This is a genomic window from Lachnoanaerobaculum saburreum DSM 3986, assembly GCF_000185385.1.
Taxonomy (GTDB): Bacteria; Bacillota; Clostridia; order Lachnospirales; family Lachnospiraceae; genus Lachnoanaerobaculum; species Lachnoanaerobaculum saburreum.
Map to the genome: position 1 here is coordinate 2,077,252 of NZ_GL622296.1, position 57,671 is coordinate 2,134,922.

Annotated in this window: 54 protein-coding genes and 1 other RNA gene (1 of these 55 running past the window's edge); 5 read left to right on the top strand and 50 right to left on the bottom strand. The window is 35.8% G+C overall.

Annotated elements, in window-relative coordinates:
* Positions 1–90: 90 nt before the first annotated feature.
* Complete coding sequence (locus HMPREF0381_RS09530) at positions 91–1,317, top strand: argininosuccinate synthase (protein WP_008751765.1); 1,227 nt, start codon at positions 91–93, stop codon at positions 1,315–1,317.
* Between the two features lie 33 nt (positions 1,318–1,350).
* Here the strand turns inward: HMPREF0381_RS09530 and leuD are convergent, their stop codons facing one another.
* Together leuD and leuC are read right to left on the bottom strand one after the other, a co-directional pair.
* A complete protein-coding gene (gene leuD / locus HMPREF0381_RS09535) occupies positions 1,351–1,842 on the bottom strand; it encodes a 3-isopropylmalate dehydratase small subunit (RefSeq protein WP_008751766.1) in 492 nt (163 codons plus the stop codon).
* Positions 1,843–1,856: 14 nt separating this feature from the next.
* Positions 1,857–3,113, bottom strand: coding sequence for a 3-isopropylmalate dehydratase large subunit (gene leuC, locus HMPREF0381_RS09540; protein WP_008751767.1), 1,257 nt, complete (start codon positions 3,111–3,113; stop codon positions 1,857–1,859).
* 121 nt (positions 3,114–3,234) lie between these two features.
* Between leuC and HMPREF0381_RS09545 the strand changes: the two genes are divergently transcribed.
* Positions 3,235–4,125, top strand: a complete 891-nt coding sequence (locus HMPREF0381_RS09545) for a LysR family transcriptional regulator (RefSeq protein ID WP_008751768.1) — start codon at positions 3,235–3,237, stop codon at positions 4,123–4,125.
* A gap of 39 nt (positions 4,126–4,164) precedes the next feature.
* Here HMPREF0381_RS09545 and HMPREF0381_RS09550 read toward each other — a convergent pair whose 3' ends face one another.
* From HMPREF0381_RS09550 to HMPREF0381_RS09570, 5 genes are all read right to left on the bottom strand, one after another.
* On the bottom strand, positions 4,165–4,827 hold the full coding sequence (locus tag HMPREF0381_RS09550) for an HAD family hydrolase (RefSeq protein WP_008751769.1): 663 nt from the start codon (positions 4,825–4,827) through the stop codon (positions 4,165–4,167).
* Positions 4,827–6,941, bottom strand: a complete 2,115-nt coding sequence (locus HMPREF0381_RS09555) for a glutamine synthetase III family protein (RefSeq protein ID WP_008751770.1) — start codon at positions 6,939–6,941, stop codon at positions 4,827–4,829. The genes HMPREF0381_RS09550 and HMPREF0381_RS09555 overlap by 1 nt, the downstream gene beginning before the upstream one ends.
* 145 nt (positions 6,942–7,086) lie before the next feature.
* A complete protein-coding gene (locus tag HMPREF0381_RS09560; protein ID WP_008751771.1) occupies positions 7,087–8,052 on the bottom strand; it encodes a TDT family transporter in 966 nt (321 codons plus the stop codon).
* 9 nt (positions 8,053–8,061) lie between these two features.
* On the bottom strand, positions 8,062–8,547 hold the full coding sequence (locus tag HMPREF0381_RS09565; protein ID WP_008751772.1) for a C-GCAxxG-C-C family protein: 486 nt from the start codon (positions 8,545–8,547) through the stop codon (positions 8,062–8,064).
* Between the two features lie 189 nt (positions 8,548–8,736).
* Positions 8,737–10,104, bottom strand: coding sequence for an NAD(P)/FAD-dependent oxidoreductase (locus HMPREF0381_RS09570; RefSeq protein ID WP_207635186.1), 1,368 nt, complete (start codon positions 10,102–10,104; stop codon positions 8,737–8,739).
* A 250-nt stretch (positions 10,105–10,354) separates the two neighbouring features.
* On the opposite strand from HMPREF0381_RS09570, the gene HMPREF0381_RS09575 reads away from it, so the two are divergent.
* Together HMPREF0381_RS09575 and HMPREF0381_RS09580 are read left to right on the top strand one after the other, a co-directional pair.
* The gene (locus HMPREF0381_RS09575) at positions 10,355–11,818 is read left to right on the top strand and encodes a D-alanyl-D-alanine carboxypeptidase family protein (RefSeq protein ID WP_008754701.1); all 1,464 of its coding nucleotides are present in this window, start codon (positions 10,355–10,357) and stop codon (positions 11,816–11,818) included.
* 132 nt (positions 11,819–11,950) lie between these two features.
* Entirely contained in the window at positions 11,951–12,619 is a 669-nt protein-coding gene (locus tag HMPREF0381_RS09580; RefSeq protein ID WP_040461353.1) for a phosphatase PAP2 family protein, read from the top strand.
* 36 nt (positions 12,620–12,655) lie between these two features.
* Here HMPREF0381_RS09580 and HMPREF0381_RS09585 read toward each other — a convergent pair whose 3' ends face one another.
* The 20 genes from HMPREF0381_RS09585 to HMPREF0381_RS09680 all read right to left on the bottom strand — a co-directional run bounded on the left by HMPREF0381_RS09585 (position 12,656) and on the right by HMPREF0381_RS09680 (position 32,932).
* Positions 12,656–12,919 carry a Txe/YoeB family addiction module toxin gene (locus HMPREF0381_RS09585; RefSeq protein ID WP_008751776.1) on the bottom strand — a complete coding sequence of 88 codons (264 nt, stop codon included), beginning with the start codon at positions 12,917–12,919 and terminating at the stop codon, positions 12,656–12,658.
* A 3-nt stretch (positions 12,920–12,922) separates the two neighbouring features.
* On the bottom strand, positions 12,923–13,177 hold the full coding sequence (locus tag HMPREF0381_RS09590) for a type II toxin-antitoxin system RelB/DinJ family antitoxin (protein WP_008751777.1): 255 nt from the start codon (positions 13,175–13,177) through the stop codon (positions 12,923–12,925).
* Positions 13,178–13,281: 104 nt separating this feature from the next.
* Positions 13,282–14,520 (bottom strand): nucleotide sugar dehydrogenase, encoded by a 1,239-nt coding sequence (locus HMPREF0381_RS09595; RefSeq protein ID WP_008751778.1) that lies wholly within the window; start codon positions 14,518–14,520, stop codon positions 13,282–13,284.
* 15 nt (positions 14,521–14,535) lie between these two features.
* Complete coding sequence (locus tag HMPREF0381_RS09600) at positions 14,536–15,627, bottom strand: NAD-dependent epimerase/dehydratase family protein (RefSeq protein ID WP_008751779.1); 1,092 nt, start codon at positions 15,625–15,627, stop codon at positions 14,536–14,538.
* 219 nt (positions 15,628–15,846) lie between these two features.
* A complete protein-coding gene (locus tag HMPREF0381_RS09605) occupies positions 15,847–17,424 on the bottom strand; it encodes a lipopolysaccharide biosynthesis protein (protein WP_008751780.1) in 1,578 nt (525 codons plus the stop codon).
* 133 nt (positions 17,425–17,557) lie between these two features.
* Complete coding sequence (locus tag HMPREF0381_RS09610; RefSeq protein WP_008751781.1) at positions 17,558–18,658, bottom strand: glycosyltransferase; 1,101 nt, start codon at positions 18,656–18,658, stop codon at positions 17,558–17,560.
* Entirely contained in the window at positions 18,655–19,803 is a 1,149-nt protein-coding gene (locus tag HMPREF0381_RS09615) for a CapA family protein (RefSeq protein ID WP_008751782.1), read from the bottom strand. Before HMPREF0381_RS09615 ends, HMPREF0381_RS09610 begins: the two co-directional genes overlap by 4 nt.
* On the bottom strand, positions 19,800–20,726 hold the full coding sequence (locus HMPREF0381_RS09620; protein ID WP_008751783.1) for an ATP-grasp fold amidoligase family protein: 927 nt from the start codon (positions 20,724–20,726) through the stop codon (positions 19,800–19,802). Before HMPREF0381_RS09620 ends, HMPREF0381_RS09615 begins: the two co-directional genes overlap by 4 nt.
* Positions 20,704–21,939, bottom strand: coding sequence for an O-antigen ligase family protein (locus HMPREF0381_RS09625; RefSeq protein ID WP_154647096.1), 1,236 nt, complete (start codon positions 21,937–21,939; stop codon positions 20,704–20,706). Before HMPREF0381_RS09625 ends, HMPREF0381_RS09620 begins: the two co-directional genes overlap by 23 nt.
* Positions 21,940–21,943: 4 nt before the next feature.
* On the bottom strand, positions 21,944–23,032 hold the full coding sequence (locus HMPREF0381_RS15605; protein WP_008751785.1) for a glycosyltransferase: 1,089 nt from the start codon (positions 23,030–23,032) through the stop codon (positions 21,944–21,946).
* A gap of 27 nt (positions 23,033–23,059) precedes the next feature.
* On the bottom strand, positions 23,060–24,097 hold the full coding sequence (locus HMPREF0381_RS09635) for a glycosyltransferase (protein ID WP_008751786.1): 1,038 nt from the start codon (positions 24,095–24,097) through the stop codon (positions 23,060–23,062).
* 8 nt (positions 24,098–24,105) lie between these two features.
* On the bottom strand, positions 24,106–24,873 hold the full coding sequence (locus HMPREF0381_RS09640; RefSeq protein WP_008751787.1) for a glycosyltransferase family 2 protein: 768 nt from the start codon (positions 24,871–24,873) through the stop codon (positions 24,106–24,108).
* Complete coding sequence (locus tag HMPREF0381_RS09645) at positions 24,870–25,715, bottom strand: sugar transferase (protein ID WP_008751788.1); 846 nt, start codon at positions 25,713–25,715, stop codon at positions 24,870–24,872. The genes HMPREF0381_RS09640 and HMPREF0381_RS09645 overlap by 4 nt, the downstream gene beginning before the upstream one ends.
* Before the next feature lie 18 nt (positions 25,716–25,733).
* Entirely contained in the window at positions 25,734–27,017 is a 1,284-nt protein-coding gene (locus HMPREF0381_RS09650; protein WP_008751789.1) for a DegT/DnrJ/EryC1/StrS family aminotransferase, read from the bottom strand.
* 95 nt (positions 27,018–27,112) lie between these two features.
* Positions 27,113–29,167: a polysaccharide biosynthesis protein gene (locus HMPREF0381_RS09655; RefSeq protein ID WP_008751790.1), complete on the bottom strand. Its 2,055-nt coding sequence runs from the start codon at positions 29,165–29,167 to the stop codon at positions 27,113–27,115.
* A 29-nt stretch (positions 29,168–29,196) separates the two neighbouring features.
* Complete coding sequence (locus HMPREF0381_RS09660) at positions 29,197–29,808, bottom strand: hypothetical protein (protein WP_008751791.1); 612 nt, start codon at positions 29,806–29,808, stop codon at positions 29,197–29,199.
* Between the two features lie 20 nt (positions 29,809–29,828).
* Positions 29,829–30,827 (bottom strand): LCP family protein, encoded by a 999-nt coding sequence (locus HMPREF0381_RS09665; protein ID WP_008751792.1) that lies wholly within the window; start codon positions 30,825–30,827, stop codon positions 29,829–29,831.
* Positions 30,824–31,501, bottom strand: a complete 678-nt coding sequence (locus HMPREF0381_RS09670) for a CpsD/CapB family tyrosine-protein kinase (RefSeq protein ID WP_040461354.1) — start codon at positions 31,499–31,501, stop codon at positions 30,824–30,826. Before HMPREF0381_RS09670 ends, HMPREF0381_RS09665 begins: the two co-directional genes overlap by 4 nt.
* Before the next feature lie 17 nt (positions 31,502–31,518).
* Positions 31,519–32,208: a YveK family protein gene (locus tag HMPREF0381_RS09675; RefSeq protein ID WP_008754707.1), complete on the bottom strand. Its 690-nt coding sequence runs from the start codon at positions 32,206–32,208 to the stop codon at positions 31,519–31,521.
* Positions 32,209–32,212: 4 nt separating this feature from the next.
* Positions 32,213–32,932 carry a CpsB/CapC family capsule biosynthesis tyrosine phosphatase gene (locus HMPREF0381_RS09680; RefSeq protein ID WP_008751795.1) on the bottom strand — a complete coding sequence of 240 codons (720 nt, stop codon included), beginning with the start codon at positions 32,930–32,932 and terminating at the stop codon, positions 32,213–32,215.
* A gap of 362 nt (positions 32,933–33,294) precedes the next feature.
* Here HMPREF0381_RS09680 and HMPREF0381_RS09685 point away from each other — a divergent pair, with 362 nt between their 5' ends.
* A complete protein-coding gene (locus HMPREF0381_RS09685) occupies positions 33,295–33,957 on the top strand; it encodes a response regulator transcription factor (RefSeq protein WP_008751796.1) in 663 nt (220 codons plus the stop codon).
* 20 nt (positions 33,958–33,977) lie between these two features.
* On the opposite strand, the gene HMPREF0381_RS09690 is transcribed toward HMPREF0381_RS09685, so the two are convergent.
* The 23 genes from HMPREF0381_RS09690 to HMPREF0381_RS09795 all read right to left on the bottom strand — a co-directional run.
* Complete coding sequence (locus HMPREF0381_RS09690) at positions 33,978–34,565, bottom strand: TlpA family protein disulfide reductase (RefSeq protein WP_008751797.1); 588 nt, start codon at positions 34,563–34,565, stop codon at positions 33,978–33,980.
* A gap of 38 nt (positions 34,566–34,603) precedes the next feature.
* Entirely contained in the window at positions 34,604–35,557 is a 954-nt protein-coding gene (locus HMPREF0381_RS09695; RefSeq protein WP_008751798.1) for a CapA family protein, read from the bottom strand.
* Complete coding sequence (locus HMPREF0381_RS09700) at positions 35,551–37,749, bottom strand: DUF3160 domain-containing protein (RefSeq protein ID WP_008751799.1); 2,199 nt, start codon at positions 37,747–37,749, stop codon at positions 35,551–35,553. Before HMPREF0381_RS09700 ends, HMPREF0381_RS09695 begins: the two co-directional genes overlap by 7 nt.
* Positions 37,750–37,779: 30 nt before the next feature.
* Positions 37,780–38,496, bottom strand: a complete 717-nt coding sequence (locus tag HMPREF0381_RS09705; RefSeq protein ID WP_154647097.1) for a hypothetical protein — start codon at positions 38,494–38,496, stop codon at positions 37,780–37,782.
* 199 nt (positions 38,497–38,695) lie between these two features.
* Positions 38,696–39,013: RNase P RNA component class A (rnpB, locus tag HMPREF0381_RS14365), an RNA gene on the bottom strand.
* A gap of 41 nt (positions 39,014–39,054) precedes the next feature.
* Positions 39,055–40,335, bottom strand: coding sequence for a tRNA(Met) cytidine acetate ligase (locus tag HMPREF0381_RS09710; RefSeq protein WP_008751801.1), 1,281 nt, complete (start codon positions 40,333–40,335; stop codon positions 39,055–39,057).
* A gap of 65 nt (positions 40,336–40,400) precedes the next feature.
* Positions 40,401–41,156 carry a 4-hydroxy-tetrahydrodipicolinate reductase gene (dapB, locus tag HMPREF0381_RS09715; protein WP_008751802.1) on the bottom strand — a complete coding sequence of 252 codons (756 nt, stop codon included), beginning with the start codon at positions 41,154–41,156 and terminating at the stop codon, positions 40,401–40,403.
* Positions 41,156–42,037, bottom strand: coding sequence for a 4-hydroxy-tetrahydrodipicolinate synthase (gene dapA, locus HMPREF0381_RS09720; protein ID WP_008751803.1), 882 nt, complete (start codon positions 42,035–42,037; stop codon positions 41,156–41,158). Before dapA ends, dapB begins: the two co-directional genes overlap by 1 nt.
* Before the next feature lie 9 nt (positions 42,038–42,046).
* On the bottom strand, positions 42,047–43,372 hold the full coding sequence (locus HMPREF0381_RS09725) for a chloride channel protein (RefSeq protein WP_008751804.1): 1,326 nt from the start codon (positions 43,370–43,372) through the stop codon (positions 42,047–42,049).
* Positions 43,365–44,594 (bottom strand): threonine ammonia-lyase, encoded by a 1,230-nt coding sequence (gene ilvA, locus HMPREF0381_RS09730; protein WP_008751805.1) that lies wholly within the window; start codon positions 44,592–44,594, stop codon positions 43,365–43,367. Before ilvA ends, HMPREF0381_RS09725 begins: the two co-directional genes overlap by 8 nt.
* A 37-nt stretch (positions 44,595–44,631) precedes the next feature.
* Positions 44,632–45,561, bottom strand: a complete 930-nt coding sequence (gene ftsY, locus HMPREF0381_RS09735; RefSeq protein WP_008751806.1) for a signal recognition particle-docking protein FtsY — start codon at positions 45,559–45,561, stop codon at positions 44,632–44,634.
* 21 nt (positions 45,562–45,582) lie between these two features.
* Positions 45,583–49,140 (bottom strand): chromosome segregation protein SMC, encoded by a 3,558-nt coding sequence (gene smc / locus HMPREF0381_RS09740; protein ID WP_008751807.1) that lies wholly within the window; start codon positions 49,138–49,140, stop codon positions 45,583–45,585.
* The gene (rnc, locus tag HMPREF0381_RS09745) at positions 49,141–49,827 is read right to left on the bottom strand and encodes a ribonuclease III (protein WP_008751808.1); all 687 of its coding nucleotides are present in this window, start codon (positions 49,825–49,827) and stop codon (positions 49,141–49,143) included. It abuts the gene before it with no gap.
* A gap of 128 nt (positions 49,828–49,955) precedes the next feature.
* A complete protein-coding gene (acpP, locus tag HMPREF0381_RS09750; protein WP_008751809.1) occupies positions 49,956–50,192 on the bottom strand; it encodes an acyl carrier protein in 237 nt (78 codons plus the stop codon).
* A 13-nt stretch (positions 50,193–50,205) separates the two neighbouring features.
* Entirely contained in the window at positions 50,206–51,198 is a 993-nt protein-coding gene (gene plsX / locus HMPREF0381_RS09755) for a phosphate acyltransferase PlsX (RefSeq protein WP_008751810.1), read from the bottom strand.
* 116 nt (positions 51,199–51,314) lie between these two features.
* Positions 51,315–51,569 (bottom strand): hypothetical protein, encoded by a 255-nt coding sequence (locus tag HMPREF0381_RS09760; RefSeq protein ID WP_040461356.1) that lies wholly within the window; start codon positions 51,567–51,569, stop codon positions 51,315–51,317.
* A gap of 1 nt (position 51,570) precedes the next feature.
* Positions 51,571–52,575: a cobalt-precorrin 5A hydrolase gene (gene cbiG / locus HMPREF0381_RS09765; protein ID WP_008751812.1), complete on the bottom strand. Its 1,005-nt coding sequence runs from the start codon at positions 52,573–52,575 to the stop codon at positions 51,571–51,573.
* Entirely contained in the window at positions 52,572–53,402 is an 831-nt protein-coding gene (locus HMPREF0381_RS09770) for a CPBP family intramembrane glutamic endopeptidase (protein WP_008751813.1), read from the bottom strand. The genes cbiG and HMPREF0381_RS09770 overlap by 4 nt, the downstream gene beginning before the upstream one ends.
* Positions 53,403–53,501: 99 nt before the next feature.
* Positions 53,502–54,608: a 30S ribosomal protein S1 gene (gene rpsA / locus HMPREF0381_RS09775; protein ID WP_008751814.1), complete on the bottom strand. Its 1,107-nt coding sequence runs from the start codon at positions 54,606–54,608 to the stop codon at positions 53,502–53,504.
* A complete protein-coding gene (gene ispH, locus HMPREF0381_RS09780; protein ID WP_008751815.1) occupies positions 54,589–55,437 on the bottom strand; it encodes a 4-hydroxy-3-methylbut-2-enyl diphosphate reductase in 849 nt (282 codons plus the stop codon). Before ispH ends, rpsA begins: the two co-directional genes overlap by 20 nt.
* Positions 55,434–56,105 (bottom strand): (d)CMP kinase, encoded by a 672-nt coding sequence (cmk, locus tag HMPREF0381_RS09785; protein WP_008751816.1) that lies wholly within the window; start codon positions 56,103–56,105, stop codon positions 55,434–55,436. The genes ispH and cmk overlap by 4 nt, the downstream gene beginning before the upstream one ends.
* Entirely contained in the window at positions 56,098–57,327 is a 1,230-nt protein-coding gene (locus tag HMPREF0381_RS09790) for a BaiN/RdsA family NAD(P)/FAD-dependent oxidoreductase (RefSeq protein ID WP_008751817.1), read from the bottom strand. The genes cmk and HMPREF0381_RS09790 overlap by 8 nt, the downstream gene beginning before the upstream one ends.
* Position 57,328: 1 nt before the next feature.
* Positions 57,329–57,671, bottom strand: the 3' portion of a protein-coding gene (locus HMPREF0381_RS09795) for an aspartate kinase (protein ID WP_008751818.1). 977 nt of this gene lie beyond the right edge of the window; the window shows 343 of its 1,320 coding nt (coding positions 978–1,320); the start codon falls outside the window, past its right edge; it ends in the stop codon at positions 57,329–57,331.

The following is a 57,671-nucleotide window of genomic DNA, read 5'->3' on the forward strand; positions in this document are numbered from 1 at the left end:
ATTGTATATTTATGAATGTATTTTATAGTAATAAACATTTACAAAGTATAATAATATATTTTATTCGTATTTTTATACATAGGAGGCTTTATGGCAAAGGAAAAAGTTGTATTGGCATACTCAGGAGGTCTTGATACTACCGCTATCATACCTTGGTTAAAAGAACATTTTAATTATGATGTAATCTGTTGTTGTATAGACTGCGGTCAGGGCAATGAACTTGACGGTCTTGAAGAGCGTGCCAAATTGTCAGGTGCAGAAAAACTCTACATTATAAATATGATTGATGAGTTCTGTGACGAATATATCGTTCCATGTGTACAGGCAGGTGCTGTATATGAAAACAAATATCTGCTTGGAACTTCTATGGCAAGACCGGGTATTGCAAAAAAACTTGTGGAAGTGGCAAGAAAAGAAGGTGCTGTCGCCATCTGCCACGGTGCTACAGGAAAAGGCAATGACCAGATCAGGTTTGAGCTTGGCATCAAGGCTTTGGCACCGGATCTTAAGATTATCGCACCTTGGCGTATGACCGATATCTGGACAATGCAGTCACGTGAAGATGAAATAGCATATTGTAAAGCACATGGCATTGATTTGCCGTTCTCTGCCGACTCAAGCTACAGCCGTGACAGAAATCTGTGGCATATAAGCCATGAGGGACTTGAGCTTGAAGATCCGGGCAAAGAACCGAACTATGATCATATACTTATGCTTGGTGTGACCCCACAAAAAGCTCCTGATAAGGAAACTGAAATTTCTCTAAGCTTTGAGGCAGGTGTTCCCGTAGCTCTAAACGGTAAGAAGATGAAAGTTTCAGAGATTATTACAGAATTAAACGAGCTTGGCGGTGCAAACGGTATCGGTATAGTCGATATAGTGGAAAATCGTGTTGTAGGAATGAAGTCAAGAGGTGTATACGAGACTCCTGGAGGTACAATACTTATGGAGGCACATTCCGCACTTGAAGAACTTGTACTTGACAGAGCAACATTTGAAGTAAAAAAGGATCTGGGTAACAAATTTGCACAGATAGTATATGAAGGTAAATGGTTTACACCGCTTCGTGAGGCTATACAAAGCTTTGTAGAGTCTACACAGCAGTATGTGACAGGCGAAGTTAAGCTAAAGCTTTACAAGGGCAATATTATAAAAGCAGGAACAACCTCTCCATACTCACTATATTCTGAATCACTTGCTTCATTTACCACAGGTGATCTATATGACCACCATGATGCGGACGGCTTTATCACACTGTTCGGTCTGCCGCTAAAGGTAAGAGCAATGAAGATGGCACAAGTTAATAAAGAGAAATAAAAAAAATCGGGGCTAAATTTCAGCCCCTTTAATTTATTTATTCTTATTGTTTACATAGTTTATAAGTCCGCCGGCATTAATAATATTTTGCATAAACTCAGGAAATGCCTGACCTTTATAAGTCTTGCCCGTAGTTATATCAGTAATAATTCCTGTATCAAAGTCAACCTTTACATCATCACCTTCATTTATCTGTGCCGCAGCTTGCGGACTCTCAATTATAGGAAGTCCGATATTAATAGCATTTCTATAAAAAATCCTTGCAAATGTATCTGCAATCACTACACTTACACCGCTTGACTTAATAGCTAAGGGAGCATGTTCTCTGGATGAACCGCATCCGAAGTTTTTTCTTGCAACTATAATATCTCCCTTATGCACTTTATTTACAAAGTCCTTATCAATATCTTCCATACAATGCTTTGCAAGCTCATCACCTGTTGTAGCATTTAAATATCTTGCAGGGATTATAACATCTGTATCTACATTCTCACCATACTTAAATACATGACCTCTTACTTCCATATTTCCCTCCTATCCTAAACTGCCGGTCCTACAATCTTGCCTGCTATGGCACTGGCTGCCGCCACTGCCGGAGAAGCCAGATAAACCTCAGACTCCACATGACCCATTCTACCTATAAAGTTTCTGTTTGTAGTAGAAATACATCTCTCACCTGCCGCCAAAACTCCCATATATCCGCCAAGACATGGTCCACAGGTAGGAGTTGAAACTATTGCACCCGCATCTATAAAGATATCTACAAGTCCTTCTTTTATAGCCTGCTTATATATTTCCTGTGTTGCCGGTATTACAATACATCTCACATTCTTAGCCACCTTCTTGCCCTTCATCTGTGTGGCGGCACTTCTAAGATCTGAGATATGACCGTTTGTACATGAGCCTATTACAGCCTGATCAATCTTAATATCGCTGAAAGTTCCTATTTCTTTTGTATTCTCAGGCAGATGCGGAAATGCCACTGTAGGCTTAAGCGTCGACAAATCAATATCTATCACCTCATCATATACCGCATCCTCATCCGCTTTGAATATCTTCGGACCTCTGTTTGAATGTTCTTTCATATAATCCAAAGTTATATCATCTACAGGAAAGATACCGTTTTTTCCGCCTGCTTCTATTGCCATATTGCAAATAGTAAATCTGTCATCCATAGAAAGTGATGATACACCCTCACCTGCAAATTCCATTGATCTGTAAAGTGCTCCGTCTACACCTATCTTTCCGATAATATGAAGTATTACATCCTTACCGCATACATCTTTATTTAATCTACCTTTTAAGTTGAACTTGACGGCACTTGGAACTTTAAACCAAGCCCTACCTGTCACCATTCCTACAGCCATATCTGTAGAACCCACACCTGTTGAAAATGCACCCAAAGCACCATAGGTACAGGTATGTGAATCTGCGCCTATTATACAATCTCCTGCCACAGTAAGCCCCTGCTCAGGCAAAAGTGCATGTTCAATGCCCATTCTACCTACATCAAAAAAGTTTATTATACTGTTGTCATCTGCAAAGTCTCTACATGTCTTACAGTTCTGGGCTGACTTGATATCCTTGTTCGGAGCAAAGTGATCCATTACAAGAGCTATCTTGGTGCTGTCAAAGACATCTTTTTTTTCAAATTTCTTAAGCTCATTTATTGCCACAGGCGATGTGATATCATTTCCAAGCACAAGATCCAAATCTGCTTCAATAAGTTGACCCGGCTCAACAAAGTCCAGACCTGCATGGGCAGCTAAAATCTTCTGTGTCATAGTCATTCCCATATTTTTTCCTCTTTTCTTTCAAATAATGTTGATTGTAACATATCAAATGATATAATAGCGATATAAATTAAATATATCAAGTATTACATATAGTTATACTGATTAATTTATCCGGAGGAATATGGAACAGCACTTAGCACAATATCGGATATTTTTTGAAGTGGCTAAAGCCGGCAGTATATCAAAAGCAGCAAAGCTGCTATATATAAGTCAGCCTGCCATCTCAAAATCTATTCTAAGATTGGAAGAAAACCTTGAAATCGCCCTTTTTACCAGGACATCAAAGGGTGTCAGCCTCACACCTGAGGGACAGATATTCTATGAATATTTGCAGAATGCATTTTCAGCTATAGAAGCCGGTGAGATTCATCTTGCCAAAATCAAACAATTTAATATAGGAAAAATAACCATAGGTACCAGTAATACACTTTGCAAATATATCTTACTGCCATACCTTAACAAGTTTATGAAAGAAAATCCGCATACAATGGTAAGCATTTTCACACAGTCATCAGATAAAACCTCTTTACTTCTTTCAGAAAACAAGATTGATATAGGGCTTGTGGCAAAGCCTGCCAAAACTCAAAGTATGTCCTATATAAATATTATGGAAATACATGATATATTTGTTGCAACTCCCGCCTACCTTAGCAGCCTGAAACATATCTTTGACAAAAGTTTCAACCCTCTAAGAGACGGCAATATAATGCTGCTTGATAAAAATAATGCCACCAGAAGATTTATTGACAGCTGTATAGAGGGTTCCAAACTGCACCTGAATCAGTCTATAGAAACCGGCAATATGGAGCTTCTGATAGAGTTTGCAAAGACAGGTATAGGAATAGCCTGTGTTATCAAAGAATTTATACAAAAAGAATTGGAAGAAGGCACATTGGTGGAAATTGAAATGCCGCCTGACCTTCATATACCGAAAAGAGAGATTGTATTCCTCTATGATGAAAAAAATTTCAATCCCTCACTTATCAAATTTATATCAATGCTGAAAAAATAAAATCACGGCTTTATTTTAAAACTTTAAGATAAAGCCTTTTCATATTTTTTTCGCTGTTTCAAGTATTTCACAAGGTCTTTTTACAATATAATCCGCTTTATTTTCTCTTAATTCCTTTTCATCTCTAAAACCCCAAAGTACACCGATACTTTTTACCCCCGCACCGACGGCAGTCTGCATATCTGTAGCGGTATCACCTACATAGAGTATTTCATCCTTTGAAACTCCCAGCTCTTTTATTATCAGATTCAGTGCGGTAGGATCAGGTTTCTTCGGAATTCCCGGCCTCTCTCCATATATACTGTCAAAAACTCCCTCTCCTATAATTGTATAAATATTTTTCTCCACACCCGCCTGTGACTTGTTGGACAATACAACAGTCTTTATATTCATACTTTTCAGATTACTCAAAAGCTCCAAAATACCGTCATATGGCTTAACATCCTTTAAACAATCCCTTGCAAAAATCTCATCATATACTTTATAAGCTTTATCTGCAAGCTTAAGTTTTTTATCACCGTTATATATAAGAGCCCTGTCTACAAACTTCCTTGCACCCTCACCTACAAAGTATCTTGTATGTTCTTTATCTATACTTTTAAGTCCGAAATGCTCCATAGTAAGACTTATACAGTACGACAATGCCTCTAATGTATTAAGTAATGTACCGTCCAAGTCAAAAACAACAGCTTTTATCATCATTACACCTCAAATAAAAGATCACCATAGCTCGGCATCGGCCAAAGATCCTTATCCACTATCATTTCAAGTTCGTCAATAGGCTTTCTAAGCTCTTCCATAGCCGGCACAATCACCTTGCGCATATATCCGGCATGCTTATCCGCTTCTGTAATCTCTACTGCATCATCCATCAGCTTTATCAAGTTTTCAAGAGCAAGCTTTGCACTCTTTAAATGTTCATTCACATCTATCAGAATGGAACTCTGTGCATAAGGTTCTATATCAACCATTGCAGTCTTTAACTTAATAATAGAGTCTGCAAGCCTTGTTGTATACCTTATAACCGCAGGTATTATAGACTTTCCCGCAATATCAATCATAGCCTTTGCTTCTATATTGATTGCCTTTGAGTATGCCTCATACTCTATCTCCATCCTTGACTCAAGTTCTTTTCTTGTAAATACCTCAAAACTTTCAAAAAGTTTTATAGAACTTTCAGAAACCAAAGCAGGAATAGTATCAATCATACTTGGCAGATTTGACAACCCTCTCCTTTTTGCCTCCTCTACCCACTCCTTTGAATAACCGTTTCCATTGAATATAATTCTTCTGTGGCTGCTAAAGAGTTTTTTTATCATATCATGTACCGCTTCTTCAAAGTCCTCTGCCACTTCAAGCACATCTGCCGCTTCCTTAAAACTTTCCGCCACTATTGTATTAAGTACAATATTGGGAGAAGCTATAGAATCTGAAGAACCTACCATCCTAAACTCAAACTTGTTATTTGTAAATGCAAATGGTGACGTTCTGTTCCTGTCTGTAGCATCAGTATCAAAATTCGGCAATGTCGTCACACCCGTTCTAAGTTTACTTCCTTTAATAGAATGTGTGGCCTCACCTGTAGAACAAAGCTGATCAATGACATCTTCAAGTTGGTCTCCAAGGAATACCGAGATAATCGCAGGAGGTGCCTCATCCGCCCCAAGTCTATGGTCATTGCCGACACAGGCTGCCGACTCACGAAGCAGATCCGCATGTCTGTCAACCGCCTTTAGAATACATGCAAGTACAAGCAAAAACTGAATATTCTCATGTGGCGTATCTCCGGGATTTAGCATATTTATACCGTCATCACTGGTCAATGACCAATTGTTGTGCTTTCCTGAACCGTTTACACCTGCAAAAGGTTTTTCATTCAACAAACATGTAAGCCCATGTCTTCCTGCCACTTTTTTCATAGTTTCCATAGTCACCTGATTGTGATCCACAGCCACATTGACCTGCTCATATACAGGTGCAAGCTCATGTTGAGCCGGTGCCACCTCATTGTGCTGTGTCTTTGCAGGCACACCGAGCATCCAGAGTTCATGGTTTATATCATTCATATATGCAGCTATCCTCTCTCTGATGGAGCCGAAATAGTGATCCTCAAGCTCCTGCCCCTTTGGCGGCATTGCTCCAAACAGTGTTCTGCCTGTATATATAAGATCCTTTCTTTTCAAATACTTATCTCTGTCTACTATGAAATACTCCTGTTCGGCACCTACAGAAGGCACAACTCTATGTGATGTCGTATTTCCGAAAAGTCTGAGTATCCTAAGTGCCTGTGTGTTTATAGCCTGCATTGAACGAAGCAGCGGAGTCTTTTTATCAAGTGCCTCACCCCTGTATGAACAAAACGCTGTAGGGATATATAAAGTTACTCCAAGTGAATCCTTCTTTAAAAATGCTGGAGAAGTACAATCCCATGCCGTATATCCTCTGGCTTCAAATGTTGCTCTAAGACCTCCTGAAGGAAAACTTGAAGCATCCGATTCCCCCTTTGTCAGCTCTTTAGCGGAAAACTCCATTATGACCTTGCCGTTTTTCGGTGCGGAAATAAAGGAATCATGCTTTTCTGCAGTTACACCTGTCAAAGGCTGAAACCAGTGAGTGTAATGTGTGGCACCTCTGTCTATAGCCCACTCCTTCATCCCATGAGCCACAGAATCCGCAATATCATTATCAAGTTCAAGCCCGTCCTCAATAGTCTTTTTAAGCTTTTTAAATACCGCCTTCGGCAAATATACCTGCATTGCTTCATCATTAAATACATTAGCCCCAAATATCTCTGTAATTGTATCTCTTTTCTCCATATGCACCTTTCATAACCAATATATAAAACCAACTCTCAGGGTTTACCCAAGTTTTCGCAAAGATTATAGCATATTAAAAAAAAAAATTCATCAAAAATACTGCCTGTACAACAGACAGTACCACTATCCGGACTTACCGGACGTCTTAACTTTTAACTCCTGAAAAAAATACATGTCTTGCAAAACATACGGCTGCAAATATTACTCCAAGTATTGCAATAACAAGCTCTATATTAAAGATAAGCGGCAACACCGGTCGAATCCACATCTGTATATCCGTCTTAGTAAGCACCGCATTAAACTGCTTTGTTGCAATGGCACTGATTACAAACGGGAAAGTAAGTCCTGCAAGACTCGGATAAAACCTAAAGTCATTATTCTTTACAAAGCTGACAAAAAGATCAATTGCAACTGCTGTTCCCACCAGGTACATAAGCAATGAAAAAATATAAAGTCCGCCAAGAAATAATATATTTTTTTGCTCAAAAGAACCGATATAACCTGCCACACAAAGACTTGCAGGTGCCGCATATATACAGGCAAGTGCCTTAGCCTCAATCTTTTTATTTCCAAGCTTTATATATCTATATGAAACATATATAAAGAAGGGTATATAGAGTATAAATCCTATCCAAAAGCAGATATGACCAAGTGCCATATTTTTAAAAGCCGGCGCAGTTACTGAAGCCACCGCTATTCCGACATATACGATAAAAAAGCTGGCTGCTATCTTCATCATCTCATCAGGTATCTTTATCTTCAAAACTATATTTAAAGTAAAATAAATCATCAATATAAAGTGAAGCACGACAGCTATATACCACAATGCTATGGCAAATGCGGGAACTACAGAATTTATATATACCGCTAAAAGCATTAAGGCCATAGTATAAGTTCCCGAAACACTTGCAATCACAGGATTTTTCATATCTGTAGTAAAAGCTTCAATATCGGATAAATACTTGCCTGTTATCAATATCAGTCCTATAAATGCCAAAACTCCACATATTACCTTAAAAGACATATTATAAGCTGCAAGCAGATTTCCAAGTGCTGCAAAACCAAGTGCAACACCGCTTAAAGGCAACGGTACTCGTTTTAAAAAATTCATATTCCCCTCTTACTCTTTATCTAAATTTTTCAGTCCCTTTTCACGCACTATAATCTCCGCAACCTTCTTAGCTGCAATCCCTGTAAACCTGATACATTGTTCCTTATGTTCTCCGGCACCCATATCAAACTCCCTTGTAAGCACTCTACAACAGTTGGAATGTTTTCCGTTAGCCTCTCTGAAATAGTCATGAAGTTCATGTGTGAGCTCCATGCACTTGACTACCTTAGGATCCTTCGGACCGTTCTGCTCGGTCCTGCCGAAAACCATACCAAGAGCCATAATACCGCCGTTTAACGCTCCACACATACAGCCGCTCTTTCCGGCACCTACAGCCATACCGGATGACATAGCTATAACCTCTCTCGGTACATCCATCTCAAAATTGTCTACAATTGCCGCCATAAGAGCCTCGCAACAAAAATAGCCGTTTCTGTAATTGTCTTCCGCATCCTGTCTTACCTTGTCAACACTGATTTCACTTTTGATGTTCATAATTTCCTCCAAAACATTTTTATATATTTTAACACTGAAAAATATTCTTGTATACTAAAAAAAGTGCAGATTTTGTATATCTGCACTAAAAATACTAGATTTCTATATAGTTTTTTTAAATATATTTATATCATATATTTGTTTTATAGATATGCCCTCTGTTATTTTCTATATATAATGATTATCTATCTACTTTCCCAATATATGTCTTGCCACAAATACGCCGCTTGCCGAGGCATGTGAAAGCGAATGTGTAACACCGCTGCCGTCACCTATTACATACAGATCCTTGTGAAGAGTCTCAAGATTATTATCAAGCTCTACTTCCATATTGTAGAACTTAACCTCAACACCGTAAAGCAGTGTCTCATCACCGGCAGTACCCGGTGCTATCTTATCAAGTGCATAAATCATCTCAATGATATCATCAAGGATTCTCTTCGGAATAACCAGTGACAGATCTCCCGGAGTTGCAGTCAGAGTCGGAGTCATAAATGATTTATTCAGTCTGCCTGCACTGCTTCTTTGGCCTCTGATAAGATCTCCGAATCTTTGCACCATTACACCGCCGCCAAGCATATTTGACAGTCTGGCAATACTCTCTCCATAACCGTTGCTGTCTTTAAACGGCTCAGTAAAATGCTTTGAAACAAGCAGAGCAAAATTGGTATTCTCAGTCTGAAGAGCCGGATCCTCATAACTGTGTCCGTTTACAGTAACAATTCCGTTTGTATTTTCATTTACTACGGCACCCTTAGGATTCATACAGAATGTTCTTACAAGATCCTGATATTTCTCAGTCCTGTATACAATCTTACTCTCATACAGCTCATCTGTAAGATGATTAAAGATCTCGGCAGGAAGCTCCACTCTTACACCGATATCCACACGGTTTGACTTGGTAGGAATCTTAAGATCCTTACAGATCTCCTCCATCCATTTACTTCCGCTTCTGCCTACAGATACTATACATTTATCTCCACAAAACTCATCATCCTTTGAGTAGAGTTTATACCCTTTCTCAAGCTTTTCTATTTTCTTTATAGGTGTTGCAAAATGAAACTCCACCTTATCCTTAAGGTAGGCATAGATATTTTCAAGTACCTCATAATTTATATCTGTTCCAAGATGACGAACACTTGCATCAAGCAGATGCAAATTGTTTTGAAGGCAAAGCCTCTTTATATCGGAGTTGGTTGTAGAATATAACTTGGTTTTACTGCCGCCATACTTTACATTTATTCCGTCCACATAGTTCATAAGCTCAATAGCTTTTTTCTTTCCGATATATTCATGCAAAGTGCCGCCAAACTCATTTGTGATATTATACTTTCCGTCAGAGAATGCACCTGCACCGCCAAAACCGTTCATGATACCACAGCTCTTACAATTGATACAGGACTTTATTTTATCACCGTCTATCGGGCAATGTCTCTTCTCAAGAGGATTACCGTACTCAAAGACTGCAATCTTTAGTGAGCTGTCCTGATTTATGAGTTCATAAGCAGAAAAGATTCCTCCCGGTCCTGCTCCTATTATCATTACATCATATTTCATATCTTTCCCTTTCATAAAAGCAATATGTCCTACATAAATATGGCGATATCTCTTTTGAAAAATCGCAACACAATATTTCCATTATAATATCTCTCTGGCATACTGGCAATATGGAATTGACAATTAACATAAGTTTATAAGCCTAACACCTAATGCTGATACTTCATACCTTATAAGTACAAATATTTGTTTTAAAATATTCATAATTCTTTTACTTTACTAATTCACATAATAGATGCATAATATAAGAATGAATGCAAAAATAAAAAATCTCAAAAAAATAACTCTAACACTTTTTTTAGCATTGATTACCATGTTTATCCTGCCGCTGAAAGCATTTGCATATGTGGACTGGCCGGAAAATGTAAATGTTTTGTCGGAAGGTGCAATACTTATGGATGCAGACTCGGGAGCGGTTATATATGGTAAGAACATGCATGAGCATTACTATCCCGCCAGTATCACAAAGATTCTGACAGCCCTGATAGTAGTGGAAAATTGTAACTTAGATGACACAGTCACCTTTTCAAGAAACGCAGTGTACAATGTGGAGTCCGGTTCATCCAGTGCAGGTATAGATGTAGGCGATACACTTACTGTAAGAGACTGTCTGTATGCCATGCTTTTACAGTCAGCCAATGAAGCAGCCAATGCACTGGCTGAACATACAGCCGGAAGCATTGACGCCTTTGCAAAAATGATGAATGATAAAGCCGCTTCACTTGGATGTAAGGATTCACATTTTGCAAATCCGAGCGGTCTTAATGACCCGGAACACTACACAAGCGCCTATGACTACGCACTCATCAGCCGTGCGGCTTTTAAAAATCCTACTGTTACAGAGATAGACTCTGCAACATATTATAATCTACCGCCTACAAGCAGAGTTCCGACCGGTCAGACGCTTTACAGTCACCACTCCATGCTGAGGAAAAATTCAGGCAATTACTATAAGAATGCCATCTGTGGAAAAACAGGTTATACCACCTTAGCCGGAAATACACTGGTGACATATGCCAGAACTGATAAGATAGGGCTTATTACAGTAGTGTTAAACGGTAACAAGACACATTATATTGATACTCAAAGCCTGCTTGACTTCGGTTTTGCCAACTTTAAAGATATAAAACTGAAATCGTCAAGTATCGGTACAAGCTTTAAAAGCAATCTTACGCTTATACCTAATTTTAATGAGTATACTATAGAACCGGATGACAACGCATCCGTCACTCTTCCAAATGATGCGGATATCGCAGATGTGGCGTCAACAATGGACTTTGAGCAGACTTCAGGCCTTTCTGCCAATGCGCTTTGCAAGATAGACTATACTTATAACGGCAGACCTATAGGCTCTGTAGATATACTCGCAAATAAAAATGCAAACTATGAGACTGTTGCAAGCAAGATGACAAGTGAAATTGCTTCTACCTCACCAAATGATCCGAATCATACAAATACTGTAAATAATAAGACTCAAAGTTTTTCAAATGTAATGCTCAGTATTTCAAAGAAAAGTATAATTATAGTATCAGGTACAATAGGTCTTATACTGTTGCTTATAATTATCATCTCTGTCAGAGTACATATAGCTAAAAAAAAGAATGATTTAAGCGATCGTGAAATTAGAATATATGGGCTTTTAAAAAACGGATGGAGCGCTTCAGACTGCGGTATCAGTGAAGATGAGGCAAAATATATAATAGAAAAGCACTGAACCGGTGCTTTTTTATTTTTTCTTTAAGAAATCGTAATATCTGTTTTGTTAATTCACTTGAATTATTCTCCATATGGCTATACAATCAAGTAACAGGTATCTGTTACTATGTTAAGGTATTGGGGAGACATTATGAAAATAATAATAGAATTTTTTAAAAAATATAAGCATGCTTGGGTTTTCTTGTATACTTTCATATACTTGCCATGGTATATGTATCTTGAAAGAACCGTAGTCAGTGAATATCATATAATGCACACTTGGGTGGACAATCTTATTCCGTTCAACGAATACTTTATCATCCCATATTTTATATGGTTTGTATATGTGTCGTCCGCACTCTTCTTCTTTTTTTTCAAAGATGTGGATGAGTTCTATAGATTCGGTCTATATCTGGCACTCGGCATGAGTATATCACTGTTTATCTGCCAAATATTCCCAAACGGAACCAACCTTAGACCTATGAACCTTGACCCGAACAAGAATATCTTTACACATATGGTAGCTTTTATATATAGAACCGATACACCTACCAATGTATTTCCAAGTATTCATGTCTTCAATTCAATAGCCACTCATGTAGCTGTTGTAAGGTCAAGATTCTTCTACAGCAACATGAAGGTAAAGGTAATATCATTTGTAATAATGATATCCATATGCCTGTCCACACTGTTTTTAAAACAACACTCTTTCCTTGATGTCGTAGGTGCCACTATACTGTCCTATGTTATCTACCAACTTATCTATGCAAAGATACCGCTGCCGATAAACCGCGAGGCAAGAGAAAATATAAGGATATAAAACAATCGGCTGTAGGAAATTCCTACAGCCGATTGTTTATTTGTCTCTATAATGTGAGCCGCATTGCCAAATTTCTAAGTAATTTTTATTTATACTAAATACAATTCTATTTTTATTATCAATCCTTACGCTCCAGTATCCTGCTAAATCTGCCTTTAATGGTTCCGGCTTTCCACTACAGTTGTAACCATTTCTTTCAATATCCTTTATTAACTGATTTATCTTCCTTAAAGTTTTCTTATCCTGCAATTGCCAGTATAAATAATCCTCCCATGCTTCTTCGCTCCATACTTTTTGCATAAACTATACCTCTATAATTTCATGCTCAGTTAACTTCTTTTCTCCATCTCTTACCTGCCTTATAGACTCTCTAAGTCTTGACATATTTTCATCTGAATAAAAAGGATCGGCAGACAGCTCAAAAGGTATACGATTCTCGCGCACTACTGTTTTTAAATAAATATTAATTGCTGCAGACATACTAATTCCAATATCATCAAATGTTCTCTCTGCCTTCTTTTTTATTTCATCATCAACTCTAAAGCTAATTTGTGCCATAACAGAACCTCCTCATATATTTATACTACCACAATTGTCATTATTTGTATAGTATTTTGCAGTACAATAGTTATTACATTTACTTGTAATGATATGAGTAAATTCTAGTCTCTTCCGAACAAATCTCTTGTATACACTTTTGCATTTACATCATTTAGACATTCATCATATCTGTTGGCAATAATAGCATCACTTTCTTCTTTAAAGACTTCAATATCATTTACAATTCTGCTTCCAAAAAAAGTAGTACCGTCTTCAAGTGTCGGCTCGTAAATGATTACCTTGGCTCCCTTAGCCTTAATTCGCTTTATAACGCCCTGTATAGAAGACTCTCTAAAATTATCCGAATTAGACTTCATAGTAAGCCTGTAAACACCAATGACCACATCCCTTTCCATAGACGGGTCATATGCACTGTCTTCACCATAATCATAATATCCCGCCTTTTGTAAAACCTGATCGGCAATAAATTCCTTTCTGGTTTTATTGGACTCTACAATAGCTGAAATCATATTTTGAGGTACATCCTCATAATTTGCCAAAAGTTGCTTGGTATCCTTTGGCAAACAATATCCGCCATACCCGAAAGAAGGATTATTATAATGCTCACCGACTCTAGGATCAAGGCAGACTCCGCTTATAATCTCCTTTGTATTAAGTCCTTTCATTTCCGCATAGGTATCAAGCTCATTAAAATAAGATACGCGAAGTGCCAGATATGTGTTTGCAAAAAGCTTTACAGCCTCAGCTTCGGCAAATCCCATAAGCAATATATCTATATCCTCTTTAACGGCACCGTCCTTTAAAAGATTTGCAAAAGTGTCCGCCGCCTTCATAAGCCTTGCATTCATAGTATCCGTTCCCACAATTATTCTTGAAGGATATAGGTTATCATATAATGCCTTTGACTCCCTTAAAAACTCCGGAGAAAAAAGAATATTGTCACAGTGATACTTATTTCTAATACTATCCGTATATCCCACAGGAATAGTAGACTTTATTACAATGATTGCATCCGGATTGTAATCTATAACAGACTCAATCACATTTTCAATGGCCGAAGTATCAAAAAAATTCTTCTGTGTATCATAGTTTGTCGGAGCCGCTATCACCACAAAATCCGCATCGGTATAAGCCTCCTTTGTATCCAAAGTAGCCCTAAGATTAAGTTCTTTTTCCTTAAAATACTTTTCAATATACTCATCCTGAATCGGACTTATCCTGTTATTTATTTTATCAACCTTCTCGGCAATAATATCCACCGCCACCACCTCATTGTGTTGTGCTAACAAAGTGGCAATTGATAAGCCTACATATCCTGTTCCTGCTATTGCTATTTTCATATAACTCTCCTGATATTAAATCTTATAAAATTCTTTATACCACTGTGCAAACTTTCTAATACCATCTCTTAAATTTGTATGTGGTTTGAAACCGAAATCATTTTCAAATGCCTTTGTATCTGCAAACGTAATAGGTACATCTCCGGGCTGCATAGGTACCAATTTCTTATGAGCTTCAAAATTATAGTTCTTAGACAATACTCCTGCATTAACCAATTCTTGCTGTAATATATCTACAAAATCAAGTAAATTCTCAGGATTACTGTTTCCGATATTGTAGATAGCATAAGGTGGCAATGGTAAACCGTCATTACCGTTTTTCTTTTCCGGAGCAGATTTGATAACTCTTTTTACTCCCTCTACAATATCATCTATAAATGTAAAATCCCTTTTACATTTTCCATAGTTAAATATCTCAATACTCTCTCCATTAAGAAGTTTATTGGTGAATCCAAAATATGCCATATCAGGTCTTCCGGCAGGCCCATAAACTGTAAAAAATCTAAGTCCGGTAGACGGAATATTATAAAGCTTACTATATGCATGAGCCAATAATTCATTAGACTTCTTCGTAGCGGCATACAAAGAAACAGGGTTATCCACCTTATCATCTGTAGAATATGGAACCTTTTCATTAGATCCATATACTGATGAAGATGATGCATATACCAAATGTTCTACACCTATATTGCCATTGTCATATGAGTGTCTACAGGCCTCTAATATATTGTAAAATCCAATAATATTACTCTCAATATATGCATCAGGATTTGTTATAGAGTAGCGAACTCCGGCTTGTGCTGCCAAATTCACAACTACTGAAGGCTTACACTCATCAAATACTCTATTGATAAGTTCTTTATCTGCTATATTTCCTTTAATAAACGTCCAACCTGAATCACTACATTCACCAGCAACCTTCTCAATCTGCTCTAAACGCCACTCCTTGATTGACACATCATAGTAGTCATTTATATTGTCAATACCGATAATATGAACACAAGGTTGTGTCCTTAGCAGTTCAATAACCAGGTTGCTGCCTATAAATCCGGCAGAACCGGTGACTAAGACTGTTTTATCTTTCAAAATAACATTATTTGCTCTCATAATATTACCTCGCTACATTATTAATATAATCACATGTGAAATTTTTTATTGGATACAACTTTACTTATTGTAAACATCTGATACTCTTTTCTTATTAATCTTAGTATAATAAAACTCCTATTCATCCGTCACTATATCCATTACTAACTTTGGACAAATTTCATAGTAAGCTCAAGCATTATAGTATTATTCCTTACTAAAATAATAAAAACTTCTACTCTAAGACAACATATCGTCACTTTGTTTCAATCTTCTATTCAGTACCTTCTTAAAAAGATTACTAAATTTTATCCTCAATTCTATAAATGCTTTATGTCTAAAGAACAAAATAATATACACTATATTAATAGATATAAACAAACACATTGCCTTTAATGCCCACCATACCAGTGAAGGTGTTGTCCATTTTTCAAATATAAAAAATAAAACAAATCCAACAATAAATGTAATGATATGATATATTCCATGTGCTTTATAGTAATTTACCAACGGTATTTCTAATCCATACTTAAATACTATAAATGGGTCAAATGTACCAACTGTAAATATTCTACTTAAAAGTGTACCAATAAAAATACCTGTAATCCCTATATATTTAGCCAATATTATTGATGACACTACATTTACTATTATCATACATACTGGTCTGTATCTTCCTTCATAAAATAGTCCATATGCATTCCTAAAATTTGAGTTAACACTTTGCGTTCCACATATATAAAAATTTGTACACAAAATAACCACAGTACTCATTCCAATCAAGTATTCCGAACCTAATACTAATTTTATAAATGGATTTATCAAAATAACCATGCATATTCCACAAACTGAATAAACCCAAAACCCTATAAAGTCAAGCCAAGAGTAAATCTTATATGTACTTTCCTTATTTTCTGTTGCTATTACATTGCCTATTGATGCTGTTGCAGCTGCCATAGCTCTCATCAATATACTTGCTACTGATTTAATTATAAGAGTATAATTTGAACATAAACCTGTTATAATTATTCCACATATTGCTGTCATCACCAAATTGTCTGTCCCATTTTCTACTGCAATTGATGCTTTGTAAATAAACAGTGCATATATCTTCTTTGATAATACTTTTATTTCCGATGTTCTCAATTTATCAGCTGATTTTATCCCTTTTAAAAAGGGATAGTATTTATCACATTTTTTTGAAATAAATATATTTTGAGAGACAATAGCAATTATCGATATTATAAGATACAACAAATAGTTATGTGTTAGCAACAATACTGCAATCTGACATAAAGTAGATACAATACTTGTCACAGACTCTATTAATGTAATACAGTAATCTTTCTGGTCAGCGGCAAAAAGAGTCTTCTTATAAATAAATAGATATGAAACTGCCGATTGTAATATAAACAATATATAAATAGTGTCTATATGTTCGATTCCTATTGTATCTTTATCTACAATTATCCACCTCAAAAATGGAAGTAAAATAATACCAACAGCAATTACAACTATTGCAATTACTACATATACTTTTGAGTAAAAATTAAGTATTGTACAGACACGTTTCTCATCCTTTTTAGCTAATGGCTTATATAGTGCCTGAGGTAAGGCAACTCCAAAACCTAAGTCTGCTAATGAAAGTATAGCTATAATACTCGAAAAAAGTGCACTAACACCTAAATACTGTTTTCCCAATGTAAAAATAAAAATATATCTAGAGGCAAATTTAATTATAAGTATTATAAAATGATCTGCTAAGCTTGTAATTGCATTTAGCATAGTTTTTTTTGTTCTTGAATAGTTCAATTCCATTTATTACCTATTTTGACTCAACAAAGGCCCTTATTGATTACTCCTTCTATTGTCAACATACCTTTCTAAATATCTAAATTCTTTTATTCAATATTATTAGCATTATTAAATACCAGTATTCTTATTTTTATATCTATTTTCCTTCATATAATTTCCTGTAAGTTTTTATTACATTCTCTACAGCATAGTCTGATACATCACATTCTATTTTACTATTTCCATATTTCCTATATGATTCAATAATTTTATCAGCCCATACTTTAGCACCCTTATCTAGTTCTATAAATATCACACCACCACAATCTGTTGCTTTAGGAACACTGTCTGATGCAAAACATCTAACTCCCATAGCTTGTGCTTCAATGATAGCAATCCCAAATCCTTCATGTAGCGATGGAAATATAAAAGCGTTCGATTTTGCAAGCAACTGTGGAATATTTGTATCACTTGGATAAAAAGATACATACTTTTCTAAGTTCAAGTGTTCAATTTTGTCTTTAACAAGCTTTTCATATCCTTCCATGTCAAATCCTACAAATGACAAATGAACATTTTTAATTCGTTTTTGTATTTGATAAAGTACTTCTACACTAAATAATTGGTTTTTTGTGGTGCAAAAACTGCCAACTTGTATAATATGCAATCTATCTTCCTCAAAATAACTATATAACTTCGGATTAAACCTACTCTCATCATAAGTATTGTTAATTACAGTAGCCTTTGTGCCCTCTAAAAAGAATGATCTACATGCTTCAAGTGAACACCCAATTTTTTTAGTCGCATACTTATCTATAACCTTTTTTCTATGATTTTCTAAATATGTAGCAATACAATTATTTTTTTGGGAAATAATATGCGTATGTGTGATTCTTATTGGAATACCAAATTCCGATGCCGCTTTCATAATTGGAGCACTTTCAAACTCTGCATTACAATGAATAATATCAAACGGTCCTTCTTCTTTTATTAACTTCCTTACTCCTCTATATAAATTACCACCTCTAATATAGTAATCTATCTTCTTTCTTAGTTTATTACTCCCCTCATATCTTGGAATTCTATAAATTTTCCCACCATATGTCAGAAACTCATCATCATAGTGTCTTTTTTCTGAAGTAAATAAAAGCATATCAAAAAGGTATTCTTTATGCATATTTCTTATAATATTCATCATAACTGCTTGAACACCACCATTTCCTAAGCCTTCACAGGAAACCATAAGCACTCTTTTCACTTCAAATCCTCCTCTGATCTATAAACTTTATTTTTTAATGCATTTATAATTACTTCTCTATGTGCTTCACACTCAAAATAATTAAGTATTGCCAAAATAGACGCCAGATTATATTTTTTATCAAGATACTTTTTATAAAATTTATATCCGGACATCCTATTTATAAAACGAAGTACTATAGATTTGCTGGCACCGCTCAATGTCCATAAATAGTCGTATATCAACTCAGATGTAAATTGGTTGTAGTTAGTATTTACCTTCTCTTTGTTCTTTATTTCAAGACTACGCTTCATAAATCCCTGTAGAATCTGCTCACTTTCTATTTTAGAAGCTAATCTAACCTTATCATCTTGCTTTTTTAGTGGAATATATGAAACGTTACCATTTTCAACTGCAATAAGTAAGCTTGTTTTCCATTCATCTATATCACTTCTGTCAAACAAAAAATTTCCCTGCCCATATACAATAGTTCCATTATTATATTTCTCCTCACATCCTATGCAATGACTATGTTGACATACAACTAAATCTGCTCCTTTATCAATAAATTTTCTGCAAATTTTCTGCAAATCAGGTGACGGATATCTATAATGTTCCTTTCCTCCATGATACAATACTATTACATAATTACAATGTTCTTTTAAATCATAAATCTGTTCATATGTTTCCAATGGATCATAGGGGTTTGCTCCTGCCTTATTATAGTCTGCACATGAAAATTCATGTTCTGCACAAGCATAGATACCTAATTTAAATTCATTTCTTTCAACAATAAATGATTTTGATGCATCAATTTTACTCTTTCCTGCACCAACAAAAGAGATTTTTGCTTCACTCAACGTTTTCATTGTTGACTTAAGTCCATCTTCACCCTGATCCATAATATGGTTATTCCCTAGTGTAAATAAATCTATTTTCAATGCCTTAAACAAAGCAACTGAGTCGGTAGATGCCATAAGATTTGGTCCATATTTTACAATAGGCGTTTTGTTTGTACAAAGTGGTACCTCTAAATTAAAAATTCTATAATCTGATTCTTCAAGAATTCTTCTTAAATCTTCACCTATTAAATACTTCCAATCGGCATTAATAAAATATTTCTCATTTTTTGTCGGTACAAAGTCAGCTCCTATAATTATCTTCATATTTTCTTCACCTGTGGTAAGTTTATCCAACTACCTAATATCTCATCCCATTTAAAAGGTGTAAACTCTTCAAATCCACTCCCCGGATAAAAAGTTATCTCACCAAAAAAAATTTCTTTATTTATCAGATAGAAATCAATTCTAACAAATGGAATATTTTGAGACAGTCTCTCAGCCAAACTAATCATTTCATCAAGTTTATCCGGCTTCTTTTCCGGCTCTTTAAGTGCCTTATAATGCCTTTCAAATGGTAATATATTCCATTTAGTATCATAGAATGTTACTTTTAAACCGCCAATGGAATATCTGTCTGTACAGGTGAAAATACACTTACATACACCGTCAAAGCACATAAATTTATAATCTGTCAGCTCTTCACTGTTTTCAGACATGTAATCTTCTGCGATTATTCTCCTTGGTACATTCTTATACGGCCATTCACGATGCAACATATAGTAATCACGCTTAATACTTTTTTTCAGTCGTCCAACTACCTTCTTTATATCAAGCTTTTTCTTATCTTTGCATATAACAATCCCACCGGAATCATGCGTAACCTTAAGCACAAACTGATTTGGCAATTTCTTCCAGTCTATATCATTTACATCATCCCAACATGCAATTGTAGGAATAATATATTTTTCTCCAATAACTGATGCTACATATTTTTTTGCCTCATACTTATCTACCATTTTTACATACTCAGGTTTTCTATCATGTAATTTTAGCCACTGGATCTTTTCATTAAATGTCTTGGGACTTGAAAGGTTTAGTCTATACCCAAGCTTTGCATAAAATTTTCTTCTTAAATATTCATCATCTGCAACATTGTTATATACTCCCTTACCTGATAAATAAACAAATCTATACTTTGAATCCAATACAAATTTTATCCCGCTTTTAATCAAATGAAACTGTTCCACTCCTTTTTCTCTCCTTCATTTTTCTTATGCATATAAAGAAAATAAGAAAATAGAAAATAGCATTCTTATAATAATAACTTACACTTCCATAATCCATTATAAGTTGCATTAATACTAAAACAATTACTACAACTGTATACTTCTCTCTATATCTAAAATATTTGATTAAATCTTTTATTATTATATAATATATATAATAGTAAATAATAAATCCAAATATACCTCCATCAGCCAATAACTCCACATAATTGTTATGCAAATAGGAATCATGTCCATAATTGCTTGCAACAAATAAACGTGCATTTCCCATTCCGACACCAAAAACAGGATTTTTTTTGAATATATCAATGCCTAATTTTATATATTCATATCTAAGCCAAGATGATGAATCAATAGCACCTTTTCCTGTAAACAGTGCTATCATTCCATTCATACGTTTTCCTATCCCTGAAAAAGCTTCTAATGACATCATCCAACGTATCAAGAAAAAAGCAATTATTGATATAACTACAATTCTGAACATATCTTTAAATATATTCTTATTGAAATTCTTGAAGAGAAATAATAAAAATACACCTATAAATACCATTAATAATGCTTTTCTACTTGAGGTAGCCAATATTAAAATAACTGCCAGTATATCAAAAATTAAATATTTCATACACTTATCATAAATAACTTTAAACATGGAAATTATAATCATTACACCACTTATCATGCCTATTGCATTCACATTAGAAAAAGTATTTTCTAATCTTTTACCTCTTAAGATGATACCTATAATTAAATCTTTTCCATAAAATATGTAAGAATAAAACACCACTATAAGGCTGGCCCACAATAGTGCAGAAAATAACTCTTCCGGTGCATTTCTTCTAACTGAATAATATGAATATAATATTGACATGCACACCAATATTTTTATTAATGTTACGCCTTTTTCAATTGCATAATCTGCTCTTATTGCCCAAGTTGCAGAAATGAAACAATATAATGTAAATATAAGTATAACTTTATGAAAATATTCAATTTTAACAGGAATTCGAAAATTATACTCAACTGCCATTGCAATAAAAATCATGATAGCTATAATAAATAAAATTATAGACCCAAATGAATTTTCTCCAAAAATATAAAATGATGCTATAAGAGCTGACATAAGTATTTGAGTTAACTTATTGCTTTTTTCTTTTAATTTCATTCTTACTATCATACCTTTATCCAATTAAATTCAAATACTCTTCCCACTCACTGAATATTTTTGATGGCTCAAAACTTTTTGCTCTTTCTCTGGCTCCAATTGACATTCTTTCTAGTGTTTCCTTGTCATATACAACTCTACCTATCGCATCTTCCAGATCTTTAACATCATTACATCTTACTAAAACTCCTTCATTTGTATTTTTTATCAACATCTTTGGTCCACCACAAGGACAATCTGTTGATATAACCGGAGTTCCGCATGCCATAGCCTCCATTAAAGCATTTGGAAGTCCTTCAAAATCTGATGACAGAACGAAAAGTTTTGATTTTGACAATATTTCTGCAACATTGCTTACTTTGCCTAAAAGATGTACTTTATTTTGAAGTTTATTATTGTAAATAAACTTCTTAAGTTCTCCTCTCAAACTTCCTTCTCCATAAATATATAACTCCTCAATATTTTTATCTTTTTTAAATAAATTTGAATATGCCTGTATAAGTAACTTATGATTTTTTTGTATTTCCAGCCTTCCAAATGTAACTATACCTTGACAGTGTTCATTTCTTTTAGTGTTAAAAAAAACTTTATCTACAGGATTTAGGATAACTCTTGATTTACATTGTAATTTCTTACTAAAATAAGATTTTGCGTCATCCGTTTGAAATACACATCCATCCACTTGTTCAAACAATAAGTTTACAACCAGATTACTTATTACACTTTTTCCATATTCATATTTTGGATCATTTCTTACAGATATAACCTTTTTAATGCCTATACCTACTGTTGCTAATACTGCTCTAATATTTGGAGCACCTAAAAATGAAAGTATGATATCAGGTTTTTCTCTTTTGACTAATTCTCTTAGTGCTACTATTCTCTCAATGTTTTTAGTTATAGGATTACCTATGTTATTTTTCCTCAAATATACTCTTTTTACTTTATTCGGTATATAAAATGAATCTTTATATCCAATATCAAAATCATTGACTAATATCACACTATAATCCTTATCAATCAGATAAGTAACTAAATTTTTCATTACTCTTTGTGCCCCACCGGTACTAGCCATAATATCTATGTAACATATTATTTTCTTCATATACCCACTTTTACTTTCTCCTAACTTTTACAATCTTTTAAGCAGTGAATATATGGCTACCTCAGGTACATATTCATTTGCTTTTTTTAAACACTTACATTTCTTTTCAATAATATTTTCAGGATCATAGCTGATTTGTTCAAGTATCTTTGTCAATGCCTTTACATCTCCAAATTCATATCCTATTCCTGTATACCCATCATCAACTACATCAAAAAAACTTTCCCACTTTGATGAAAGTACCGGTACTCCTGCTGCATAAGCATCTAAAATAGTTCCCGGTATTCCTTCAGTAAAAAACCTTGTTGGAAATACCAGTAAAAAATAATTTTTTAGCACTTCTACACTCTTATCAGATTTAACCACACCTTTATAGGATATATAATCCGGAAAACTTTTTTTAACCTTTTCAAACCATTCCACTTGCTCAGTATCCACTTGCCCATATATATCCAAAGTATAGATTTTATCTCTATTTTTTTTATTTATAGATATAACTGCACTAACAATATCTTCAATACCCTTTTCCTTCATCACTCTTGAAAAAGTGCATATTTTATATGGTTTATCATAGGTACTTTTCAACTCACTAGTTGATAAGATCTTAAAATTTTTAAAATTCTTCAATATTGTAATATTATTTAAACCAAGCTTACCAAGTGCTCTTTTCATTGTGCCGGTTTCGACATATATACAATAAAATTGTCCTAATCCCCATTTTAATATACTTCTATTTTTTAAGAAAGATGGTAGCCATCCTCCTATAACAATGTAATGTAATTTTCTCCTAAAAAAAATATTTATAATATTGCATAACGGAACAAACACCCTTACACCATTATGAGCCGGAAAAATAATAATATTTTCAGAATATTTAAAAGCTTTAAACATCTTTAAAATAATATTAGGTAATAATTTTATTCCACCATGTGTATCAATTTTTATAATTTTATCTTCACCAAACTGTTTCTCCAACTCTAACGTTACATTTTTTGTCTTAATAGTTTGCCCGTTTAACAAATTCTCGCCAAATCCAAAATGACCAATAACACATGCTTTTTTCATGAAAAATATCACCTACTTTTTTCATAAATTATCTTCTTTAATACCCCATAGATCATATTCCGACATGTATACCACATTGCAATAATTGCTTGCTTTTCATCACATATATGAAACAGATCATAATGACTCTTTAACTTCTTTATAAATTTATCATGACTAATACTTGCTTTCCTTACTCTGTATTTTGCCAGATTTTCTTTTAATAAATATGCACATGTCTTAGGTCTCTTAAACAATTTAAGCAAAATAGCATAATCATTATTCTTCTTTATATCCTTGATTTGTATCATCCCAAATACTTTTGCACTATACATCATAGTAAGCTGACCTATATAATCATACTTGTAAATTTTATTTCTATCCACTTTACATGGACCTGAAACATAAATATTCATGGAATTAGATTTTTCATCTATCTTTTCATACTCTGTAAAGGACAACTTATATCCATTTATTCTCATGAAATTAATCTGATGTTCCAACTTTTTAGGCATCCAAATATCATCTGAGTCAAGAAAAGCAATCCATTCCCCTTTTGCTAATTTGATCGCCTTATTACGAGTCAAAGCAGCTCCATAATTTTTTTTATTTTTAAAAAATTTAATTCTCTTGTCTTTAAAATTCTCTACCACTTCATCAGTATTATCAGTTGAACAATCATCTACAATTATTAACTCCCAATTTGTATATGTCTGATTTAATACTGATTTTATCGAATTACCAATAAACCTTGCAGTATTATATGACGGCATTATCACAGAAACCAACTCATTCATACTATCTTCTCCAATATTCTTTCAGCTTTCCTATGCATTTTATCATATTCTTCTCTACTAATCTGGTTATTTGAAAGTAAATAATCTCCATAATCTGATGATGTCACTTTCCCTTCTTCTGTAATTCCTTCTTTTTTTAAGAAAGCTTTTATTACAGTATTTAAAAGAATATACAAATCATTTTTAAAAGAGATGTGTTTTAAATAATGCAAGTCATACTTTAATTTCTTATCCCATGAAATAGCATTTCTCCCCATTATCTGTGCAAGACCCGAAAGACCGGGTTTTACAGTATGTCTCATTCTTTGCTTATTTGACATAAATACCATATCTCTTACAAGTTGTGGTCTTGGTCCTATAACTGACATGTCACCCTTTAAAATTGATATAACTTCAGGTAGCTCGTCCAAAGATGTTGATCTAAGCCATGCTCCAAACTTTGTCATTCTGAGATTATCCGGCAACAATTCTCCATTACTATCTCTCTTATCTATCATTGTTCTAAACTTATACAATTTAAATATTTTTTCTTTACCTGTCCTTTGATCAATTATTCCCGGGCGATATTGAGTAAATAATATAGGACTACCGAGTTTTATTCGCACCAATATAGCGATAATGACATATAGCCACCAAAATACTATAATCGCTAAAACAGAGCAAATGATATCAAATATTCTTTTTATGTATTTCTCATAAAAACTTATTCTTCTATATTGTAGATTACTATACTTAACTCTACATGTATTTTTCTTTTTATTAGTACTTATAATTTTATCTGTAATTATAAGTACTTTTACAAGTATTTTTGTAATCATTCCATTTTTGTTTATTCTTAACACTATAAACCTCTTTGATACTTACCCAAAACAACTCCTTATTACTTCAATTACCTTTGCCTGTTCATCCTCTGTCATCTTTATATCACTTGGCAGACACAGCCCTCTTCTAAATATATCCATACCGATATCTATGTTTTCTCCTGATATATAGGCATTTGTTTTTGCTCTTCCGCTTCCGTTTTTTGTAATGAAAGGATTCATCCTGTATATAGGTTGCATATGCATCGGTTTCCATATCGGACGGCATTCGGCATTGATTTTTGCAAGTTCTTCCAAGATTTCTGTCGGGCAGGTCCTGCCTTCTTCCTGAATATAACATGTGTCATTTTCACTTCTTACCTGCTTGCACATAGCATCACTGTCTATCAGAAGGCATGAAAGCCAAAAGTTCGGATTTGAATTCTCTTTATCAAACGGATTCATTGACAGCGGTAAGTCTTTCAGTCCTTCCTTATATCTTTCATATATAGCCCTCTTCTTTGCTATATGTTCATCAAGGTGTGGCAATTGCCCTCTTACTACACCTGCAATAACATTGCTCATGCGATAGTTATAGCCGATTTCTTCATGTTGATACCAGAATGCGGCCTCTCTTGACTGTGTTGACCACTTACTTACCTTTTTTGCGGCTTCCTTATTATCTGTAAGAAAACAACCTCCACTGCTTCCTGTAATTATCTTGTTGCCGTTGAATGAAAGTATATTGTAGTTGCCGAAGGTACCTGTCTGCTTGCCCTTATATGTAGCACCCAGAGATTCCGCCGCATCTTCAACCAAGACGGCATTATGTGCTTTTATTATTTTTCTTAACTCTTCTATTTTTCCGGGTGTGCCATATAGATGTGCCGCTACCACTATCTTCACATCGGGATATATTTCAAATGCCCTTTCTAAAGCTTCGGGATCCATGTTCCATGTATCATATTCACTATCTATAAATACCGGTTCTCCACCTTCATATACCACCGGGTTTACTGTTGCGGCAAATGTCATATCAGAGCAAAACACTCTTTTACCGTCCAGCACATTTGCTCCCGACTTCGGCATACCATATACATTTATTCCTGCCGTCTTTATTGCCAGATGAAGTGCTGCGGTTCCTGCCGACAGTGCGACTGCATATTTTGAACCTGTATACTCACAAACTTTTTTTTCCACTTCATTGATATTCTCACCGACTGTTGACATCCAGTTTGAAGTATAAGCTTCTTTCATATACTCAAGTTCATCCCCATGCATAGTAGGACTGCTTAGCCAGACTCTTTTTTCAAATTTTTCAAATACCTTATCTTTCTTAAACATCTTTTACCTCTTTTTAGAGATTTACAACATGGCAATATCTTTACAGACAAAAAAGCCTACAAGGCCTCTCCTGTAAGCTTCTTAAGTTGATAAAATCAATTTGCCGCCTGCGGTAAGTCTTCATGGTGTAATACATTTGTGGTTTCTTTTTTATTATCAAATAATTCACTGTTTATACTGTCAACCTGTGCTGTATGATATGTTGTCACAATCCTTTTGATATAATCTCTGATATTTCCGCTGTTCTCACCCATATATACCGAGAGTGATTTCAACTGTCGTAGGAAATTGTCTTCGTCAAAGTCAAGCGGTTTACCTATACTTATCAGCTTGTTCGGTGTGGTCTCAAGCCCCTCTTCAGACATCAATCTCTCTTCAAAGAGCTTCTCTCCCGGACGAAGGCCTGAATACTCTATCTTGATATCTATATCAGGACGAAGACCTGACAATCTTATCAGATTTCTTGCCATTGTATCAATTTTTATCGGAGTACCCATATCCAGCACAAATATTTCTCCGCCCTTTGCATAGTTTCCTGCCTGTAGTACCAGTGATACGGCCTCTGATATTGTCATAAAATATCTGATAATATCAGGATGTGTGACCGTCACAGGTCCGCCCGCATCTATCTGTTTTTTGAACTTCGGTATCACTGAACCGTTACTTCCAAGTACATTTCCGAAGCGTACCGCCGCAAACTCTGTAGCAGGATTATCGGAAGTACTGTAATAATAATCATCCATATCTATGATTCTCTTATCCTTCTGTCCCGTAATAGGTCTAAGGTCATTTACCTTTCCTGATTTTACTTTCCTTGCAAAGGTCTGTATAATCATCTCACACATTCTCTTACTGGCACCCATAACATTTGTAGGGTTGACTGCCTTGTCTGTAGATATAAGTACAAAGCGTTTACAATTATTGTGTAATGCTGCAAGTGCCGTATTATATGTTCCCATCACATTATTTTTTATAGCCTCACATGGACTGTCTTCCATAAGCGGAACATGTTTATGTGCTGCGGCATGGTATACAACATCAGGTTTATATGTACTGAATACCTGTTCAAGCTTCCTTAAATCTCTCACCGAACCTATTATGGTATCAAGGCTTAATTCAGGATATTTCATCAAAAGTTCCTGTTCTATCTCATAGGCATTATTCTCATATATATCAAATATTATAAGTCTCTTCGGTGAATGTGCCGCAATCTGCCTGCACAGCTCACTTCCTATAGAACCGCCTCCGCCTGTTACCATAATAGTCTTTCCGTTCAGATAATTGAATATCTCATCCAAATTTACTTTTATAGGCGGTCTGCCCAATAGATCTTCAATATTTACATCCTTCAGATCTCTTATCTTTACTTTTCCGTTTGCCAGCTGACATATCCCCGGCAAATTCTTCAGTACGCAGTCAGCCTCCTTGCAAATATTTAGAATATCGCTAAGTTCTTCAGGTGTGCTGCTTGGCATTGCCACATATATCTTATCTATACCATAATGTTTTACATTGTATAATATATGTTCTCTTCCTCCTGCTACCGGTATATTGTCAACTGTTCTTCCCCATTTTTTTCTGTCATCATCTACAAAGCATACCACACTGTCATTGCTGTCTTTGCTTCTTTTGATATCACGTAAAAGCAGTTTGCCTGCATTGCCGGCACCTACTATCATTACTTTTGATACATTTCCCTTTGTTCTTTGCACATTTTCTCTTTCTGCACGAAGCAATAACACAAAGCGATAGGAAAACCTGCTTCCGATCACTGCTAAAAACTGTATTATTGTACCTAAAATATAATATGAAATAGGCATTCTCTCAAAAAGCAATGTAATAAATAATGTATGTAATAATCCTGTTACTATACTTGCACACATTACATGCTTTAATTCAGTATAACCGGCAAACTTCCATATACTTCTATAGAGCTTGAGTACAATAAATGTAACTAAAGATATAAGAGTATATATCGGAATGAATTTCACCCATGCATACAAATAATTACTTTCAATATGTGAAAACTGTAAGTCAAAACGCAGCCACAATCCTATAAGATATGAAAAATTTACAGCAATCATATCATAGATAAGTAGTATAATAACCGCCCCATTTAAGTATTTCAGTTTAAAATTCTGTTCTTGCATTATTCCCCCACCAATTGTCTTATTAAATATTATTTATATATTACACAAACTGTGGATGAACCGTTTACTGTAATATCTATAGTTTTTTTCTGATAATTTATACCATGCACCGGTACCTCAGACCATTTCCCTGTAATGTTGGAATAAGCTACTACCTTTATATCCTTATCCTCTACTATATTAGGGACATATAATGTAAGCCTGGTCGGTACATCAGCTATTTTCCCTTTGTCGTCAGTAGTAATTATTGCAGCAGTCTTATCCATTGCCTTGTATCCTGCAAGGTTTTTCAATCCTGTTGTTTCACTTACACTCTCACCTGAGTTTATACTGTTTATATTTGCCACTATTTTCTCAGGAAGTCCCTTGGTCTCACTTCCGGGAGCGGCAGTTGTAGCATGTCCCCCATCTGATGCACCGACAAAATGCACCGCTGTTGTATATGATTGTTCCTTGTCGGCATTTTTTGTAACTCCTCTTTTTACAATCTTACTGCTTCCGTTGTTTTGACTTCCGTTACCTCTTATTATCCCGCTTATTTTAGAGCCTATGCCGCCATGTATACTTGTAGCGGCAAACACTCCCACTGTCATTGCCATTGACAATATGCATGATAACACCACTATACCCTTTTTTTTCATACCTACATTCCTTTCTTAATCTATTCTTCTGTGTAAAATAACTCAATAATTTTATCCATTGCCTTATCATGGTCTGCATAAAACTCATCATAAAGTTCTGTTTTTTTATTTTCACCTTCAAGCACATATATTCTGTTTGCATTAAATCCGTCATCCGTCATTGCACAGGCACCAAGTTTTAAAATCATATCTTTTTGCATATCGCTGTAACAGTACGGTTCAATATCACTTAATATTTTTTCAACAATTGAATCGCCTTTAAACTGCTTTAATTTCATCTGATATGCTCTTAGATACTCCTTATGTGCTTCTATTCTTGTAATAGCGGAAAAGTCTTTATTTGTATCTCTGAATCTCAAAAATTTTTCCGCCTTCTCCCCATTTAATGTAACCGTATTGCCCTTTATAAAGGAGGCATCCACCTTTTCCATTCCGTCATACGGTACCGTTACATCCACTCCTCCAACCGCATCATTTACCTTCTCAATAGCCATAGTATTCATTGCAAAATACCGGTCTATATGTAGTCCGTCAAAAAGATTACTTACAGATTCCTTCATAAAATCTGCACTTATTTCATTGCCGTCTCCAAAAGAAAATGCCATAGTAATATGTTGTAAGGTATTGCCTATAATCCCTCCTCCGACATCTGTTACAGGTATATATGTCATAGTATCTCTTGGTATGATTATCATACTTAATTTATCTCTTTCCGTATCCCAAGCTATCAGTCCGATACTGTCAGCCTGTCCGCCCGAGCCTGCATCCTGTACATAATGCATATCCACACTTGAATCTATTCCAAGAACAAGTATAGCTTTTACATAACTTTTTCTTCTATAGACTCTTCCATTTCGATTAAGCCTATCTGTTTCCATAGATATATCGGCTTTTTGACTTAATTTTGTAGCTATTACCTTATCTTTATTGTTCTGCCATATATTTACGGCTGTAATTATTATTGCAAATACCGTCAGTATAATGAATGCAAATATTTTCTTTTTTGCTTCCGTTTTCATTTTTTATTACTGTAGTAATCATAATATTTATAGTGGTAGCTGTCTTTTTTCATCTCAACCCCATTTAATACTACACCTATTATTTTACAATTCACTTTTTCCAACTGGTCTTTTACTTTTTTTACCACTCTTTGACTTACGGTAGCACTCTTTACCACTATCACCGCACCGTCAACACATCTTCCGATAATTGCCGCATCTACTATATTTGCAAGCGGCGGAGCGTCAATAATGATATAGTCATAGTTAAGGCGTTGCCTTTTTATAAATTCGTCCAATTTTATATCATATAAAAGTTCTGCAGGATTCGGAGCATATGGACCTGCAAAAACCACATTCAGATTTTTTATATTGGTCTTATATATGATATCTTCAGTGTTAAGTCCGTTTAAAAATTGGCTAAGCCCCTGAACCTCTTCGCTTATCTTATGCTTGGTCGTAAACACTGATTTTCTCATATCCGCATCAATGTATAAAACCTTTTTATCAAGCTTTGTAAAGCTTATTGCAAGCTGAAAACTCGTCTCGGATTTTCCTTCATCCTGAATCGAGCTTGTAAAAAGTATTACTCTCAGATTACTGCCTGAGAACTGAAGATTGGTTCTAAGCATCCTCATGGATTCCTCATATAAAAATCCTTTTTCTGTTTCGTCTATATCGAAAAATATTTCCATCTTTCTTCCCTCTAAAGTCACTTTTTCTTATACTCGGGCAAACTGGCAAGCACTATAAGCCCTAAGTTATTTTCCAAATCTTCTTCGCTCTTTATAGTATCATCCAACAATTCTATTGCAATGATAATGCCTGTCACTAAGAAAACTCCGAAAAATCCTCCCATTACCGCATTCTTCTTTATGCTTGGGCTTGATTTTTCTTCAGGTACTATTCCAAGTTCTATAATCTTAGGCGGTACCACCTCCATCAGATCTCCTATATACTTTGAAGATGAGGCGGCTATCTGATTAACTATCTCCATTGCATTTTGGGGATTCGGATCTGTAACTGTCAATGACAGTATTCTTGTATCGGGCGGATTATCAATCTTTAACTTTCCTCTAAGTTGCTTATAGTTGATATTGAGTCCCAGCTTTTCTATTACTTCTTCAAGTACAGGTCTGCTGTTTATCATAACCTTGTAGTCTTTAGTCAACTGACTGCCTATCTGAAGATCCGCCAGTGAATTCAGTGTAGTCTCCTTTGACAGTACATATAGCTGTGATGTGGACTGATACTGCGGTGTGATACAAAAAATGCTGAAAGCTGTTGCTATAGCAAAACCCGCCGCTCCTGCAAGTAAAATCATCCACCATTTTCTTTTTAGAATAAAAAATAATTCAAGTAAGTCTACTTCCGTCTCCTCGTTTGTCATTCTCTCATCCATCTGTTTAATCCATTCTCCTTGTAATAATATTGTCGGCATTTTCATATGTTAATTCTTCAAAGTACTTGGAAGCATTTTTTGATATCCACAGCAGTGCCTTTGTAACCTTCGGTTCCCTTTCACCTACTCTGTGCATATCTGTTGCCATAAACGATATATAGCCGTTTTTTATCATATTTTTACACATAACTGTATTTTTGTTAAAAATCCCCCCATCTATACTTGTATAGTTCATTTGAAACATTGCACCCATGTCTCTTATCATATCAAGTCTATGTTCCTTTTGTAGACATTGGTAGCGTTCTACATGTGCAAATACCGGCAAAAATCCCGCAAATATAATATCCCTTGTCGCCATCTTTATATATCCGTAGCTGATATTCGGATCAAACTCTACAAGTATATATTTACTGTCTGCAAGTGTAAGGTATCTGCCGCTTTTCAAATATTCTATAGCCTTCTCGGAATAAAATATCTCCTGACCTGTATAAAGTTCACAGTCAATATTTGCTTCCCTCACTTTAGCCTTTATTATATTCAGTTTTTTTGCTATCTCGGTGCTTGTAAGTTCCGGCATAGTATGTGGAGTTGCAATTATCTTTTTCACTCCCTGTTCTGTCGCCATCTTTATAAGCTCTAAGGACTCTTCCAATGTCCTTGCTCCATCATCCACACCATATATAAAATGAGCATGGATATCAGTTACATGTTCAATATCTTTCATATTTATTTATTTTTGTTTACTTTATTATTAAGCTTCATTTATTGCCTCTTACTATTATACAGTGCTTTATGATTTATTCAATCAAAACTTTGATACATTTTAAGTATATGTTAATGTTTTTGTATTTTATATTTAAATATTTGTTTTTAGTTTCATTATTTATCCGTTTACATCATATCTTATACCTGTTTAATTTACTTTTTTCAATTATATGATATTATACTGATTTTTTCTTTCAAAAATTTTGTAAGAATAAGATACTAAGATATAAATATGGGTATTGAGATTGATTCGTTTAATTGATATACTTAACCGGAAGCTGAAATATATAGTGACTTGTTTATTTACACCGGGGAGGTATTATGCGAATTTTAATATGTGAAGATGAAGAAGATATCTTAAACGGGCTTGCAAAGGGACTTCGCAAGCTGAACTACTATGTGGATACCGCAGTGGACGGAGAGGAAGCTCTTTCGCTTTATTTTGAATCAAAGTATGATCTTGTGATACTTGATCTGAATATGCCTAAACTTGACGGACTTGAAGTCTTAAAGGCTATCAGAGAGGATGATGCGGACAGTAAGGTTATTATTTTATCCGCCAGAGATACACTGAATGATAAAGTGCTTGGGCTTGACCTCGGTGCCAACGACTACCTTGTAAAGCCGTTTCACTTTAAAGAACTTGAAGCAAGGATAAGAGCATTGTTTCGCACTTCATATAATAAGAATGATGACTGTATAAGACTTGACTCTCAAAACATAATACTCTGCCTCAATAAAAAGCAGGTGGAAAAGGATGGCGAAGTCATTTCACTTACTCCAAAGGAATATGCCATATTTGAGTATCTTTGCCTTAATAAAGGAAGGCTGGTTTCTGCCGGTGAACTTCTTGAACACAATATTGATATGAACGGAAATGATGCATCAAATGTTATTAAGGTACATATCGCGGCTATCAGAAGAAAACTTGGAAGTGATGCTATAAAAACAAACAGAGGAATGGGGTATACTGTAGCCGGTTAGTCCCCATTCCTCTGTTAATATTACATTTTAGCTAATAAATCTTCTATTATCTGTGTAAATCCTTCAAGATTTTTAGATCCCTGTATTGCATACAGTATCTTTCCTTCTGAATCTACAAAGAAGGTGGTCGGAAAAGCTTGAAGACTCATAACAAATTCCTCTGTTGTACCTGAAGGAATAATATTTTGATATGTCACCTTGTTCTTATCAAGTATCTCCTTTACAGCCTGAAAATCGCTTCCTGCATCCTGTGCCATTCCGATAACTTTTACATTCTTGTCCTTCATATTCTCTGAAAGTTTTTGTAACTCCGGTATCTCCTGTACACATGGTCCGCACCAGCTTCCCCATACATTAACAACTGTAAGCTTACTGTCTTTAAATACATCACTGCCGATTTCATCACCCTCTACAGTCTTTGCATTAAATTCCGGAAACTTTACATCTTCCTTTTTTGACTCTTCCGATTTGCCGGCAGCCGCCTGCTTTGAATCAGCCTGTGACTCTGTGCTTGTAGATGCATCGGTAGCAGCTTTACCGCCTGCATTACAAGCGCTTATCGCCCCTGCCATCATAACCGCCATACTGAAAACAAATAATTTCTTCATATAATCTCCTTTTATTCTATTCCATATTTAAAATTCATTTAATTAAAATTTGGTTGACCCAATTTTATCTTAAATCTCTTTTCTTTTATATTGATATTTTTAAACTTATCAATACTAAGACTTAACAAAAGTCCCTCATCACTGCCCTTAGGTATTTGTTTATCAAATATACAATTTCCAAGGCTGTAATAGATGTATTTACCCTTATAGACCTCTTTATCCTGTATTACATGCGGATGTGCTCCTACAATGAAGTCCGCACCGCTGTCTATAGCAATTCTTGCCAACTCCTTTTGCCTTATACCGGCAAAAGGTTCATACTCGATACCCCAATGAAAGTATATTATCTTAAAATCCGCCTTAAGGTTTTTAAGATCCTCTCTGATTCTGTCCGATTTTAAGTCTTCATGATCAACCAGATAGTTTATACCGGGACTGTTTTCATCATACACAAATCCTTCAGGAGGAAATATGCTGTATGCTAAAATTCCTATTTTAAACCCGTCTTTTTCAAATATATAGCTCATATCCGTATTTGCATTTGCACCTGCTCCGACATATGATATACCTGCTCTTGACAGATTTTCCATAGTATCTTTAAGTCCCTCGGATCTGTAATCCATAGTATGATTATTTGCAAGATTACACAAGTCGATACCTGCCTCTTTCATAGCATTTGCATTTTCAGTTTTTGCTTTGAATACAAATCGCTCGGGTTTATTTGCCCCTCTGCCATACTCTGTTATCGGACATTCAAGGTTCACTATTGTAAGATCGTCTGCCAAAAATATATTTTTCAGATTTTCATAAGGATAGCTGTATCCGTTTTTACTTATATAGCTGTCCACACCTCTTGAGAGCATAATATCACCTACTATACTAAGCTCTATACTGCCTCTTTTTTTTATAACATTAATGTATATTTGAGTTATCGTTAATATGCATATTATAAATAATGCAAATACAATAATATATTTTTTGGTCTTTAACATCCTGAACTATAAGGATTATCAGGAGTTATCAGCTCCTCACCCTTCTCCTCTTGCATGTAGTCACTTACAAAAGGCGGTCTCTTAGGTAAATTATTATTAATATTACTCTGCCACTCTTCATCTGTCAATCTTTCATCATTCACAAACTCGAAGTAGTCAAATACCGCACCTCTTGTCAAATATAACTTTCCTTCTATAGGTACGGCCACATACATCTCCGCCGCATTTCCTACACCTACCTCAAGGTATCCCGCCTCCCTGTCGGACATTGCAGAATGTATGTCCGCTATCTGTGCCATATGTTTACCCGCCTCCGATTTTATCTGATACCAATCCTGAACTTCCGCAATACTGCTGCTTAGATACTCCAGTGTTCCTCCATATGTCATCAATGTGTCATACTCTTCAAATGTAAGTTTCTCACCGTTAAGTTCTTTTATAGAGCATTTTTTCAAAAACTCAAGCAAATCAAGTATATTTTGACATTTGTATTTCATACTTTCACTGATACCGTTTCTCTGTGACAGTCCGTCCATAGTTTGATTTGTAAGCCAAATAAGTCTGTTATAGAATTCAGGATTCGGCTCAACATATCCCATAATCTCAGGCGGCTCCTCTTCTTCTCCGCCACATTCAACACCGCTTTGGGCACCGTATAATATAGTATCATGCCTAAGTTCCGCCCAACTTCCAAGTGCCGTAGAAAGTGATTTATCCTCCCAAGCACTGCTTCTCATAAAATTCGGATATCCGTCAGAAAATCTTTGATTCAGACTCTCCAATGTAAATAACCATGTATTATATATATTTCCAGTTTTGTCTTTAATTGTTCTTGCATCAAACTCTGATTTTATTTTATTGTATTCTTCTTTGTATCCCGACCATTCTTTTGACGGATGATACATCAAATCCAATATTTCATCAGCTCTCTCTGAACCAAGCACAGCCATTACATCAAGTCCGCTTGGAAAAGGTCTCTTTTCATTTGAAAGTCTGCTAAGTATCTCGGAGTCGGGAATATATCTTTGTCCCATAAATCTGAAGCACAGCCCTATAGAAGGATTTTTTATTCTTGCAACCTTTACCTTATTAAGTTCATCATACAGTTTATCCATTCCGGCAGCTATATCCGAAACTTCAGGCATTTTCCCATAAGCCTGTTTGATAATCTCACCAAACTCAAGCGGATTTATATCATTTGTGCTTCCGACAAAAAACTCCGTTATAGCATATATATCTTCCCATAAATCCGTTCCTTTTTCCTTTGGCAGTTCTTGTAAAGCTTTAGTAGATATAATTGACATATATGCACCTTCCTCATCTCTTTTCCCGTAAGAATCATAAAGGACAAAAGGTACAACTCCATACACACTCATTGCTTCAAAATATTCCTTTAATGTATCGGTTCTTGTATAATGCCCTCTCACCTTAAAAAGGCTATAATCAACATCTGTACCTGCTATATCTGAGTGATTTTCAGTCTCCGACTTTATATTTGAATATTCCTTCTCTACAATACTTTCTATTTCTTCCGGCAAATCACTTCTGTCTTGTTTTAAGAGTTTTTCACATAGTGCAAAATATGCCAATGTTCTTCCCACAATCGCCTTTTCATCAGCTTTATCCGCCTCATTATACTTTTGAGACAGAATATTTACCATATTTGTATTAAGTTGCTTCAGCTCTGCATATAGTTTTTCTTCCTCAGTTTCTCTAAGCGTATAGTCATAGAATATATGATATAATTGCAACACTGAATCTGTACTTATAAAGCTCGGTATCTTATTGTATGTATTGCTCTCATATATATAAAACAGCTGTCCGCTGTCTGTAGGATTTACGACGAAGCCGTTTTTTTCAATCATCGCTCTTTGTGTAGCATTCAGATTTCCGAATTTATCAATGTTTTCTATATTGGACAGATTACTCTCTACCTTTATATCGGGAACATTTGCCCTTACCTCAAGCGGAGTATACTCTCCGTTTCCTGAATAAAACTCAAGCTTCGGCAACTCATATCCCAAACTTTTTGCCAAAGCTTTATCACTTTTTTTATCGTCTGTGTCGTCCTTATTTCCCGTTGCAACTTTTACTTTATCATCACTGTTGTTTATTTTAACTTTTATGGTATATCCACAGGAAGTTACAATCAGTCCCATGGCTATCACCATTGATAAAACTTCTTTCTTCATACATTTCTCCCTTGCATTTATACTCAAACACTATTCAATTAATATTTTTCCGTCTATAAACTTCACCTCTCTTTCTTTTCCGTCGGCAATCAGTTTTATCTCTGTGACAGTGCTATCAAACATAAGTTTTTTAAATTCTTCATGGCTTTGTATAAATAAATCAAAACCGAATCCGTTCCATTTATATACTGCCAAAACTCTGTTCTTGTCTTCAAGTTCTTCTATTGAAATAATCTCCGATACTTTGTCATTATCGATATCTGCTAACTTAAAATCGTCAAACGGTCTTGAGAGTCTTGATCCCAACCAAAGCGGTACCAGTTTTCCGTACTTAAAATTATAAAAAAAAGGTCTCTTAGCTAATGCATTATGAAACTTTACTTTTTTATACATCACAATACTTATATCTAATTTGCCGTCTCCGTCAACATCTCCAAGTTGCACTTTTGACGGTTTCATATTTGAAAAATCAAAACTGTAATCCGGTTCACTCCCCAATATTATCTTACCGTCATCTATAGTAAATTCTTTATATATTTCAACAAATTTCCCATAAGCCTCTTTTGTAGGCAGTTTTTTTCTCTCTCCGCCGTCATTTACAGCTATCAATTCGTAGGTTCCGTCAGAGTCTATATCTCCTGTACAGTATGAAATAATATCTTTGTTTGATATATTGGAATCTGAAACCTTGTTGCATGATATAAGTACAGGAACCATACATATAAAAATCATTAATTTTTTATACAATTTTCCTCCCACAATTACCCTTATATGACAGACAATAAGACTTATTTTCTCATCATATAAAGCATCCGGTCTAATATGTCAAAATATTGTAAATTTAATATTCTATACTTATGCCGTTTCTTATATTATAATATGCATCTTTTCTTTATGCAATCAATATACAACCGGTGTTTTTGCAATAAAATAGACTCCGAAGCGGAGCCTAAGCAAAACATAAGCCGGGTTATGTATTAAACGGTCATCTATCTGGTCCTTATGTTACCACAAGGCTCTAGCAACCTACCTGAATATCGGACGGGCAGCCCTATTCGCTTCGGTCTTGCTTCGGATGGGGTTTACACTGCCTTTTATGTTACCATACAAGCGGTGGTCTCTTACACCACCTTTTCACCCTTACCTTTCGGCGGTTATTTTCTGTTGCACTTTCCTTAGAGTCGCCTCTACCGGATGTTATCCGGCATCCTGCCCTATAAAGCCCGGACTTTCCTCACATTTGTGCGACCGTCTGTTTTACTAAATGATACTTTAACATCAGACAGTAATTTTGGCAAGTTAAAATTATAAAATGACCATTCTCCTTCTATATGGATTATAAGGATTCTTGCCATACTTTTCAAAATATATTGAGTTATATAAGAAGTCACAATATATATTATTTTCAAATATTTTAAGACTTATTTCACTTAAGAGTTTTTTTGCACTGCTCATCTTGCTGATAACAGGCTTTCTACTTCTTAATTTTAATTCAGATAAAAGCCTGACAGCGGACTTTTTAAAACCGAGCAGTACCGGGTAAGCAGCTATATCACTCTCCATTTTAATCTCTTTAAGTTCCTTCTTTTTATGATTTAAAAGGATATGAAAGATTGCTCTGCTTATCCTTGTATAAGTAAAATTCTTACTCTTTAAGCTTAAAATAAAATCTTCAAAACTCTTGCTTTTAATCTCATTTATATTTTGTTTTATTGTATTTGCCAGTTCATTCGATACATCACAGTATGAATTCAGCTCCTCTCCGGTATATATTTTATCCAAAAAATTCCTTTGTACCGTAAACAAAAAATCATCTTCAAATATTGCCCCTGTGGAATTTAGAATATCTATATTTTCTTTAGGTATCACATTTATAAATTTATCGTTACAAAATATATTATAATTACTGCTTTCTCTTGCTTTAAACAGTTCATTTCTTATAGCTGTGGCGGAAGCAAATTTGTCCTTTTCCATATCTTTTTTATGATATCCGCTCCCGCTTCTACCTATTATTATCGGCTTTATATTTGAGTTTATAAGCTTTATATTTTTAAGATATTCTACTGCAAGTATATTATTGGGAGATGAAAGTATCTCTTTTATCTGAAATGCTTTTTGCCCGTCTTGAATTACATCACCAAATCCACCGTCCATTATTGCACTATGTCTTGCCTTGGCATAGTTTAATCCCGATTTTATATATTTTTTTATAGACAGCTCTGTTTGTTTTTCAAGTAAAATATCCGATATCGTATCTAAAAGCTTACGGTTATCATTTTCCGCACCAAATGATATATAGTCAACTCCCAGTATATCAAGCAGACTTATACCAAACTGTGCAAAGTCAGATGCACTTGCTCCGCTAAAAAAACTCGGGATTTCAAAGACTGCATCTATGCCGGCATTCAGTGCAGTCTTTGTTCTTACGCTCTTTTCAAAAACAGCCGGAGCGCCCCTTTGCACATAGTTACCGCTCATTATTGCTATTACATAGTCCGCACCTGAAACTTCCTTAGCTCTTTTTATTTGATATCTATGTCCCATATGAAAAGGATTATATTCCGCAATAATCCCTAAAATCTTCATATCCACCTCTAAATACGGCAATCAGATTAGTGATTACCTGAAACAGCAGTCAAAATGATAGACTTTTATTTGATTACATCACTCATATCATATAGCCCTTTTGACTTTCCGACTAAGAATTTTGCGGCGGATATTGCACCGTTTGCAAAAATCTTTCTGGAGTACGCTCTATGGTTAAATGAAATCACTTCATCTTCACCTGCAAATATAACATCATGGTCACCTACTATTGTACCGCCTCTTACAGATGACAGGCCTATTTCATCATCTTTTCTCGGCTCATGTCTTTTGCTTCTGTCATAAGTATATTCAAGCTTTTCATCCATATTTTTATTTACAGCATCTGCAAGCAAAATTGCGGTTCCGCTCGGCGCATCAAGTTTTCTTCTGTGATGTGCCTCCACTATCTCTATATCAAAGCCTGCTTTCCTTAGTGTCGGAGCTATATCAGCCAATACCTTTGACAATATATTGATTCCAAGTGACATGTTTGCAGAGCGAAGAATAGGGGTTGCCGATGAAAGTTCTTTTATTCTGTCAATCTGTGCATCACTAAGTCCTGTAGTACAGATTACTGCCGGAATCTTTTTCTCCTCTATAAAATCAAGCAGGTTGTCAACAGCTTTTACAGAGGCAAAGTCGATAACGGCATCCGCCTCTATATCAATCTTTCTTATATCATCAAATATCGGAAAAACTGATTTTGTATCGGTATTTAGATCTACACCCGCAACTATCTCCATATTTTCATCTGACGCCACAAGTTCGGCTACCACCTTACCCATAGCGCCGTTTGCACCGTTTAATATAACCTTAATCATTATAAAATACCGTACTCCTTCATAGCCTTAGCCAAAACTTCTTCATGTGCTTTCTCCATTTGTGTAAGCGGAAGTCTTAGCGGTCCTACATTCTTTCCCTGAAGATTCATAGCGGCCTTTACAGGTATAGGGTTCACCTCTGTAAACAAATTGATAATAACATCAAGTGCCTCTATTTGCATCTTTCTTGCTTTAAATATATCTCCGTCAAGTGCGGCTTGGCACATTTCATGAGTCTGTCTCGGTGCCACATTTGACAGTACCGATATAACTCCCTTTGCACCTATACTCATAAGTGCGACCACCTGGTCGTCATTTCCTGAATACATATCTATCTGCGGGCAAAGTCTTAAAGTTTTTATTGCATTTGAGAAATTACCGCTTGCCTCTTTTACGCCGACTATATTCTCTACATTATTTACCAGATAGGCAATAGTATCCGGCTCGATATTCACTCCTGTTCTGCCCGGTATATTGTAAAGAATAACAGGAATATCAATTGCCTGTGCAATAGAACTGAAGTGTTTAATAAGACCGTTTTGTGTTGCCTTATTATAATATGGTGAAACTACCAATACACCGTCTGCACCATACTTTTTTGCCTCCTTTGAAAACTCTATCGCCGTCTCTGTGGAATTTGAACCTGTGCCTGCAACTACCGGAATTCGCTTATTCACTATATCAATTGTTTTCTTTATTACATCCAAATGCTCTTCAACTGTAAGAGTAGATGCCTCTCCTGTAGTACCGCAGGATATAATTGCATCTGTACCCCCTGCGATTTGCTCCTCAAGTATTTCTTCCAGTTTATTATAATTTACGCTTAGATCCTCATTCATAGGTGTAACAAGTGCAACACCTGCTCCTTCAAATATAGCCATAAAATCCTCCTAACTATTTTGTCTTTTCTTTCTAATACTCACTGCATCCGAGCCGACATATCTTGCCTCAGTTTTTGAATACGCAAACTTTTGTGAACTGTACAGTCCATAATAGCCTGACAATACAAAACTTACTCCTACTACTATAGCATAATAGTTTACCCCAAGGCTACCACAAAATTCAATACCCATAAAGATAGAAGCTATAGGACAGTTTGTAACTCCTACAAAACAGGCAATCATACCGCATGCGGTACATAATTCATATGGCAGTCCGAAAAATCTGGCAAAAGCACCTCCGAAAGTCGCACCTATAACGAATGTAGGAACTATCTCTCCTCCTTTGAAGCCTCCTCCCATTACTACCGCAGTAAAAAGAATCTTCATAAGAAATGCCTCATATCTGACATTTCCGCTCATGCTTTTTTCAATCAGCCAAAAGCCTCCGCCGTTGTAGTCTCTGCTTCCTGAGAGTATAGTTAATATTATAAATAAAATTGCCGCAACTACAATCCTAATATACGGATTTTTAAAATATTTTTTATAAATATTTGCACTTTCATGCATTACCACTGAAAAAAGTATTGCAACCATAGCTGTAAGTGCGGCAAGAAGTATCATAAACCCTATAAGTTTGAAGTTCCACTCGGGAGCTCTTTGCATTATAAACTTCTCTACAGGTGTATTCACAAGCTTTGCCACATATACCGCAATATATGATGAAAGCAGACATGGTATAAGTGCCGCATGATACATCACTCCCACGCTGAATATCTCCATACTGAATATGGATGCCGATATAGGTGTTCCAAACAGTGCGGAAAAGCAGGATGCCATTCCACACATTATTGCAATATTTATATCCGCCTTATCTGAAAATGAAGTTTGTCCAAGCTTTAACTTCCTGCCTATAAAGTTTCCGAGGCTTCCGCCTATCTGTAGGGCCGCACCCTCTCTGCCTGCACTTCCACAACCCAAATGTGTCAAAAAGGAAGAAATATATATAGCAGGTGCCATCTTCAGCGGTATAGTCTCACCTGAGGATATAGAGTCTATTACCCAGTTTGTTCCTCTCGGATTGTCAGCATTTATAAAGTGATACAGTGCCGCAATTATAAGTCCGAATAAAGGTAAGAGATAGAGTGTATAGTTGTGGCTTTGCCAAAATTCGGTTGCAAAACTTATAACATGTCCGAAGCTGGCTCCTGCAAGTCCTACAACTACTCCTATTATGATTGAAAATATCCCCCATTTTATAAAATATATTATATTAGTTTTAAAATTTACTGTTTTTAAAAATTCGCTAATATCTATATTCACTTTTTCATCAAGCATTATATGTTCCTTTGCTTCTTACAAGTTTCGGCCTGTAACCCTCTTTATTAAGTCTTTCAACTATCTGCTCCTTATGCTCCGTTCCGTAAGCTTCTATAGTGATTCTAAGCTCTACAGCCGCATTTCTGTTTATACTGATAAACTGATTATGCTCAAGCTTAATAACATTTCCTCTTTCACTTGCAAGCAAATCGGCCACCTTTGCAAGCTCGCCCGGCTTATCCGGCAACAATACGGATACTGTAAATATTCTGTCTCTGGCAATAAGTCCATGCTGTATAAGTGATGCCATTGTGATAACATCCATATTTCCGCCGCTTAAAATAGCAACAATCTTCTTTCCCTTTACATCAAGGTGCTTTAATGCCGCCACTGTAAGCAGACCTGAATTTTCTACTATCATCTTATGGTTCTCCACCATATCAAGGAATGATACTATAAGCTCATTGTCATTGATTGTGATTATATCGTCCACATTCTCTTTAACATAATTAAATAACTTATCTCCGGGTGTCTTTACCGCCGTACCGTCTGCAATAGTGTTTGCTGAAGGTAATGTAACTATATGCCCTTCTTTGACAGATGCCTTCATACAGGCGGCATTCTCAGGCTCTACACCTATTACATGAATATTCGGATTTAACATCTTTGCAAGTGTTGCCACTCCGGCACAAAGTCCGCCTCCACCTATAGGTACAAGTATAATATCCACCGTAGGTAATTCTTTGATTATCTCCATTGCAATACTGCCCTGCCCTGTAGCCACTGTAAGGTCATTAAACGGATGTACAAATGTAGCACCGCTCTCCTTTGCATACTCCATAGCCTTTGTGGCGGCCTCATCAAATACATCACCGTAGAGTTCTACGGTTGCACCGTAGTTTTTGGTTCTGTTTATCTTTATAAGAGGTGTTGTTGTAGGCATAAATACTGTAGCCTTTATTTTAGCCAGTTTTGCAGCATATGCTACTCCCTGTGCATGGTTTCCGGCTGAAGCTGTCACAATTCCTTTTGCTTTTTCCTCATCGGAAAGTGTTGAAATCTTATAGTATGCTCCTCTAAGCTTATATGCTCCTGTATATTGCATATTTTCAGGCTTGAAATATACCTTATTTCCTGACTGTTCCGAGAAAAACTCGCTAAATACAAGTTTTGTCTCTGATGTCACCTTTTGTACAAGCTCACTTGCCTCTTCAAATTTTTCCAATGTAAATTCCTTCATTACTTATTGCCTCGCTTCTTTTTTAGACAGCCTTATCTTACTCATTACTAAAGAGTGCATCTACAAATTCTTTTGAATTGAACTTTTGCAGATCATCTATTTTCTCACCTACACCGATATACTTTACCGGAATGGAAAGCTCCGCCTGTATCGCAACCGCTATACCGCCTTTTGCACTTCCGTCAAGCTTTGTCAGTATAATACCCGTTATATTTGCCGCTTCATTAAATGCCCTTGCCTGTTCAAGCGCATTTTGACCTGTGGTACCGTCAAGCACCACCAATGTCTCCCTGTAGGCATCCGGATATTCTCTTTCTATTATCTTATTTATCTTTTTTAACTCTTCCATAAGATTTTTCTTATTGTGAAGTCTTCCGGCGGTATCAACTATCATTACATCCGTGTTTCTTGCCTTAGCCGCCTTACAGGCATCAAATACTACAGCACCGGGGTCTGAACCCTCATTCTGTGCTATTATATCCACTCCGGCTCTTTTAGTCCACTCTTCAAGCTGTTCTATAGCCGCCGCCCTAAAAGTATCGGCTGCCACCACCAACACTTTTTTTCCGTCATTTTTAAGCTGACTTGCAAGTTTTCCTACAGATGTGGTCTTTCCGACACCGTTCACACCGATTACAAATACTACAGATTTTCTGTTTTCAAACTCATAGGCATTCTCGCCCAAATCCATTTTTCTTTTTATCGTATCAATAAGTACCTCTCTGCACTGTGCAGGCGAGTTTAGACGTTCCTCTTTTACTCTCTTTCTAAGCTCCTCTATAATATCTGTAGAAGCTCTGATTCCGATATCTCCCATAATAAGAGTCTCTTCAAGTTCCTCATAGAAGTCCTCATCTATTACTTCATAGCCTAAGAATACATTCTCTATTCCGCTGACTACGGCATTTCTTGTTTTTGTAAGTCCTTCTACAAGCCTTGAAAAAAATCCTTTTTTCTTTTCTTCCATTATTTCTCCTGTTTATTTCTCCTAATTATCCAATTCATTTTCTATCAGGTTCACGGAAACAAGTGCGGAAACACCCTTTTCCTGCATTGTAATTCCGTAAAGTCTGTCCGCAGATACCATTGTACCTCTCCTGTGAGTAATTACTATAAACTGTGTGCGGTCTGTAAGCTTATGTAAATACTTTGCAAATCTGTCTACATTTGAATCATCAAGTGCCGCCTCTATCTCATCAAGCAGTGCAAAAGGTGACGGCTTTAAGTTTTGTATTGCAAACAGCAGTGCTATGGCTGTCAGTGCTTTTTCACCGCCTGAGAGCTGCATCATGTTTTGAAGCTTCTTTCCCGGCGGCTGTGAGATAACAGTGATGCCTGCCTCAAGCATATCTCCACTCTCTTCAAGTATAAGTTTTCCGCTGCCTCCGCCAAAAAGCTCCTTAAATACTTCATTAAACTCCTTTGCAATCTCATCAAACTTCACAGCAAACTGCTTTTTCATAGCTATATCCAGCTCATCAATAATTTTTATCAAATTTGCCTCAGCCTCTAAGATATCGGCATGTTGCTTTTTCATAAGCTCATATCTGCCTGAAATCTCATTATAGTCTGAAACAGCATTGATATTTACACTACCAAGAGCCTTTATCTTTGACTTTAATGCAGCTATATTTGCTCTTATATCATTTAAAGACATACCCACATCGGTTCTTAGTTCCAAAGATGAATTATATGTAAGTTCATATTCATTCCACATATAATTGGTTCGCTCAGATATCCTCTCTTCAAGCTTTTCTATCTGACCTTTTAATCTGTAGATATCTCTGTCAAGAAGTGAAACTCTCTCACTGTAAACATCTCTGTTTTCAAATATTTTACTCTGTGATTTTGACCTTGTCTCTTTTACTGAAGCCAGTTTTTCTTCCCTTTGTCTTAATTCATCTATCTCTTTGGCCAGTTTTTGTTTTGAGATATACTCTTTTTCTATGATTTGATTCTTTTCATTGATGTTTTTTACAATATCTTCAGCCCTTATCTTTAAACCTGACTTTTCATTAAACAGTGCTTTCATTTCCGCTCCGGTTCTGTTTAAATTCTCATCAACAAACTCAAGTCTTTGTGAGGTATTGGCTTTTTCAAGCTTTAAAGCATTAAGCTTTTCCACTATCACTTCTCTGCTGTTTCTTTGCTCTTTGATAAATCTTTCAAGGTCTTCCATATCCTTTCCGATTTTATCAAAGTCCTCACCTGCATCTAAGAGATTGGTATCCAGTCTCTTTGTCTCATTCTCTATCTCGGCAAGTTCTTTATCTATATTTTCAAAATCTGTCTGTACCGAAGCGGATGAATTCTTAAGTTCATTCAACTTTTCAACCAATCCGGCTATTCTGTTTGATATATTATTTTTCTCAATAATAAGATCTTGGCTTAACTTTCTGTTATCTTCAATTTCGGCTTCTATATCATTTCTCTTTGACTTAAACTCTTCAAGCTTGTCATTAGCCTCATTGTAGTTTTTTAAAATTGCCGATATGCTTGTCTGTGCCTCTTCTATCTCTCTTTTCTTGCTTAGAAGATTGGTAGTATTCTTAAAGGCACCTCCACTGATAGAGCCTCCGGGGCTTAGTGAATCACCGTCCAATGTAACCACTCTGTACTCATATCTGAACTTTTTTTCAAAAGCGACAGCATTATCTATATTGTCAATAACTACAATTCGTCCAAGCAAACTGCCTACCAGATTTTTATATACATTATCATACTCAACCAGCTCACTTGCTGTTCCTACCACACCTTTTTCCTTTAAAAAATCCGTATTTGAAAATGTGCTGTTTTTCATAGCTGAAAGCGGCAAAAATGTGGCTCTGCCAAATCTGTTTTTCTTCAGATAGTCAATTAAAACCTTTGCTGTATTCTCAGAGTCTATAACTACATTTTGAATTCTGCCTCCAAGTGCGGTTTCTATAGCTGTCTCATACTTTTTTGATGTTCTTACTATATCCGCCACAACTCCATGTATACCGCCTATTCTGTCTCTTGTTTCCATCACCTTCTTTATTGCAATACCATATCCGTCGTATTTTTCTGCAAGATCTTTTAGTGATGTAAGCTTTGCGGACTCGCTTTGATACTTCATCTGAAGCTCTGAAACCACTTTTGAAAATCTGATTATCTCATTTTGTACCCTTTCATTGTTGCTCTCAAGCTCTTTTCCGGCAAAATCAATTTTGCTTAATGACTCTTTTACATGGATTAGATTTTTATTTTCTTCATCAATCTTCAGTTCTATTGTATTTTGACCGGTCTTACTCTCTAAGAGCCTTTGTGTCATTTGAGACTTTCTTAGTCGTACCTGCTCCAATACACCCTTATATCTCTCCCTTTTCGCCCTCAAATCCGCATTCTTTGAATTAAACTCCTCAGATGAAAGCCTTAAATTATCAAGTCTTTTTAAAAGATTCTCTATCTTTTTATCAACACTTTCAAGCTCCGCCAAAATAGCCGTTTCTTTTTCATCCGCCTTTTTTAGCAGACTTTGTAAAGATTCCTTCTCCTCATTTAAAGATTTAAGGTCTTTTTGCTTTTTTTCAATATCACTGTCTATATCTTCACCTCTTGATAAGAGATTTTCATTATTCCTGTTTTCAGAGTTTATCCGCTCCTTTAAAATCTCTATATGTGAAGTGATCTCTTGCAGTTCAATTCCCTTATTACCTCTTAAATTCTTTACACCGTCAAGTTCTTCATCAAGTCTTTTCAGTTCGGCACTGATATCCTCATAGTCTTTTTTTGAATTTTCAAGCAGTTTTTTTGCATCTTCCAAGTCATCAAAGAGCAGCTTTTCACGTTTTTTATACTCATTTAGATTCTGTGATATGCCCTCATACTCCATAATATAGCTGTTCACATCAAAAATCTTTAATTCCTCACGAAGATTCAAAAACTCTTTTGCGATCTTTGCCTGTTTTTCAAGCGGACCGACCTGTTTTTCAAGCTCTACCAATATGTCATTTACTCTTATCAGACTCTCTCTCTCAGACTCCAATCTTTTTAGTGCAAGTCCTTTTCTTCTTTTGAACTTTGTAATTCCTGCCGCCTCATCAAACAGTTCTCTTCTATCCTCCGGTCTGCCGTTTAATATCTTGTCTACCTGACCCTGACCTATTATGGAATATCCGTCCTTACCGATACCTGTATCAAAGAAAAGTTCACTTATATCCTTCAGTCTACAGGCTGAACCGTTTATCAGATACTCACTTTCTCCGGATCTGAAAAGTCTTCTGGATACAGTCACTTCATTGAAATCTATATCCAATTTGTGATCCGAATTGTCTAAGGTAATTGCAACATAAGCAAATCCGAGCGGCTTTCTAAGCTCTGTACCTGCAAAGATAACGTCCTGCATATTTCCGCCTCTAAGTTGCTTTGCACTCTGCTCTCCTAAAACCCATCTGACTGCATCCGACACATTGCTTTTCCCTGAGCCGTTCGGTCCTACAATACCTGTTATCCCGTTGTGGAAATCAAATACAATCTTATTTGCAAAGGACTTAAATCCCTGAATTTCAATACGTTTTAAATACATTTAAACTTTCCCTAATTTTTTCAATGCTTCATATGCCGCCGCCTGTTCGGCAGACTTTTTGCTTACACCTTCTCCCACACCTGCTACTTGACCGTTTATATTCACCGCCACAACAAACTTTTTTAAATGATCCGGCCCTTCTTCAGACAGCAGGCAATACTCTACCGGCCTTGAATCCTGTGATTGTATTATTTCCTGTAAGATAGTCTTGCTATCATAAAAGAAGACTTTATTTTCATATCCATTCAAAATGAATTTTAAAATCACCTCTTTTGCATTAGCAAAACCACCGTCTAAATATATACTTCCTATAACCGCTTCAAAGGTGTCACTGATTATACTTGGTCTGAATCTTCCGCCTGTATGTTCTTCACCTTTTCCAAGCCTTATAAACTCACTGAGTCTGATATTCCCCGCACAATCCACAAGTGCCGGCTCACATACAAAGCTCGCTCTTATCTTTGTCAACTCTCCCTCAGGCTTATCCGGATAAACTTCATAGAAAAATTCGCTGCTGACAAGCTCTAAAACGGCATCTCCCAAAAACTCAAGTCTTTCATTAGAACCGTTTTTTCCAAGCTGATGCTCATTGGCATAGGAACTGTGTGTAAGTGCCTGCTTTAAAAGTTCTCTGTTCTTATACTCATATCCTAATAATTCCTGTAACTCATTTAAATTATTATTCATAACAACCCTCTATCAACTATATTCTATAACTATATTCTATAACTATATTCGAGGCTACTGTTATCAAGTACTATCTGTCAGTTATTATCGCTTTTTTCTATAATACAAAAACAGCAGCCTCAACACTACTATCTGGCGTCTGTCGCCTTCTTTATCTCCTCAACCGCATCATTTACAGTATGTATATTTTCAGCCACCTCCTGAGGTATCTCAAGTTCAAACTCCTCCTCAATGCCTGTAATAATCTCAAATAAGTCCAAAGAATCCGCTCCCAAATCATCCACAAAAGAAGAACTAAGTTCAATTGTATTCTCATCAATATTTAGAACCTCAGCAATAATCTTCTTTAACTTCTCAAACTCCATTTTTCTCTCCAATCTAATTTTTTTTCATTTTCTCTCTTATAATATCACTCAAAGCCTCTTCTTTGAAGCTCTTGCATTGCAAAATCGAATTGCAAATTTCATTTGCCTTTGAATTACCATGTGCCTTAACTATAAGCCCGTTAAGTCCAAGCAAAGGTGCACCGCCATAGCTGCTTGCATCAAATGACTTCAATGTAGCCTTCAGTGAAGACTTTATCATCATTGCACCGATTTTTGTAAAAATACTCTTTGTCAGGGCTTCCTTTATCTTACCAAGTAATGTAGAACCAACTCCCTCATAAAGCTTTATTATAACATTACCCACAAAGGCCTCACAGACTATCACATCTGCTCCACCTTTTGGTATCTCTCTTGCTTCTATACTGCCTATAAAGTTTATGTCACAGCATTCCTTTAATAAAGGCATAGTCTCCTTAACCAATGCATTTCCTTTTTCTTCCTCGGCACCTATATTTACAAGACCTACTCTCGGATTTTTGATACCGATTACCTTTTCCATATATAAAGAACCTATTCTTGCAAACTGTACAAGATTATCAGCTCTTGCATCCACATTTGCACCGCAGTCAATAAGCAAAGAAACTCCCTTTTCAGTAGGTATAAGCGGTGCCAGTGCCGGCCTTAAAACTCCCTTTATCCTGCCGACTATAAGTTGACCGCCTACAAGCACCGCTCCGGTACTTCCCGCACTGACAAAACCGTCCGCTCTGCCTTCCTTTACAAGGTTCATACCCACCACTATAGACGAATCCTTTTTCGCTCTGACAGCGGCTACAGGTGCTTCTTCATTGGTTATTACCTCGCTTGAATATACACTCTCACATCTGTCTGAAAACTCCTTATTTATCCTTCCCTCCAAAACCTCCTTATTACCTACTAAAATAATTTTAATATCTTTATCTTTTTTTAAGGCATCAAATGCTCCCTTTATTATTTCGTCAGGTGAATAATCTCCACCCATTGTATCCAATGCAACCGTAACCATAATACACCTCAAATGTTTTTTCTATAACACCTTTGTATCATAACTAAATATTAAGTTCTGTGCAAGATAAAATTCTAAATCTATATGATATTTTATATATGTTATTTTAAACAGAGCTATAAATTGTTTTTTAAAATTATAATCTCACCGTCTCTCCACAGATATACTGCAACCGCATCTAAAAGTTTCTTTCCAATGCTTCTTCCTCTTTCTTCCAAGGCTTTACCTTCACTTCCAAGCGGAGTAATCACTCTGTTGTCTTCAATGATACATTCCACATCATCATGATATAATTCATGTAAAAAACATTTATAATATTTTATTTTTTGAATCTGTACCTCAAGACTCTTATCCACTATCAAATATACCATCTTACTCACGCCCTATTGCAACAGTCATACCTTCTCTTGCCGTTTTTTTTACTATAAGATTGTTACACTGTATGCATACGGCTCTCTCACACACATTGCCTACCCCTACAGTCTTTCTTACAAACTCCGATTCAAAAAAATCTCCACTTACACTGTTTAGCTCATCCTTGGTAAAAGTCAAAAAAGGTACATTAAGTCTGTTTGCCAGATTCTTTACGGCATCTTCATCCCTTTTTATATCAATACTTCCAATCGACTTTACCGCCCTTATATCAAGACCTTCAAGCCTGAATATATCATTTACAAAATCCCACATCTTATCTGCATCTGTATTCTTTTTACACCCCACCCCGATATACAAATTCTTAGGTATCAAAGTCAATACGGTATCATCATAGATTCTGTCTGTTATTCTCACTTTTATATCACAAGCTTTATTCTTTGGATTCAGTTTTTTCTTAAGCTCTTTTACATCAATGCTCTTTATATCACTGTCAATATCAATACAATTATTGTCAAGCAGTGCCGCACTTACATCCTTTGCAAGTTTCCTTGATGAGATAAGCAGATTGTTCTTTTTTGCAAATACATCTACAGCAAAGGTACCGTTGATATCTGTTGCGGTTGTAATAATAGGAGCGGCAGATAATGCCTCTCCTATATAATTTGCCAATTCATTGGCTCCGCCTACATGTCCTGAAAGCAAAGGAATAACATATCTGCCAAGCTCATCTATTACAAGTACCGCAGGATCACAGAACTTGTCCTTTATATACGGAGCTATGCTTCTTACCGCTATTCCTACAGCTCCGATAAAAATGACGGCATCATCAGTGAAATGTCTCTTCACCGTTTCTTTAAGATTGCCAAGCGGCTTCACTCTGTTGTCAAACCGATATTTTTCCAATGTATATGATGTTATATCGGATTCACTCAAAATATCCGTCAATCTTTTATTTATATCTCCGCCCTTTTTTGTAAATGAGATAATAGTTATATTTTTCATAATCTGTAAGGGCTTTGCTCATTTCTTTCAGGCTTGGTATTCCATAGAACCACCAAAAGCACTATCGCCGGTATAATCATTATATATGATATAGCCGTTATAACATTATTTATCACATCCGTATTTAATGCCGCCGGTAAATTTCCGATAGTATTATTGAAGATATGTATAAACATTGTAACAAATATATTTCTGGTCTTGTAGTAAATAAGTCCCATCATACAACCCATAATCGCTGTATACACGCTCTGAACAAAGATCATATGCCATACACCGAAAGCTACACCTGACACTATAATAGCAAACCATGGGTTCTTGGTTACTCTCTCAAGTGAGTTAAATACCAGCAATCTGAACAGTATCTCCTCTACAACAGGTCCCACTATTGATATTGAAAGCAGTGACCAGATATAATCGCCTGATTCAAGATCACTGTATACTCCTGAGAAGTATTCACTGTTTTTTGCAATAAACGGAATAACAACTAAAAATCTGTCCACTATCTCAAACCACAGACCTGCTATACCGTAGAATGCAAATCCCATCACAATCCCGAATATAATACCCTTAAACAGTCCTATTTTCACTCTTTCATCATGTCTTTTCACTATAAAAATTGCCAAAATAAGGTATATGGCAATAAGCACTAAAGATATGAAAGTATCTACAACCGCATTTACACTTGGCAAAAGTACATCAGGTATTATACCGAATTTTACATCAAAATAATTTATTTTGCCGAATATAATATTGCTTATCTGCTCATAGCTCAAACATAAAACAAGAGCCAGAACGCACCAAAAAACTGTCTTTATATATTTTTTCATTTAATCTCCTCTATGTTATTATTGTTATTATTGTTATTATTTAAAAAAGTCAAAAAAAGTCGCAGATGAAATCACCTGCGACTTTTTAAAAACTGTCTTTTATTCCTCCTTAGGCTCGGAACTTCTTGCATTTTCTTTCTCAAGCTCTTCATTAGCCTGTGTCAAAGCCTTAATACTAAGTGAAATCTTCTTCTCAGGCTCATTGAACTCAACAATAACAGCCTCAACTTCATCGCCTACTTTAAGTACATCTGAAGGTTTCTCCACATGATCATGTGAAATCTGTGATACATGAAGTAATGCATCAACACCGTTTGAAATCTCAACAAATGCACCGAAGTCGGTCATTCTTGCAACTCTTCCTTTAACTACATTGCCACGTGCAAACTTTTCTTCAGCATCCAGCCACGGGTTTTGATCAGGGAATTTCATTGAAAGTGCAATCTTCTCTCCTGAGATATCTTTGATAAATGCTGTTACCTTTTCTCCGGATTTGAATACCTTCTTCGGATTCTCCACTCTACCCCAGCTCATCTCCGATATATGCAAAAGACCGTCCGCACCGCCAAGATCTACAAATGCACCGAAATCGGTAACATTCTTTACTGTACCCTCAATAACATCACCCGGTGTTATTTTATCAAACAGGGCCTTCTTCTGTTCTTCCTTCTTAGCCAGAAGAAGCTGCTTTCTGTCACCTATAATCCTTCTTCTTCTAGGATTAAATTCTGTAATAACGAATTCAATATCTGTGTCTTTATACTTGGATAAATCTCTTTCAAATGTATCTGAGACAAGTGATGCCGGTATAAATACTCTTGCATCATCTACAACTACACTAAGTCCGCCGTCAACTACCTGTACTACTTTACCGGTAAGTACTTCCTTGTTGTTGAAAGCGTCTTCAAGTTTTTTATTACCTCTATCCTGAGCCAATTTCTTGTATGAAAGGAGAACCTGTCCTTCTCCGTCATTTATCTTTAAGACTTTAGCTTCCATTTCGTCACCTACATGTACCACTGTTCTTAAATCTAAATTGTTGTCATTACTATATTCACTTCTTGTGATGATACCATCTGACTTAAAACCGACATTAAGGATGATTTGATCTTCCTTAACATCAATTACCTTACCGTTGACAACTTCTCCAGTGTGTAGAGTCTTAAATGACTCATCTAACATTTGTTCAAAACTTAGATCTGACAATATTTTGAACCTCCTCAATGATATGTTTTGGGGTCGAAGCCCCTGCCGTAATACCTACACTATCCACAGAAAGTAAAGCATCATAATTTAGGTCCTCAAGAGTTTGAATAAAAAATGTATTCTTACATTCTTCCTGACATATTTCCACAAGCTTGCCAGTATTAGAGCTTTTTTTGTCTCCAATAACAATCATGGCATCCACATTTGACGCTATTTCTTTTGCCTCAGCTTGTCTTTCCTGTGTTGCATTGCAAATCGTATTAAAACATCTTACATCATAACCCAAAAATAATATTTTATCAATGATTTCCTGAAATTTTTTATGATTAAAAGTTGTTTGAGCTACTATTACTATCTCTTCATCTTTTTTTAAGTTTAAATTTATAAACTGCTCAATATTTTCCACTGCATAGGTATTTTCATCACCCCAGCCTTTAATTCCCATTACTTCCGGATGCTTAGGGTTTCCGATTATTACCACTGTTTTTTTCTTACCGCTTTGCACTGAAACTATGGCATGGATTTTTTTTACAAAAGGACAGGTAGCATCCACCACCCTATGTCCGCTGTGCTTTACAAAATTGTATACATCTTTGCTGACACCATGTGAGCGGATAATTACAGTGCCTTTTGGCAATGAGTTCAAATCTTCAATATTCACCGCCTTTACACCACGTCTTTTCATATCCTTTACCACTTCTTCATTGTGAATAATCGGTCCAAGTGTGTATACAATCTCATCATTCTTTTTTGCTTCTTCATATACTGTATTTACCGCCTTTTCCACTCCGAAGCAAAATCCGGCACTTTTTGCTAATTCTACTTTCATCTTTCCTTTTCTACCATATCAAGTATCTTTGATACAACCTCATTAAATGTCATATCGGATGTATCCAGACAGTATGCATCCTCTGCTTTTTTTAAAGGTGATATCTCTCTGTTCATATCCGCTTCATCTCTTTTGATGATTTCATTCTCTATAGCTTTTTCATCAAGTGCAGCCTTATCAAAGCCTTTTTCTATAAGTTCTAAATATCTTCTTTTGGCTCTTACTTTTGAGCCGGCACTTAGATATATCTTTATATCGGCATTTGGCAGTACCACCGTACCTATATCTCTGCCGTCCATAATTACATTTTCTTTTTTGGCAAGCTTTCTTTGCAGTGCCACAAGCTTCTCTCTTACACTTTTTACAGCACTGAATCTGCTTGCAAGCTTTCCGATTTCTTCCTGTCTAAGCTTATCGCTTACATCTACATTATTTAAAAAGACTCTTTGCTCACCATCCGTATATTTTATATTTATATCAAGCTTATCCAAAAGCTTGTCTATTTCATTGTCACTGCTGTCTTTTATACCGTTTTCCAAAAAGAAAAGTGCCACCGCTCTATACATTGCACCTGTATCTATATATACAAATCCTAATTTTTTACTTAATGCCTTTGCTATACTTGACTTACCTGCTCCTGCCGGTCCGTCAATCGCTATATTATACATTTCCTGCTCCTTCTCCTGCCGCATATCCGCTTGACCATGCTATCTGTAGATTGTACCCGCCTGTAAAAGCGTCTAAATCAAGCACTTCGCCTGCAAAAAAAAGCCCTTTGACATGTTTTGACTCCATGGTCTTTGGGTTTATCTGTGATACTTCCACTCCGCCTTTGGTTACAATCGCCTCATTAAAACCTCTTGTTGAACTCAATGTAAACTCCAGATTCTTAGTTGCGTTTATAAGTCTGTGCCTTTCTTCTTTAGTTAGCAAATTTACCTTTTTTTCAGGGTCGATTTTGCTCTGATATATTACCTCATCTATAAGCTTTGTGGGAAAGAGCTTATTCAAAGAGTTTTTTAACTGTTTGTTTTTTTGCTCTGTAAAATCTCTAAGTATTCTCTCATCAAGTTTTTCATTGTCAAGTGCCGGCTTTAAATCAATACAAAGCCTGTATCTCCTTATATCTTTGTTCCCTATAATGGCGGATGCCGATATTATCACAGGACCGCTTACACCGAAATGTGTGAAAAGCATTTCACCGAATTCGTCATACATCAACTTTTTGTTATTATAGATATATACATGAATATTCTTCAGTGAAAGCCCTTGCAAGGCTTTTACTCTTTCACCTTCCACATTAAAAGGCACAAGTGAAGGATATAGTTTGCTTACACTAAGCCCTGCTTCTTTTGCAAATCTGTAGCCGTCACCGTCGGAGCCTGTAGCCTGATATGACATTCCGCCCGTAGCCACTATTACAGCATCTGAGAGTATCTTATTTTTCCCGATCATTACACCTATACATCTGCCGTCTTCTATTATAGGCTTATCAACCTTGGTATTTAACCTTATATCGACATTCAAATCCCTTAATGCCTTTTCTATTGACTTTATAATATCTGATGAGTGATCGCTTACAGGAAAGACTCTGTTTCCTCTTTCCACCTTCAGCTTTGTACCGTTGTTTTCTACAAGGTTCATTATATCTTCATTTGTAAATTTTTTAAAAGCACTGAACAGAAATCTCTTATTGCTTACTATATTTTCCATTACAGTATTCATATCTGATGAATTGGTAAGGTTGCATCTGCCCTTTCCTGTAATATACAGCTTTTTACCGAGTTTCTCATTTTTTTCTAAAAGTATCACATTATTTGATGTTAAAGCAGCGGAGTATGCCGCCATCATCCCTGCTGCACCTCCGCCTATAATTATTATTTTTCTCATTTTATGATACCGATTTTACAAACATATCATAGATAGATTTTATAGTTGTTTCAAAGTCATTCTCCTTGACACCTACAATGATATTCAATTCAGATGAACCCTGATCAATCATCTTTACATTCACTCTTGCATGTGCAAGTGCCGAGAATATTCTTCCGGCAGTACCTCTGTTTGCCTTCATTCCTCTGCCTACTATAGCTATAAGTGCAAGTCCGGACTCCATCTCCACTGTATCAGGAGCCACCGCTCTATGTATGCCTGAAACTATCTGCTGTTCATGTTCTTCAAACTCGGACTGATGAACAAGCACTGTCATTGTATCGATACCTGACGGCATATGCTCT

Coding starts and splice junctions, on each gene's coding strand:
- HMPREF0381_RS09530 (WP_008751765.1), top strand. CDS start 91: ATGGCAAAGGAAAAAGTTGTATTGGCATACTCAGGAGGTCTTGATACT.
- leuD (WP_008751766.1), bottom strand. CDS start 1,842: ATGGAAGTAAGAGGTCATGTATTTAAGTATGGTGAGAATGTAGATACA.
- leuC (WP_008751767.1), bottom strand. CDS start 3,113: ATGGGAATGACTATGACACAGAAGATTTTAGCTGCCCATGCAGGTCTG.
- HMPREF0381_RS09545 (WP_008751768.1), top strand. CDS start 3,235: ATGGAACAGCACTTAGCACAATATCGGATATTTTTTGAAGTGGCTAAA.
- HMPREF0381_RS09550 (WP_008751769.1), bottom strand. CDS start 4,827: ATGATGATAAAAGCTGTTGTTTTTGACTTGGACGGTACATTACTTAAT.
- HMPREF0381_RS09555 (WP_008751770.1), bottom strand. CDS start 6,941: ATGGAGAAAAGAGATACAATTACAGAGATATTTGGGGCTAATGTATTT.
- HMPREF0381_RS09560 (WP_008751771.1), bottom strand. CDS start 8,052: ATGAATTTTTTAAAACGAGTACCGTTGCCTTTAAGCGGTGTTGCACTT.
- HMPREF0381_RS09565 (WP_008751772.1), bottom strand. CDS start 8,547: ATGAACATCAAAAGTGAAATCAGTGTTGACAAGGTAAGACAGGATGCG.
- HMPREF0381_RS09570 (WP_207635186.1), bottom strand. CDS start 10,104: ATGAAATATGATGTAATGATAATAGGAGCAGGACCGGGAGGAATCTTT.
- HMPREF0381_RS09575 (WP_008754701.1), top strand. CDS start 10,355: ATGAATGCAAAAATAAAAAATCTCAAAAAAATAACTCTAACACTTTTT.
- HMPREF0381_RS09580 (WP_040461353.1), top strand. CDS start 11,951: ATGAAAATAATAATAGAATTTTTTAAAAAATATAAGCATGCTTGGGTT.
- HMPREF0381_RS09585 (WP_008751776.1), bottom strand. CDS start 12,919: ATGCAAAAAGTATGGAGCGAAGAAGCATGGGAGGATTATTTATACTGG.
- HMPREF0381_RS09590 (WP_008751777.1), bottom strand. CDS start 13,177: ATGGCACAAATTAGCTTTAGAGTTGATGATGAAATAAAAAAGAAGGCA.
- HMPREF0381_RS09595 (WP_008751778.1), bottom strand. CDS start 14,520: ATGAAAATAGCAATAGCAGGAACAGGATATGTAGGCTTATCAATTGCC.
- HMPREF0381_RS09600 (WP_008751779.1), bottom strand. CDS start 15,627: ATGAGAGCAAATAATGTTATTTTGAAAGATAAAACAGTCTTAGTCACC.
- HMPREF0381_RS09605 (WP_008751780.1), bottom strand. CDS start 17,424: ATGGAATTGAACTATTCAAGAACAAAAAAAACTATGCTAAATGCAATT.
- HMPREF0381_RS09615 (WP_008751782.1), bottom strand. CDS start 19,803: ATGAAGATAATTATAGGAGCTGACTTTGTACCGACAAAAAATGAGAAA.
- HMPREF0381_RS09625 (WP_154647096.1), bottom strand. CDS start 21,939: ATGATAGTAAGAATGAAATTAAAAGAAAAAAGCAATAAGTTAACTCAA.
- HMPREF0381_RS15605 (WP_008751785.1), bottom strand. CDS start 23,032: ATGAAGAAAATAATATGTTACATAGATATTATGGCTAGTACCGGTGGG.
- HMPREF0381_RS09635 (WP_008751786.1), bottom strand. CDS start 24,097: ATGAAAAAAGCATGTGTTATTGGTCATTTTGGATTTGGCGAGAATTTG.
- HMPREF0381_RS09640 (WP_008751787.1), bottom strand. CDS start 24,873: ATGAATGAGTTGGTTTCTGTGATAATGCCGTCATATAATACTGCAAGG.
- HMPREF0381_RS09650 (WP_008751789.1), bottom strand. CDS start 27,017: ATGTTTAAGAAAGATAAGGTATTTGAAAAATTTGAAAAAAGAGTCTGG.
- HMPREF0381_RS09655 (WP_008751790.1), bottom strand. CDS start 29,167: ATGCAAGAACAGAATTTTAAACTGAAATACTTAAATGGGGCGGTTATT.
- HMPREF0381_RS09660 (WP_008751791.1), bottom strand. CDS start 29,808: ATGAAAAAAAAGGGTATAGTGGTGTTATCATGCATATTGTCAATGGCA.
- HMPREF0381_RS09665 (WP_008751792.1), bottom strand. CDS start 30,827: ATGAAAACGGAAGCAAAAAAGAAAATATTTGCATTCATTATACTGACG.
- HMPREF0381_RS09670 (WP_040461354.1), bottom strand. CDS start 31,501: ATGGAAATATTTTTCGATATAGACGAAACAGAAAAAGGATTTTTATAT.
- HMPREF0381_RS09675 (WP_008754707.1), bottom strand. CDS start 32,208: ATGGATGAGAGAATGACAAACGAGGAGACGGAAGTAGACTTACTTGAA.
- HMPREF0381_RS09680 (WP_008751795.1), bottom strand. CDS start 32,932: ATGAAAGATATTGAACATGTAACTGATATCCATGCTCATTTTATATAT.
- HMPREF0381_RS09685 (WP_008751796.1), top strand. CDS start 33,295: ATGCGAATTTTAATATGTGAAGATGAAGAAGATATCTTAAACGGGCTT.
- HMPREF0381_RS09690 (WP_008751797.1), bottom strand. CDS start 34,565: ATGAAGAAATTATTTGTTTTCAGTATGGCGGTTATGATGGCAGGGGCG.
- HMPREF0381_RS09695 (WP_008751798.1), bottom strand. CDS start 35,557: ATGTTAAAGACCAAAAAATATATTATTGTATTTGCATTATTTATAATA.
- HMPREF0381_RS09700 (WP_008751799.1), bottom strand. CDS start 37,749: ATGAAGAAAGAAGTTTTATCAATGGTGATAGCCATGGGACTGATTGTA.
- HMPREF0381_RS09710 (WP_008751801.1), bottom strand. CDS start 40,335: ATGAAGATTTTAGGGATTATTGCGGAATATAATCCTTTTCATATGGGA.
- dapB (WP_008751802.1), bottom strand. CDS start 41,156: ATGATTAAGGTTATATTAAACGGTGCAAACGGCGCTATGGGTAAGGTG.
- dapA (WP_008751803.1), bottom strand. CDS start 42,037: ATGGCTATATTTGAAGGAGCAGGTGTTGCACTTGTTACACCTATGAAT.
- HMPREF0381_RS09725 (WP_008751804.1), bottom strand. CDS start 43,372: ATGCTTGATGAAAAAGTGAATATAGATATTAGCGAATTTTTAAAAACA.
- ilvA (WP_008751805.1), bottom strand. CDS start 44,594: ATGAAGGAATTTACATTGGAAAAATTTGAAGAGGCAAGTGAGCTTGTA.
- ftsY (WP_008751806.1), bottom strand. CDS start 45,561: ATGGAAGAAAAGAAAAAAGGATTTTTTTCAAGGCTTGTAGAAGGACTT.
- smc (WP_008751807.1), bottom strand. CDS start 49,140: ATGTATTTAAAACGTATTGAAATTCAGGGATTTAAGTCCTTTGCAAAT.
- rnc (WP_008751808.1), bottom strand. CDS start 49,827: ATGAATAATAATTTAAATGAGTTACAGGAATTATTAGGATATGAGTAT.
- acpP (WP_008751809.1), bottom strand. CDS start 50,192: ATGGAGTTTGAGAAGTTAAAGAAGATTATTGCTGAGGTTCTAAATATT.
- plsX (WP_008751810.1), bottom strand. CDS start 51,198: ATGGTTACGGTTGCATTGGATACAATGGGTGGAGATTATTCACCTGAC.
- HMPREF0381_RS09760 (WP_040461356.1), bottom strand. CDS start 51,569: ATGGTATATTTGATAGTGGATAAGAGTCTTGAGGTACAGATTCAAAAA.
- cbiG (WP_008751812.1), bottom strand. CDS start 52,575: ATGAAAAATATAACTATTATCTCATTTACAAAAAAGGGCGGAGATATA.
- HMPREF0381_RS09770 (WP_008751813.1), bottom strand. CDS start 53,402: ATGAAAAAATATATAAAGACAGTTTTTTGGTGCGTTCTGGCTCTTGTT.
- ispH (WP_008751815.1), bottom strand. CDS start 55,437: ATGAAAGTAGAATTAGCAAAAAGTGCCGGATTTTGCTTCGGAGTGGAA.
- cmk (WP_008751816.1), bottom strand. CDS start 56,105: ATGTATAATATAGCGATTGACGGACCGGCAGGAGCAGGTAAGTCAAGT.
- HMPREF0381_RS09790 (WP_008751817.1), bottom strand. CDS start 57,327: ATGAGAAAAATAATAATTATAGGCGGAGGTGCAGCAGGGATGATGGCG.